This window comes from Candidatus Binatia bacterium (assembly GCA_029243485.1).
In the GTDB taxonomy this organism is placed as follows: domain Bacteria; phylum Desulfobacterota; class Binatia; order UBA12015; family UBA12015; genus VGTG01.
In genome coordinates, this window is record JAQWRY010000088.1 from 287,848 (window position 1) to 344,631 (window position 56,784).

50 protein-coding genes (2 of these 50 cut by a window edge) are annotated in these 56,784 nt (G+C 65.7%); 24 read left to right on the top strand and 26 right to left on the bottom strand.

Annotated features, from left to right (window positions below):
• On the bottom strand, nt 1-180 hold the beginning of the coding sequence (locus P8R42_29715) for an MG2 domain-containing protein (GenBank protein MDG2308779.1). It extends 5,562 nt beyond the left edge of the window; the window shows 180 of its 5,742 coding nt (coding positions 1-180); the start codon lies at nt 178-180; its stop codon lies off the left edge, out of view.
• Nucleotides 181-262: 82 nt separating this feature from the next.
• Complete coding sequence (locus tag P8R42_29720) at nt 263-2,392, bottom strand: sulfatase (protein ID MDG2308780.1); 2,130 nt, start codon at nt 2,390-2,392, stop codon at nt 263-265.
• Between the two features lie 132 nt (nt 2,393-2,524).
• Between P8R42_29720 and P8R42_29725 the strand changes: the two genes are divergently transcribed.
• Both P8R42_29725 and P8R42_29730 read left to right on the top strand, forming a co-directional pair.
• A complete protein-coding gene (locus tag P8R42_29725) occupies nt 2,525-3,709 on the top strand; it encodes an MFS transporter (protein MDG2308781.1) in 1,185 nt (394 codons plus the stop codon).
• 231 nt (nt 3,710-3,940) lie between these two features.
• Nucleotides 3,941-5,422, top strand: a complete 1,482-nt coding sequence (locus P8R42_29730) for a PQQ-dependent sugar dehydrogenase (GenBank protein MDG2308782.1) — start codon at nt 3,941-3,943, stop codon at nt 5,420-5,422.
• Nucleotides 5,423-5,447: 25 nt separating this feature from the next.
• Here the strand turns inward: P8R42_29730 and P8R42_29735 are convergent, their stop codons facing one another.
• From P8R42_29735 to pgi, 7 genes are all read right to left on the bottom strand, one after another.
• On the bottom strand, nt 5,448-6,257 hold the full coding sequence (locus tag P8R42_29735; GenBank protein ID MDG2308783.1) for a crotonase/enoyl-CoA hydratase family protein: 810 nt from the start codon (nt 6,255-6,257) through the stop codon (nt 5,448-5,450).
• Nucleotides 6,254-6,553 carry a 4a-hydroxytetrahydrobiopterin dehydratase gene (locus P8R42_29740; protein MDG2308784.1) on the bottom strand — a complete coding sequence of 100 codons (300 nt, stop codon included), beginning with the start codon at nt 6,551-6,553 and terminating at the stop codon, nt 6,254-6,256. Before P8R42_29740 ends, P8R42_29735 begins: the two co-directional genes overlap by 4 nt.
• 3 nt (nt 6,554-6,556) lie before the next feature.
• The gene (locus P8R42_29745; GenBank protein MDG2308785.1) at nt 6,557-8,317 is read right to left on the bottom strand and encodes an EAL domain-containing protein; all 1,761 of its coding nucleotides are present in this window, start codon (nt 8,315-8,317) and stop codon (nt 6,557-6,559) included.
• 211 nt (nt 8,318-8,528) lie between these two features.
• Complete coding sequence (locus tag P8R42_29750) at nt 8,529-10,589, bottom strand: TonB-dependent receptor (GenBank protein MDG2308786.1); 2,061 nt, start codon at nt 10,587-10,589, stop codon at nt 8,529-8,531.
• Nucleotides 10,590-10,613: 24 nt separating this feature from the next.
• A complete protein-coding gene (locus P8R42_29755) occupies nt 10,614-11,129 on the bottom strand; it encodes a hypothetical protein (GenBank protein MDG2308787.1) in 516 nt (171 codons plus the stop codon).
• Between the two features lie 430 nt (nt 11,130-11,559).
• Nucleotides 11,560-12,909: a chloride channel protein gene (locus P8R42_29760; GenBank protein MDG2308788.1), complete on the bottom strand. Its 1,350-nt coding sequence runs from the start codon at nt 12,907-12,909 to the stop codon at nt 11,560-11,562.
• Nucleotides 12,910-12,916: 7 nt separating this feature from the next.
• Nucleotides 12,917-14,551, bottom strand: a complete 1,635-nt coding sequence (gene pgi / locus P8R42_29765; GenBank protein MDG2308789.1) for a glucose-6-phosphate isomerase — start codon at nt 14,549-14,551, stop codon at nt 12,917-12,919.
• Nucleotides 14,552-14,651: 100 nt separating this feature from the next.
• Between pgi and P8R42_29770 the strand changes: the two genes are divergently transcribed.
• The 4 genes from P8R42_29770 to P8R42_29785 all read left to right on the top strand — a co-directional run bounded on the left by P8R42_29770 (nt 14,652) and on the right by P8R42_29785 (nt 20,184).
• The gene (locus tag P8R42_29770; protein ID MDG2308790.1) at nt 14,652-16,169 is read left to right on the top strand and encodes a hypothetical protein; all 1,518 of its coding nucleotides are present in this window, start codon (nt 14,652-14,654) and stop codon (nt 16,167-16,169) included.
• Between the two features lie 3 nt (nt 16,170-16,172).
• Entirely contained in the window at nt 16,173-17,621 is a 1,449-nt protein-coding gene (locus P8R42_29775; GenBank protein ID MDG2308791.1) for a GTPase domain-containing protein, read from the top strand.
• A gap of 43 nt (nt 17,622-17,664) precedes the next feature.
• The gene (locus P8R42_29780; protein MDG2308792.1) at nt 17,665-19,827 is read left to right on the top strand and encodes a dynamin family protein; all 2,163 of its coding nucleotides are present in this window, start codon (nt 17,665-17,667) and stop codon (nt 19,825-19,827) included.
• 120 nt (nt 19,828-19,947) lie between these two features.
• Complete coding sequence (locus tag P8R42_29785; protein ID MDG2308793.1) at nt 19,948-20,184, top strand: hypothetical protein; 237 nt, start codon at nt 19,948-19,950, stop codon at nt 20,182-20,184.
• Nucleotides 20,185-20,231: 47 nt separating this feature from the next.
• Here the strand turns inward: P8R42_29785 and P8R42_29790 are convergent, their stop codons facing one another.
• Nucleotides 20,232-20,414: a hypothetical protein gene (locus tag P8R42_29790; GenBank protein MDG2308794.1), complete on the bottom strand. Its 183-nt coding sequence runs from the start codon at nt 20,412-20,414 to the stop codon at nt 20,232-20,234.
• Between the two features lie 568 nt (nt 20,415-20,982).
• Here P8R42_29790 and P8R42_29795 point away from each other — a divergent pair.
• From P8R42_29795 to P8R42_29805, 3 genes are read left to right on the top strand one after another with little or no spacing between them, the layout of a single operon-like run.
• Nucleotides 20,983-21,228, top strand: a complete 246-nt coding sequence (locus tag P8R42_29795) for a 3-phosphoglycerate dehydrogenase (GenBank protein ID MDG2308795.1) — start codon at nt 20,983-20,985, stop codon at nt 21,226-21,228.
• The gene (locus tag P8R42_29800) at nt 21,218-22,000 is read left to right on the top strand and encodes an SDR family oxidoreductase (protein ID MDG2308796.1); all 783 of its coding nucleotides are present in this window, start codon (nt 21,218-21,220) and stop codon (nt 21,998-22,000) included. Before P8R42_29795 ends, P8R42_29800 begins: the two co-directional genes overlap by 11 nt.
• On the top strand, nt 21,997-22,446 hold the full coding sequence (locus P8R42_29805) for a VOC family protein (GenBank protein MDG2308797.1): 450 nt from the start codon (nt 21,997-21,999) through the stop codon (nt 22,444-22,446). Before P8R42_29800 ends, P8R42_29805 begins: the two co-directional genes overlap by 4 nt.
• Before the next feature lie 18 nt (nt 22,447-22,464).
• Here P8R42_29805 and P8R42_29810 read toward each other — a convergent pair whose 3' ends face one another.
• The 3 genes from P8R42_29810 to P8R42_29820 all read right to left on the bottom strand — a co-directional run bounded on the left by P8R42_29810 (nt 22,465) and on the right by P8R42_29820 (nt 28,235).
• On the bottom strand, nt 22,465-23,688 hold the full coding sequence (locus tag P8R42_29810; GenBank protein ID MDG2308798.1) for an amidohydrolase family protein: 1,224 nt from the start codon (nt 23,686-23,688) through the stop codon (nt 22,465-22,467).
• Nucleotides 23,689-24,003: 315 nt separating this feature from the next.
• On the bottom strand, nt 24,004-25,527 hold the full coding sequence (locus P8R42_29815) for an arylsulfotransferase family protein (GenBank protein ID MDG2308799.1): 1,524 nt from the start codon (nt 25,525-25,527) through the stop codon (nt 24,004-24,006).
• A gap of 389 nt (nt 25,528-25,916) precedes the next feature.
• On the bottom strand, nt 25,917-28,235 hold the full coding sequence (locus P8R42_29820; protein MDG2308800.1) for an amino acid permease: 2,319 nt from the start codon (nt 28,233-28,235) through the stop codon (nt 25,917-25,919).
• Between the two features lie 205 nt (nt 28,236-28,440).
• On the opposite strand from P8R42_29820, the gene P8R42_29825 reads away from it, so the two are divergent.
• Nucleotides 28,441-30,207 carry a hypothetical protein gene (locus P8R42_29825; protein ID MDG2308801.1) on the top strand — a complete coding sequence of 589 codons (1,767 nt, stop codon included), beginning with the start codon at nt 28,441-28,443 and terminating at the stop codon, nt 30,205-30,207.
• A 191-nt stretch (nt 30,208-30,398) separates the two neighbouring features.
• Here P8R42_29825 and P8R42_29830 read toward each other — a convergent pair whose 3' ends face one another.
• Together P8R42_29830 and P8R42_29835 are read right to left on the bottom strand one after the other, a co-directional pair.
• A complete protein-coding gene (locus tag P8R42_29830) occupies nt 30,399-30,773 on the bottom strand; it encodes a hypothetical protein (protein ID MDG2308802.1) in 375 nt (124 codons plus the stop codon).
• 170 nt (nt 30,774-30,943) lie between these two features.
• Complete coding sequence (locus P8R42_29835; protein MDG2308803.1) at nt 30,944-31,069, bottom strand: hypothetical protein; 126 nt, start codon at nt 31,067-31,069, stop codon at nt 30,944-30,946.
• 229 nt (nt 31,070-31,298) lie between these two features.
• Here P8R42_29835 and P8R42_29840 point away from each other — a divergent pair, with 229 nt between their 5' ends.
• The 3 genes from P8R42_29840 to P8R42_29850 are packed head-to-tail and all read left to right on the top strand — an operon-like array spanning nt 31,299 to nt 34,605.
• Entirely contained in the window at nt 31,299-32,921 is a 1,623-nt protein-coding gene (locus tag P8R42_29840) for an acyl-CoA synthetase (protein MDG2308804.1), read from the top strand.
• 5 nt (nt 32,922-32,926) lie between these two features.
• Nucleotides 32,927-33,619, top strand: a complete 693-nt coding sequence (locus P8R42_29845; GenBank protein MDG2308805.1) for an SOS response-associated peptidase — start codon at nt 32,927-32,929, stop codon at nt 33,617-33,619.
• Between the two features lie 11 nt (nt 33,620-33,630).
• Nucleotides 33,631-34,605, top strand: coding sequence for an alpha/beta hydrolase (locus tag P8R42_29850; GenBank protein MDG2308806.1), 975 nt, complete (start codon nt 33,631-33,633; stop codon nt 34,603-34,605).
• On the opposite strand, the gene P8R42_29855 is transcribed toward P8R42_29850, so the two are convergent.
• The 4 genes from P8R42_29855 to P8R42_29870 form a co-directional block, all read right to left on the bottom strand.
• A complete protein-coding gene (locus tag P8R42_29855; GenBank protein MDG2308807.1) occupies nt 34,562-35,287 on the bottom strand; it encodes a HAMP domain-containing sensor histidine kinase in 726 nt (241 codons plus the stop codon). The two genes, P8R42_29850 and P8R42_29855, sit on opposite strands and share 44 nt — an antisense overlap.
• A 49-nt stretch (nt 35,288-35,336) precedes the next feature.
• Complete coding sequence (locus tag P8R42_29860; GenBank protein ID MDG2308808.1) at nt 35,337-35,876, bottom strand: PadR family transcriptional regulator; 540 nt, start codon at nt 35,874-35,876, stop codon at nt 35,337-35,339.
• Between the two features lie 75 nt (nt 35,877-35,951).
• Complete coding sequence (locus tag P8R42_29865; protein MDG2308809.1) at nt 35,952-36,395, bottom strand: hypothetical protein; 444 nt, start codon at nt 36,393-36,395, stop codon at nt 35,952-35,954.
• Between the two features lie 355 nt (nt 36,396-36,750).
• Entirely contained in the window at nt 36,751-37,020 is a 270-nt protein-coding gene (locus P8R42_29870) for a hypothetical protein (protein MDG2308810.1), read from the bottom strand.
• A 593-nt stretch (nt 37,021-37,613) separates the two neighbouring features.
• Here P8R42_29870 and sixA point away from each other — a divergent pair.
• Nucleotides 37,614-38,120 carry a phosphohistidine phosphatase SixA gene (sixA, locus tag P8R42_29875; GenBank protein MDG2308811.1) on the top strand — a complete coding sequence of 169 codons (507 nt, stop codon included), beginning with the start codon at nt 37,614-37,616 and terminating at the stop codon, nt 38,118-38,120.
• Nucleotides 38,121-38,123: 3 nt separating this feature from the next.
• On the opposite strand, the gene aat is transcribed toward sixA, so the two are convergent.
• Entirely contained in the window at nt 38,124-38,765 is a 642-nt protein-coding gene (gene aat / locus P8R42_29880; protein MDG2308812.1) for a leucyl/phenylalanyl-tRNA--protein transferase, read from the bottom strand.
• 79 nt (nt 38,766-38,844) lie between these two features.
• Here aat and P8R42_29885 point away from each other — a divergent pair, with 79 nt between their 5' ends.
• Both P8R42_29885 and P8R42_29890 read left to right on the top strand, forming a co-directional pair.
• Complete coding sequence (locus tag P8R42_29885) at nt 38,845-40,134, top strand: PQQ-dependent sugar dehydrogenase (protein MDG2308813.1); 1,290 nt, start codon at nt 38,845-38,847, stop codon at nt 40,132-40,134.
• Nucleotides 40,131-41,390 (top strand): Gfo/Idh/MocA family oxidoreductase, encoded by a 1,260-nt coding sequence (locus tag P8R42_29890; protein MDG2308814.1) that lies wholly within the window; start codon nt 40,131-40,133, stop codon nt 41,388-41,390. The genes P8R42_29885 and P8R42_29890 overlap by 4 nt, the downstream gene beginning before the upstream one ends.
• Before the next feature lie 35 nt (nt 41,391-41,425).
• On the opposite strand, the gene P8R42_29895 is transcribed toward P8R42_29890, so the two are convergent.
• Together P8R42_29895 and P8R42_29900 are read right to left on the bottom strand one after the other, a co-directional pair.
• Nucleotides 41,426-42,220, bottom strand: a complete 795-nt coding sequence (locus tag P8R42_29895; GenBank protein MDG2308815.1) for an enoyl-CoA hydratase — start codon at nt 42,218-42,220, stop codon at nt 41,426-41,428.
• A gap of 33 nt (nt 42,221-42,253) precedes the next feature.
• Nucleotides 42,254-43,204 (bottom strand): cation diffusion facilitator family transporter, encoded by a 951-nt coding sequence (locus P8R42_29900; protein ID MDG2308816.1) that lies wholly within the window; start codon nt 43,202-43,204, stop codon nt 42,254-42,256.
• Nucleotides 43,205-43,337: 133 nt separating this feature from the next.
• Here P8R42_29900 and P8R42_29905 point away from each other — a divergent pair, with 133 nt between their 5' ends.
• Nucleotides 43,338-44,141, top strand: coding sequence for an SDR family NAD(P)-dependent oxidoreductase (locus P8R42_29905; GenBank protein ID MDG2308817.1), 804 nt, complete (start codon nt 43,338-43,340; stop codon nt 44,139-44,141).
• A gap of 23 nt (nt 44,142-44,164) precedes the next feature.
• Here P8R42_29905 and P8R42_29910 read toward each other — a convergent pair whose 3' ends face one another.
• Nucleotides 44,165-45,025 carry an alpha/beta hydrolase gene (locus P8R42_29910; protein ID MDG2308818.1) on the bottom strand — a complete coding sequence of 287 codons (861 nt, stop codon included), beginning with the start codon at nt 45,023-45,025 and terminating at the stop codon, nt 44,165-44,167.
• 88 nt (nt 45,026-45,113) lie between these two features.
• On the opposite strand from P8R42_29910, the gene P8R42_29915 reads away from it, so the two are divergent.
• From P8R42_29915 to leuD, 3 genes are read left to right on the top strand one after another with little or no spacing between them, the layout of a single operon-like run.
• A complete protein-coding gene (locus tag P8R42_29915) occupies nt 45,114-46,526 on the top strand; it encodes a sulfatase (protein MDG2308819.1) in 1,413 nt (470 codons plus the stop codon).
• Between the two features lie 53 nt (nt 46,527-46,579).
• Nucleotides 46,580-47,995 (top strand): 3-isopropylmalate dehydratase large subunit, encoded by a 1,416-nt coding sequence (leuC, locus tag P8R42_29920; protein ID MDG2308820.1) that lies wholly within the window; start codon nt 46,580-46,582, stop codon nt 47,993-47,995.
• A complete protein-coding gene (leuD, locus tag P8R42_29925; GenBank protein ID MDG2308821.1) occupies nt 47,992-48,618 on the top strand; it encodes a 3-isopropylmalate dehydratase small subunit in 627 nt (208 codons plus the stop codon). The genes leuC and leuD overlap by 4 nt, the downstream gene beginning before the upstream one ends.
• A gap of 45 nt (nt 48,619-48,663) precedes the next feature.
• Here the strand turns inward: leuD and P8R42_29930 are convergent, their stop codons facing one another.
• On the bottom strand, nt 48,664-48,843 hold the full coding sequence (locus tag P8R42_29930) for a hypothetical protein (protein ID MDG2308822.1): 180 nt from the start codon (nt 48,841-48,843) through the stop codon (nt 48,664-48,666).
• A gap of 683 nt (nt 48,844-49,526) precedes the next feature.
• Between P8R42_29930 and P8R42_29935 the strand changes: the two genes are divergently transcribed.
• From P8R42_29935 to P8R42_29950, 4 genes are read left to right on the top strand one after another with little or no spacing between them, the layout of a single operon-like run.
• Nucleotides 49,527-50,120 carry a PadR family transcriptional regulator gene (locus tag P8R42_29935; GenBank protein MDG2308823.1) on the top strand — a complete coding sequence of 198 codons (594 nt, stop codon included), beginning with the start codon at nt 49,527-49,529 and terminating at the stop codon, nt 50,118-50,120.
• 25 nt (nt 50,121-50,145) lie between these two features.
• Complete coding sequence (locus P8R42_29940; protein MDG2308824.1) at nt 50,146-50,880, top strand: ABC transporter ATP-binding protein; 735 nt, start codon at nt 50,146-50,148, stop codon at nt 50,878-50,880.
• Nucleotides 50,877-53,441, top strand: a complete 2,565-nt coding sequence (locus P8R42_29945; GenBank protein MDG2308825.1) for an ABC transporter permease — start codon at nt 50,877-50,879, stop codon at nt 53,439-53,441. Before P8R42_29940 ends, P8R42_29945 begins: the two co-directional genes overlap by 4 nt.
• A 28-nt stretch (nt 53,442-53,469) precedes the next feature.
• The gene (locus tag P8R42_29950) at nt 53,470-54,939 is read left to right on the top strand and encodes a cytochrome P450 (protein ID MDG2308826.1); all 1,470 of its coding nucleotides are present in this window, start codon (nt 53,470-53,472) and stop codon (nt 54,937-54,939) included.
• A gap of 95 nt (nt 54,940-55,034) precedes the next feature.
• Here the strand turns inward: P8R42_29950 and P8R42_29955 are convergent, their stop codons facing one another.
• Complete coding sequence (locus tag P8R42_29955) at nt 55,035-55,385, bottom strand: HNH endonuclease signature motif containing protein (protein ID MDG2308827.1); 351 nt, start codon at nt 55,383-55,385, stop codon at nt 55,035-55,037.
• A gap of 318 nt (nt 55,386-55,703) precedes the next feature.
• Nucleotides 55,704-56,784 carry the 3' portion of an MFS transporter gene (locus P8R42_29960; GenBank protein MDG2308828.1) on the bottom strand. Its footprint extends 137 nt past the window's final position, so 1,081 of the gene's 1,218 nt are visible here — the last part of the coding sequence; its start codon lies beyond the right edge, outside the window — the gene reads right to left on this strand; its stop codon occupies nt 55,704-55,706.

Below are 56,784 nucleotides of genomic sequence, written 5' to 3' on the forward strand. Positions count from 1 at the left end.
CCGGGGGTCGCCGAGCGGGACCATCGGTTCGGCGAAGCGGGCGGTGACCTGGCGGACGTCGGTGACGTCTCCGGTGGGCGAGAACGTCGGAGGTCCGATCGTGCGCTCGGCGCGAGCGGAAGTGCCGCAAAGGAGAAGTAGGCAACCGAGGGAAAGGAAGAACCGTCGCGAACGAAGCACGTCTCTGAGAACCTACTCTACGGCGCCCGGCGTGCGAAGCTTCGTTCGTCGTTTTGAATCGATTTCGTGCGAATACTTCGGCTCACTCGACGTATCCGAGCACGCGGAGCTTCTCGCGACGAGCCGGGTCGGCCTCGTCCCCGGCGACGAGCTCCTTCTCGGCCTCCTGGCCGGCGATGTCGCGGGTGGCCTCCTGCTTGTGACGCAGAACCTCGGCGTGCAGGGCTGCGAGCGCCGGGCTCGTGCCGGGCGCCAGAGGTTTCGCTTCCATCGGGTCCGCAGCCAGGTCGAAGCACTCTACCCAGTCCCCGTCGACGTCGCGAACCATGCATTTGGCGTCGGTCGAGCGGGCGACGTAGGTGCTCTTCATCTCGGTGCGCTTGCCGCGCGCCGTCTGCCCGAAGACGATCGTCCGATCCAGCGCGTCGCCTTCCAGAAGCGGGACGAGGCTCGTACCGTCGGTGGGCAGGGGGTTCCCGCCGGTAAACTCGATGATGGTCGGAACCAGATCGACCAGCGAGACGGGCGTGGCGATCTTCTCCCCGGCGGGAATATGGCCGGGCCAGCGGAGGAACAGCGGGACTTGCATGACCTCATCGAACAGCTGCATGTGGGCGGTGAAGCCGTGCTCCATGAACTCCTCGCCGTGGTCGGCGGTGATCAGCAGGAGCAGTTCGCCCGGCGGGGCGATCGAGGTGAGCTCCGTCACGAAGTCTGCGAGGAGACGGTCGAGGTGGACGATCTCGCGCTCGTAGAGGTCGCGGATGACCTCGGCATGGCTCGCCGGTGGCGCGGCCTCGCCCGCGAAACCCTCGGTGTAGTCGGGCGGCAGATACGGGGAGTGGACCTCGTAGGTGTGAACGAAGAGGAACAGCGGTTCGTCCGGCTGGGCCTTCGCCCAGTCGAGAGCGCGCCGGAAGGTCTCGGCAGCGTCTCCGGCGCCGTCCTCGATGTCTTTGTTCTCGGAGTAGTAGGAGAAGCCGCGTTGGAAGCCGGCTTCCGCTCGCAGCAGGGCGTTCTCGGTGAAGGCGGCCGTCTCGTATCCGGAATCGCGCATGGCGATCGCGAGGGTCGGAATCGCGTTGTCGAGCTTCAGATTCGACGCTCGTACGCGGTGATTGGCCGGATAGAGGCCCGTCATCATGCTCATATGGGAGCCGAGCGTGTTGGAAAACGTCGTGAATGCGTTTTCGAACAGCGTGCCCTCGTCGAGCATCTTCTCGAACAACGGGGTGGTCGGCCGATCGTGCCCGTAGGCGCTCATGCTCCGGGCGCGAAGGGTGTCGAGCGAGACGAGGACGACGTGGCGGGGTCGCTGCCGCTTCGTCTCCGGCCGCAAGATGGTCGGATCTCCCCAGACCGGAAGCGACGGGTTCGGATCGTTCTCCTTCTGCGGCAGGGTCTCGAAGAGGAGGTGAAACACCTCGCTCCCGAGGTCGGGCAGGGGGATCTCGACCGGTACCCACGTCTGCTGGTCCGGGTTGCGCGCCGGGTCGAGGACTTTCTCGAAGATCCGCTCCGGATCGACGCGGTTCTTGTGTACGACGCTCACCGAGAAAACGATCGGGGCCGAGTGGGGGATCCACGCGGCTTCCTCGATGCCGATCCACGTTCGCAACACGCTGCCGCCTTCGGGGAGCACGATCTCGTCTGTGAGGACCCCGCGGTTCGCCAGGTCGGGCATGAGCCGGGCCGCGAAGAAGTCTGCCGACGCGGCGGGGAGCCGCACGGTGAAGGGTTCGTCGCCACCGCGCCCGGGCCCATGCGTGAGGATCCGCATCTTCTCTTCTGGCGCGCGTTCTCGCTCGTCGCCAACCTCCGCGCTGGGTTCCTCCGCGGGAGGCAGGCTGGTTTCGACGATGGCCCATCGCGGGCCGGCGACCTGGATCGGGAGAGTAAGGTCGCACTCGACCAAGTCCTCTTCTCCCTCGACCGGCGTGCAGCTGGGTTGGAAGAGAAACGGGTGAGAGCCGGTGAGCGTCGGGCGGATCACACCGTCGATCGTGATGTACTGCCCCAGGTTCACGGAGGGGAGTCCGCCGGTCATGTAGCGGGTCCCGACGAGCCGAATCGCCGGGACCAAGTTGGTCTCCGTCGCGCCGGAGCCCTCGGTACCGGACTGCTGGCACCCGGTCAGGCCCATCAGCGCCGCGACGGCGGCGAGGAGCAGGGTGGTCGAGGCGTTCCGTCGTATCGAGTAGGCGTCGATCATCGCGGGGCGACACGCCGAAAGCCGCGTGCGAAGCGGCCACCGGGCGTTCGGTCAGGGTAGCCGGGCGCTCCGAGGCGTTGCAACTGGATGGCGTCACGAGCGTATAAGGATCCTCGGGACGGGGTGGAGAGGATGACGGTCGGGCGAAAGCTGTGGTGGGTCTCGGTGCTCTATTTCGCCGAGGGCTTCCCGTTCGGGATCGCGATCGACAATCTCCCCGTCTACTTCCGCGTGCACGGCGTTTCCCTCGCCGACATCGGCCTCATGAGCCTTCTCGGCGCACCGTGGACGCTGAAGGTGTTCTGGGCGCCGCTGGTCGATCGCTACGGGGAGCGGCGTCACTGGATTGCGGCGTCCCTTGCGTCGATGGCTGCCCTGCTCGCGGTTCTGCCCCTTCTCGACCCGGCGACTCCCGGCTTTTGGACCTGGGGACTCCTGCTCTTGTTCACCACCGCGTCGGCGACGCAGGACATCGCGATCGATGCCTATACGATCGGCCTGCTCGCACCGGGCGAAGAGGGCGTGGCCAACGGCGTCCGAGTCTCGGCCTATCGCGTCGCGCTCGTGGCTTCAGGCGGGGGCCTCGTGATTTTCGCCGGGACCGCGGGTTGGCCGGCCGTCTTCTGGCTCGCCTCCGGGCTTCTCCTCACCATGGCGGTCGCGGCGTGGTTCACGCCGCCGGTCGTCGTCGCGGCGAAGGGAGAGCCGCGTGAGTGGCTCGCGCCTCTGCGCGACTGGCTCGCCCGTCCCGGAGCCGTTGCGGTTCTCGGGTTCGTGTTGATCTACAAGCTCGGAGACGCGGCGATGGCGCCGATGGTGAAGCCGTTCTGGCTCGACCGAGGTCTGTCCGTCGAGGAGATTGGGTTGGTGTCGACCTCGATCGGCGTGTTTGCGAGTCTGGCGGGCGCGATGCTCGGCGGCGTCTACACCTCCCGGGCGGGGATGTACCGTGCCCTTTGGGTCCTGGGATTCGCGCAGGCCGCGTCGAACCTCGGGTACGCCTCCGTCGCCGCCGCCGACGGCGGTCGGTACGCGATCTACGCGGCGTCCCTCCTCGAGAGCTTCACCGGCGGGCTCGGAACGGCCGCCTTCCTCTCGTTCCTCATGCACATCTGCGACAAGCGGCAGGCGGCTACGGAGTATGCCCTCCTGTCCGCTCTGTTCGGCTTCACGCGGTCGGTCGCCGGAGGCGTGAGCGGATTTGCGGCGGCCCGTCTCGGGTACGCCGAGTTCTTCGCCGTCACCTTCCTGCTTGCAATGCCGGCTTACGCGCTACTGCCCTGGGTGCGGAGTTGGATTCACGACGACCGTGACTGACGTGCTTGGTAGGGACATTCTTTAATCTCAACGGTTTGATTAATCGTCACTCTTGTCGCGCCTCGTCGGGGGTGGCCTCGATAGTTCGCCTTGGTCTTCTGCGGGCACGGGAGCTTTTCGTGATTTCGGCCGGGCGCGGGAGTCGCTGTCGAGCCAGTAGAGTTGCGGGGGGCACGACCCGTACCGGGCGCGGGTCGATCAACCGGTGGCGGAGTAGTATGCAGTCCGATCATGAGCGTTCGGAGTTGGGCGATGGTTGCGCTGGTCGCGCTTGGGATTGGGTTTTGGGCGTGCAGTCACGTCACGCTACCCGGTGGCTACGTGGTCAATTTCCCCCTGACCGGGGGTGGGGCGATCCCGGCGGAAGAGATCGGTCGTCTGCGGGTGCCCGGGGGCTTTGGCCTGACCGTCTTCGCCGAGGGTATCCCGAACGCTCGGATGCTGAAGTTCACGCCGGCGGGCGATCTGCTCGTCAGTGCCCCGCGTGAGGGCAGGGTCTTCCTGCTCGAGCGTGACGAGAACGGCGACGGCCGGGCGGAGGGCAAGCGGGTCTTGCTCGAAGACCTCGACCTTCCGCATGGCCTCGCCCTGCACGACGGGTGGCTCTACGTCGCGGAGACCGGAGCAGTCACGCGTGTGCGATTCGATGCCGAAACGCGGACGGTGACCGGCACGCCCGAAGTCGTCGTCGGCGATGTGCCGCCGGGCGGTCGCCACTGGACCCGCACGATCGGGATCGGCCCGGATGAGAAGCTGTACGTCTCGGTCGGTTCGAGCTGCAACGCCTGCATCGAAGAGGATGCCCGGCGCGCGGCGATCACACGCTACGATCTCGACGGGACGAACGAGCAGATCTACGCAACCGGTCTGCGCAACGCGGTGGGCTTCGCGTGGCAGCCGGCCACCGGGGCACTGTGGTCGACGGACAACAATCGGGATCTGCTCGGTGACGACTTTCCGCCGGGAGAGCTCGACGAGATCGTCGAGGGCGGGTTCTACGGCTGGCCGTTCGCGAACGGGGACCGGGTCCCCGATCCGGACTTCCTCGAGGGCTACGAGCGTGAGATAGCCGCCTCGATCCCTCCGGCGCACGACTTCGCGGCTCACACGGCACCGCTCGGGATCACGTTCTACGACGGAGAGGCGTTCCCCGAACACTACCGAGGCGCGGCGTTCGTTGCGCTGCACGGGTCGTGGAATCGCTCGCGAAAGATCGGCTACGAAGTCGTCGCCGTGTTCTTTGGCGAGGACGACTTGCTGCGCGAGGAGTCGTTTCTCGCGGGTCTCCTCGATGACGATGACGTTCTGGGGCGCCCGGTCGACGTGGCAGTCGGACCGGACGGGGCGCTCTTCGTTTCGGACGACTTCAGTGGTCAGATCTACCGCGTGGCCTACGGGGAGACGCCGCGGGCGGCGGTTGTGCCCGCCGCGCCGATCGCGTCCGGTGTCGATCCGCTCGCAGGCGTCGGCCCCGGTGAGCTCCGCGAGGCGCAGGCCGCGGGGGCCTCACTCTGGAAGGATGCCGACTGCGCAGCATGCCACGGTCCGGACCGGACCGAAGGGCACCGCTCCCTCGCAGACCTGAAGGCGCGATACACGATCGACTCGCTGATGCGCTTTCTCGCTGCGCCGCAGCCGCCGATGCCGCTCTATCCGTTGGACGAAGACCAGCGGCGCGAGCTGTCGATCTATCTCTTCGGCCGGTTCTCGTAGGGCCCGGCTGGGGGCCGTGCCGCAGCTACTCCGGGTCGGCGTACGAGGCGGGACGTTTCTCCATGTTCGACATCACCGACTCGACCTGGTTCGGCGTGCCGAGGAGCTTGCCTTGAATCGCCGCCTCGAGGCCGAGCGATTCTTCTGCCGACGTTTCCATGCCCTCGGAGAACAGCTTCTTGCCGGACCGGATCGCGTGCGGGGACTTCGTTGCGATCTCTCGGGCTAGCGCGAGCGCATCTTCGAGCGGGTTCTCGCTCACCCGCGTGACGATCCCGAGCGCCTGAGCCTCGTTGCCGCTCACGACGCGCCCGGTGAACGTGAGCTCCTTCAGGACGTCGAGCCGGATGACGCCGCGTGCGGTTTGCGTGATTCCCATGTCGGGGATCAGGCCCCATTTGATCTCGAGCACACTCAGTCGCGCGTCGGGGCGCGCGATTCGGATATCGGCGCCCAGGGCGATCTGAAAGCCGCCGCCGTAGGCGACTCCGTGCAGCGCGGCGATGACGGGGACCGGCATCGCCTTCCAGAGGTAGGCTACGGCCTGGAACATGTTCGCGGGTTTGCCGAGCTTCGGGGTGGGAACGTCGGACTCGGCGGCGCCATTGCCGCCGCCTGCCATGGCCTGGAACGATTGGAAGTCGAGGCCGGCGCAGAAGCCTTTGCCGTTGCCGGACAGAACGACCGCGCGCAGCGAGGTGTCCTCGGCGAGACTCAGGGCCGTGTTCGTGATCGACTTGAACATGTCGGTCGAGAGCGCGTTGTACTTTTCGGGGCGGTTCAAACGAACGTCGGCGACGCCTCCGTCGATTTCGACTGTGACGAGATCACTCATGATGCGTTCTCCGCGAGGCGGTTCGCCGCCGTTGCCAGCTCGAAGTCGAGCTCGGTGATGCCATTCGCATCGTGCGTCTGCAGCTCGATGACGACGCGATTGTAGACGTTGCTCCACTCCGGGTGGTGGTCGATCTTCTCGGCCACGAGAGCGAGGCTGCTCATGAATCCGAAGGCCTCGACGAAGCGCGCGAACTTGAACTCGCGCCGAAGCTTCCCGTCGATGAGGGACCAGCCCGGCACCGTGCCGAGGCGGTCCCGGATTTCTACGTCCGAGAGCTTCGTGGGGCGTCCCATGATTCATGCAACGTTAGCAGAGTGGTCTCGTGCCTCGCGAGTCGGCTCAGTGCAGCCACTCGGGGCGGTCGGACTCGTCACCCGACGACGCCTTTCCGCGGCCCACGTCGGGATGTCCTCCGGCGGACGAGGGGTCGACACGAGGTTCCCCTGGATCACGTCGCAGCCGCACTGCTGCAAGAAGGTCGCGTGTTTCTCGGTTTCGACACCCTCGCACGTGACGCCGAGCTCGAGTTCGCGCGCGAGCGCGATGATCGCTCGGGTGACGGCCGCGTTCTGTTGGTCGCTCGCCTGGCTTACGAACGAACGATCGATCTTCAGGGCATCGACCGGGAGATTCGTGAGGCGGCTCAGGCAGGAGTACCCGGTGCCGAAGTCGTCGATCGAGATTCGGAGGCCGAGCTGTTTCAGGCGTGAGAGCTTCTCGATCGTCGGTTGGTCGTGCTCGAGGAACAGAGCCTCTGTGATCTCGAGTTCGAGCAGTTTCGGATCGAGCCCGACTTCGCGCAGGGTGCGCTCGGTCACCGCGACGAACCCATTGCCGGTGAGCTGGCGAGGCGAGAGGTTCACGGCGATCCGGCCCAGATCGAGTCCTTCCTCGGCCCATTGCTGTCGCTGGAGGCAGGCCGTTCGGAGCGCCCACTCGCCGAGTGCGCCGATGATTCCGGACTTCTCGGCGGCGGGGATGAAGGCATTGGGCGGAACCAACCCGCGTTCGGGATGCTGCCAGCGCACGAGCGCCTCGAGGCCGACGATTCGGCCGGACGTGAGGCTCACCTGGGGTTGGTAGTGCAGGAGGAACTCGTCGTGCGCGAGCGCTCGATGGAGATCGTGCTCGAGAGCGAGCTGCTCGCGGATCCGCGCGCCCATGCTGGGCGTGTAGAAGGCCGCGGTGCCACCGCCCTGCCTCTTTGCCCGGTACATCGCGAAGTCCGCATTGCGCAGAAGGGAGGGTGCGTCGGCTCCGTCGAACGGGAAGACGGCGGCGCCGAGGCTGGCCGTGCTGAAGATTTCGTGCCCGCCGATGACTACGGGCTCGGCGATCGATTCCAGAAGTCGGTGCGCGAGCTTTCCTGCGTCGCGGGCTTCGTCGACGTTCTCCAGCAGGATGCCGAACTCGTCGCCACCGAGTCGCGCGATGACGTCGTACGGGCGTACGAACTTCCTCAGTTGATCCGCGACGTCGCGCAGCAGGAGGTCACCGACGTCGTGGCCTCTTGTGTCGTTCACTGCCTTGAACGAGTCCAGGTCGACGAGGAGGAGAGCGCCCGGCTGCTGGTTTCGCCCGCTCCGGGCGAGTGCCTGAGCGATGCGTTCGCGGAAGGCCGTTCGGTTCGCGAGGCCTGTGAGCGGATCGTGACGGGAGAGAAAGGCCAGCTGTTCGGCCGCCTGGGCGCGATTGATGGCGTACAGGATCGAGCGGGAGAGGAGCTCACTGGAGCGATCATCTTCCTCGATGTAGTCCTGCGCCCCGTGTTTCAGAGCGGCGGTGGCGGCCTTTTGTTGGCCGCGCGCGCAGAGCAGGACGATGGGCAGGAGGGGAGCCTGCGCCTTGATGTCGGTCAGGCCGGGGAGGTCTCCCGCGCCGGCCAGAGTCAACTCGAGAAGCGCCGCATCGAACGTCTCTCGCGAGAGACGCGCAACGGCTTCGGGGACGGACGCTTCATAGGTGACCGCGAAATCCTCACGATCGACCTCGCACAGGAGCGCCATGATGTGAGCCGCATCCGCGGGGTTGTCCTCGACGAGCAAAACCTTGATCATTGCGCTCCTGTGTTCTCGGCGACGGGCCGATCTCCTCTGGGAATCGGCTGATTCCGCGGGTGCCTTGAGCGGGAGATGCTCTATAGAGGGTGCGCCTACGCGGCGCCGATCACGACGGCGCCCACGGTCATCGCGACTCGTACCCCCATAGGCCGAGCATGAGCCTGCGTCGCGACCGAGTCTAAAAGGCCGCTGGAGCCCAGCGCCTCGCTCAGCCGAAGGACTGGGCGATTCGCACGCCGCCGTACACGTTGAAACTCGGCGCGGGCTCGTAGTAGCGCCCGCCGAACGCGTTTAGCCGCACCGTGCCGTCGTAGCGGGCGTTCGTCAGGTTCTGGAGCCCGACGAAGGGTTGCACGTCCCAGTCGCCGACCGTCGTGTCCCAGCCGAAGCGCACGTTCAAGAGTCCGTAGCCGGGCGTCGTGGCGGTGTTGGCATCGTCGACGAAGTAGCCGCCGACGAGGTAGGCCTCGAGCGCGGCGTGAAGGCCGCTGTCGTGGCCGTAGGCGAGCTCCTGGTAGACGAACCAGGGAGGGATGCCGGGCTCCCGGTTGCCGGCGAAGTCGCCGTCGTCGGTAGTGTAGTTGATGTACTTCGCGCGCATCGCGGTTCCGGATCCCGTCCAGACGAGGCCCTGCAGAAGCTCGCTGCGCCAGTCCACCTCGACGCCGTAGCGACGCGAACGGCCGGCGTTCCGGAACGCGACCCGGCCTGCCGGGGTCTCGAAGGGAATCAGCTCGTCGTCGATGTCGATCCGGTAGAGCGCGACGCCCATGTCGAGATGCGGTGGCCCGAATCGCAGCCCGAGCTCGTAGCTGCGGGCGGTCTGCGGTTGGATGTTGGGGTTGAAGCCCGGTCCGTCCGGATTCACGAGCTCGGTCGTCGTCGGCACCTGAAAGGCCGTCGAGACGTTTCCGAAGAGGCTCAGGGCCTCGGTTGGCGTGAACACGACCCCGCCGCTCGGGCTCCAGGCATCGAGTGTGCGGGAACCCGAGGCGTCGCTGTCCGGTGGCGTCTTCACGTCCACCGAGTAGTGGACGGTGTCGTATCGGACTCCGCCACTGACCTCGACGTCGGCTGTGAGCGAGACGGCCTCACGGAGATAGATCCCGGCGCCGGTGACCTCTTCGATCTGGTCGAGGCCGAGGGTGCCTTTTTGACCCTCTTCGTTGGCGAAGCGCTGTCGGTCGTCTCGCTGGTACTGGATGTCGGTGCCCACGGTGAGCGTCTGGTCCCAGCCGAGAACGGGGCGGTCGTAGGAGTATCGCAGGCCGCCGCCGGGGCTGATGCGGTCGAACTGGACGATGCCGTCGCCCTGGGCCGGTACGATGGGCAGCTTGGTGAAGAAGTCGCGGTACAGCGTGTACGCGTAAGCGTCGAGGCTGCCGGACTCGAGGTCGCGGTCGAGCACGGCGCCGAGGCGAATCTGGTCCACGGACTCGCCGGCGTCGAGAAGCACGTTCCGGTCGCGCGCCTGGCGGGGGTCTTGGTTGGCTTGTTCTCCGGTGAGGCCACCGGGATCGTCCGCCTTGGGCGCGTGTGCGCCGTCGAGGAGGACCTTCAGTTCCGTCTTCTCGTCGAGATCCCAGACGAGCCGGCCGATGAAGGCGGCGCTGCGTGCCCCGCTGTGATCCCGGTAGCCGTCGGTCTGGAGGTACGAAGCGGTCCCGATCCCGCCGAGGTTCCCGCGCTGTGCGCCGAATTGGCCGACGATCTTCGCCATCCCGTAAGACCCCCCAGTCGCGCTCAGGTTCACGCCGGGCTCCTCGGGCGGATCGTCCGTGATGACGTGAAGGACGCCACCCGCCGCGTTGCCGTACAGGGAAGCACCTGCGCCGCGCAGGACCTCGACCCGTTGGATTGTGGCGAGCTCGATCGTGTCGACCTGGGATTGGCCGTCGGGCAGCGTCTCGGGCAAGCCGTCGACCAGAACCTTCACCTCACGGATGCCGAACGCGGCGCGCGTCCCGAAGCCGCGTATCTGGACGCGGAAGTCCTGCGCGTAGTTGCCGCTGTTCTGCACGAAGACGCCCGGGATGCGGCGCAGCGGTTCTTCGAGCCCGACCGTCGGACGCGCCTTTCGGATGTCGTCTCCCTCGACAACGCTCATCGCCGCCGGGATCCGGTGAAGGGACTTCTTACTGCGCGTCCCCGTGACCACGATCGTATCTACGTGCTCGTCGGTGGTCGGGGGCGAGGACTCCGCGCCCGACCACAAAGGGGCCGCGGGTAGGAGGATCAGAGTCGCGAGGAGAAGTCGCAGGACAGGCACGTGGCCACTCGCTCTCGTATCCGGTCAGGCCATGGCGTGAATGCAGACGGAGATGAGTGTGCCGACGAGGCCGATTAGGCAGAGGCCGGCGCCCGGCATTGCGATCCACCAGAGCTCTTCTTTCGTCTGCTTCGGCTTTCCGCCCGCCGGTGCCTTGAACGCGGCGACCAGCCAGAAGGACGAGTAGATGAGCGATCCGGCGCCGAACGAGGTGGCGCTGATCTTCTCGAGGAGTCCCGGGGGGCCGAGCAACGCGAGCAGTAGGATGCACGCCAGCGCCGAGGTTCCGATGGCACCGCCGTGGATGTGGCCGCGAATGGCGTACTTCCAGGCCTTCGAGATGACGGCTTCGAGCTTAGCCGCGTCGCCGCCGTAGACCGTGTCGAGCACGGCCTTGCCGCTCTCCCGCATGATCGGCTTGAAGCCCGACTCGAGCGCGCCGAACAGCGCACCCAGGACGAACCCGAAAAAGATGCTCAGCAGGGAGAGGATGATCCCCGGGGCGAGCGGGAGGAGCTGCGTGTCGGCGAAATCGTTCATCGAGGCTCCTTCGGAGCGAAAGGAGGTAGCCTATCGACCGAGGGTCGTTTGGTGCAACTAGCGCACTAGAGTCGGCGCCAGGAGAAGCCGAGCAGTTTCCCGAACTGGAGCGTCGAAATCACCGGCTGGATGCCGACCGTCGTTTAGTCGAAGTAGATGCCACCCCGGATCGTACCGATGGCGTTGCCGATGCCCGAATCCCAGCGCGACCAGCAACTCGGCGGGAACGAAGAGGATGCAGGACGCGGGGATCGGGGTGTTCAGGACGAGGCTCCCGAGCACCACCAGGCCGCAGAAGCTCGTCACTGGATTGGTCAGCCGCAATGTCGTGCCGAAGTGATAGAATCGGCCAGAGCACGAGCAGTGAGGAGAAGGCGAGTGCCGTGTCGCGCTCGGGTTCGAAGTTGACGAGCCCGTAACGCATTCGCGGCTATTTCTTTGCCGGCTGCATCCCGGCGAGGAAACTCTCCGCGAGCGACTCGTACAGCGATGTCCGACAGATCAGGTGAGACATTTCGTACGCGAGCAGCGCGGCGAGCGCGAGGGGCAGGGCCATGTAGTGCGCACTGGTCATTTCAATCAGGATCACGAAGGCCGTGATCGGGCTCTGCACTACCCCGCTGAAGTAGGAGACCATCCACAGAAGGACGAGTGCCTGGGGGTCGATGTTCGGGAACAGCGGTTGCGTGATCTGTCCGAGCGCGGCGCCTGTCGTGAGGCTCGGATCGAAGAGTCCGCCTGGGATGCCCGAGAGCAGCGTGATGAAGTTGCCTGCCGCGACGACCGGCGCGAGGTAGATCGGGTAGGACTCTCCGTGGATCAGGATGCCCTCGGCGGCCGGGTATCCGCTCCCGTAGCTCAGCCCGCCGGAGACCAGCCCGATCACGCCGAGTCCGACGCCCAGCCCGAGGGCGACCAGGTGTGGGTGCTTCGCGCGCAACGGTGAGAGGAGGCGGTTCACGGAGACGACGCCCTGCGCGAAAGTGCCGCCGAGCAGTCCGCCGACGATCCCGATCACGGGCACGAGGAGCCATTCCTCGAGCGTCGCGAGGCCGACGTCGATCCGGCCGTAGAAGTAGTAGTCGCCGAGGAAGATCAGGTTCACGATGCACGCGACCACCGCCGTACGAACGATCGTGCCGGCGTTGTCCTTCTCGAAGGATCGTCCGATTTCCTCGAAAGCGAACACCGCCCCGGCGATCGGCGTGTTGAAGGCGGCAGCGATCCCCGCGGCGCCGCCGGCGAGGATGAGTCCGCGCTGGACGAGGTGATGCTGGAAGTTCGCGAAGCGCGTCGAGAGGTACATCAAGCACGCGGCGACGTGCACGGACGGGCCTTCGCGCCCGATCGTCGGACCGGCGAACAGCCCCATGACGAGGAGCAGCATCTTGCCGATCATGATCCGAACCGACAGGACCTTAGTGCGCTCCGGTCCGTCGGGGATCTTGAGCGCGGCGATGGTCTGCGGAATTCCGGTGCCGTCGGTCCCTGGGAAGACGCGGTCGCGCAGTGCGCAGATGATGACGAGCGAGATACTGACGACGCCTGCAGGGAGGAAGGGCGAGATGCCCGTCATCCACGCACGGCTCTCCTGGCTCAGTTGCTCGGTGTAGTTGAAGAGGTAGGCACCGAGCCCACTCGCCGCGGCCGCGGCCACCCACACCGCATGCCGTCGCATCGCGGCGACGGAAAATAGGTTCTGTCGCCAGCCTGCCCACCCCGGTTGCAGCCCGCGGGCTGCAACGGTGTCGTCCGTCCCCGTCTCCTCGTCTCCGGCCATGGCGCGTCTATCCGTCGCGGTACTTACGGAACAGGCGGATCAGCTCGTTGGTCGACCCGTCGTGGCCCAGTTCGGGATCGGCTTCCGACTGCAGCTCGGGAATGATGCGGTTGGCCAGGACCTTGCCGAGCTCGACGCCCCATTGGTCGAAAGAGTTGATGCGCCAGATCCAGCCCTGCGTGAAGATCTTGTGCTCGTAGAGCGCGATGATCTGTCCGAGGATGTGCGGGGTGAGCTCGTTCTTCACGAGGATCGTCGTCGTGGGGTGGTTTCCGCGGAAAGTGCGGTGCGGGACGGTGGCTTCGTCGACGCCTTCGCTCCGGACCTCTTCGGCGGTCTTGCCGAACGCGAGCGCTTCGGTCTGGGCCAGGCAGTTCGCCATCAGGAACTCGTGGTGCTCGCCCAGATCGTTCGACGGCTTCGCGAAGCCGATGAAGTCGCACGGTATGAGCTTCGTGCCCTGATGGATGAGCTGGTAGTAGGCGTGTTGGCCGTTCGTGCCGGGTTGCCCCCACACGATCGGGCCGGTCTGATAGTCGTCGATGGGGGCGCCGTCTCGATCCACCGACTTGCCGTTGCTCTCCATGTCGAGCTGCTGGAGGTACGACGTCAGGCGCCAGAGGTACTGGTTGTACGGCAGGATCGACTGGGTCTGGGCACCGAAGAAGTCGTTGTACCAAAGCCCGATGAGCGCGAGGGTCACCGGGAGGTTCTCTTCGAGCGGCGCGGTCCGGAAATGCTCGTCCATTGCGTGAAAGCCGTCGAGCATTTCGCGGAACCCACGCGGGCCGATCGCGATCATGAGCGAAAGGCCGATCGCGGAGTCGTACGAGTAGCGACCACCGACCCAGTCCCACATCTCGAACATGTTGGCCGTGTCGATGCCGAACTTAGAAACCTCCTCGGCGTTGGTCGACACCGCGACGAAGTGCTTTGCGACGGCGCTCTCGTCTCCGAGCGCGTCGAGTGCCCACTTCCGCGCGGTGTGCGCGTTGGCGAGGGTCTCGAGGGTCGTGAACGTCTTGGAGCAGATGATGAAGAGCGTCTCGGCGGGATCGAGCCCCTGGACGGCCTCGGCAAACGCCGTTGCGTCGACGTTCGAGACGTACTGAAACGTCATCGAGCGCTCGCTGAACTTCTTCAGGGCCTCGTAGGCCATCGCCGGACCGAGATCCGAGCCGCCGATCCCGACGTTGACGACGTTCTTGATGCGCTTGCCGGTGTGGCCCTTCCACGCGCCGCTCCGGACGCGATCTGAGAAGTCGGCCATCTTGTCGAGGACGGCGTGCACCGTCGGGACGACGTTTTCGCCGTCGACCTCGATCACGGCATCGCGCGGGGCCCGCAGGGCGACGTGCAGGACCGCCCGATCCTCGGTGATGTTGATCTTCTCGCCCGCGAACATCGCGGAGATCCCCGTGGAGAGCCCGGCCCGTTGGGCGAGGCCCCGCAGGAGTCCGAGCGTCTCGTCGGTCAACCGGTTCTTCGAGAAGTCGGTGTAAAGGTCGAGGACGTCGAGGGAGAGACGCTTGCCCCGGTCCGGATCCTCGGCAAACAGGTCGCGCAGATGGCGCCCCTCGATCTCGTTCTGATGTCTCTCCAGCGCCTTCCACTCATCCCAGCTGGTCGGCTTTCCGCCCATGTTACCCACTTAGAGCCCCCTATCCCTTTGCCCGATGGCACGGTGCCGTCTTGGGCGAGATGTTGCAACGGCCCCCGGTTTTCCTGTTGAACTCGGCCGCATGCGTGAGCGTGCGGCGCAGGCGGTCCTGCTGGCTCGCTCGTTCGAGGAGGCGGACCCAGAAGGGGTTCTCCTCTCGAGCGAGGATCGAGGGTCTGCGACCGAGGCGGGACGCGCCGCCGGCGGCACGCCGGATCTCCAGGCGGAGCGTCGAGCGGGTGCACTGCTCGTCGGTCTGAGCGAGCAGGTACGGGCGCTAGCCCGGGTGCGTTCGTGGACGCGGGTCTCTCTGGGCCTCGTCGCCCCGGTCGTCTTGGTCTCGTTCCTGGTGGGGCTCTCGACCAACGCCCTGGGGCCCACGCGACACATCAACCTGCTAGCATTTCCGCTTCTCGCGCTCGTGGTCTGGAACGTCTCGGTCTACGGCTTCGTGCTCGTCTCGGGTCTCGTGACTGTTTTGCGTCGCCCGGCGCGACGGGCGGACGGGCCGACCGCCGACGGCGCCGCCGCGGCTGACCGCGGGACCGGGTTCCTCGCGTCTGTCGCCTGGTGGGTCGGGGAGTGGACCCTCGAGAGAGTGCGCACTCCGGATCCGCGCGAGGCTGATGTCGTCTCGCGGGCGCTCGCCGCCTATTGGTCGGAGTGGGCGCACGCGAGTTTGCTCCTGGGTTTCGCTCGGCTGCGCGCGTTCCTTCATCTCGGTGCGGCCGCGCTCGCGGTCGGGGTCGTTGCGGGGATGTACATCCGTGGGCTCGGGCTCGAGTACCGCGCCACCTGGGAGAGCACGTTCCTTTCCTCGGACGCCGTCGCCGCGATCCTCCACCTCGTCCTCGGACCCGCGGCGGTCCTTCTCGGAGAGACGTTGCCCGATGCGGCCGGTCTCGCGTCGATGGTCGCCCCGGAAGGTTCGACGCCCGCAGCTCCGTGGATTCACATGTGGGGGCTCACGACAGCCGGCGTGGTCGTCGGCCCCCGTCTCCTGCTAGCGGCGACACAACTCGTGCGTTCGGCGTCTCTGGCACGTTCCGTTTCGGTCGATCCGCTCGCCGGCTCCTTTCGGGCGCTCCTGGTTTCCGAGCGTGGTGCGGACGTACGGATCGACGTACTGCCTTACAGCTACAACCCCGGTACCCGACAACTCGAAACGCTCCGCGAGCTGCTCCACGATCTCTTCGGCCTGGAGGCGCGCATCGACGTTCTCCCTCAGGTGGCCTACGGAACCGAACTCGACGCAGAGACGTTCGAGCCGCCGCCCACCTGTGTGGTCGTCGTTTACGGCCTCGTGCAGTCGCCCGAGCGAGAAGTGCACGCCCGCTATCTCGAGCAATGGATGGAGAAGGGCGGAGAGCCGCAGGTCCTGGCGTTGCTCGACGGCTCGAGTTGGCGAGAACGCTTCGGCGAGGGTTCCGGCCAACGAGAGGCCGAGAGACTGCGCGCCTGGGGCCGCGTTATGCGTGAGATCGGGGTGACGGCTCTTCGGGTCGACCTCGGAAAACCACTCGCACAAGGCACGGTCGAACGTGCCGAAAGCAGCCTATGGCCCGACGCTAGCACCGCCCGCACAACCGGAGGCCGTTGACCGATGAATCTCGTCACCTTGAGCCTGATTTCTCACACCAACGTCGGCAAGACGACACTCGCGCGTACGCTCTTGCGCACCGATGTCGGGGAGGTTCTCGACCAGGCGCACGTGACCGAGGTGAGCGAGGCTTACGATCTCGTGAAGACCAAGGAAGCCTGCCTGCGCCTCTGGGATACGCCGGGCCTGGGCGATTCTGCGCGATTGGTCGGTCGACTCCAGAAGGAGGGGAACCCGCTCGGCTGGTTCCTCCATCAAGTCTGGGATCGGTATCGGGACCGCTCTCTGTTCTGCAGTCAGCAAGCCGTCCGCAACATCCAACGCGAGGCCGACGTCGTCCTCTACCTCGTGAACACTTCGGAGGAGCCGGAGGAGGCCGGCTACGTGCCGCACGAGATGGAGCTCCTCGGTTGGATCGGGAAGCCGGTGCTCGTACTGCTGAACCAGACGGGCATCGCAGGGTCCGAGCGCGATGAGGCGGCCTTCCAGCAGTGGACGGCCGCGGTGAAGCCCTGGCCGATCGTGCGCGACGTACTTCCGCTCGACGCGTTCACGCGCTGTTGGGTGCAGGAGGGCGTGTTGCTCGAGCGCGTTGCGGGGATCATCGACGGAGAGCCGCACGAGACCATGCAGGACCTCGCCAGCGCATGGGAGCGCGGGAACCTCTCCATCTTCGAGCGCGCATGCAGTCAGGTAGGACGGTACGTGCTGACGGCTGCGCTCGACCGCGAGACGCTCACGGGGCAGGGCCTGGGGCAAACGGAGAAGCGACGCGCGATGCGCGTCCTCGCGCAGCGGTTGGACGACACGACCCGCAGGTTGATGGACAGTCTCATCGCCGACCACGGTCTGGTCGGTCGCTATCAAACGGACGCGCGCGAGCGCCTCGAACAAGACTTCGATTCGCCGGGCGAGAAGGCGTGGACGTCCGGGCGCGCCGGCGTTCTCGGCGCCGCGATGGGCGGTGCCGCGGGCGGTCTGGTTGCCGACGTCGCCGTGGCCGGATTGTCGTTTGGCGGCGGTGCGGTTGCCGGCGCCTTGCTCGGTGCCGCCGGTGCTATGGGGCTCCGCAGGGGGTTTCAGTTCGTAAGAGCCGAGCAGACGCCTGAGGTTCGGTGGGCGGCGGAGTTCCTCGACCAACTCCTGCGGCAGTCGCTTCTGCGGTATCTGGCGGTGGCCCATTTCGGTCGCGGCCGCGGGGAATGGCGCGAAACGGGCAATCCCGAGCGGTGGAACGCCCTTGTGGAAGCTGCGATTTCCGGCGCGGGCGATCAGTTCTCGGAGCTGACCACCCGGCTGCGGGGCGCCGGCGAGGAGCCCCCCGGTATGGAGGACCAGTTCTCCACTTACGTCCGGCATGTGCTCACAGAAGTGCTTTCCACAGCCTATCCGCAGGCTGCGCACATCCTGCGGACAACCCAATCCGCAGCGAATTCTGGGGAGAATTCCTGATCGGCACTTTCGGAGCGGCCTCCCGAATGGCAAAAATGCCTTTGTGAAGACGATTCTCAGTCAGTTCTGTGAGGACTTCGATGGTCGGGTCCGTCCCCTCCTCGAGCCGCTCGATGGATTCGCCGCCCAAATCGGTCGCCTGCCCGCCGATTCGCCCCTGAAGCAGCTCCTCCCCGAAGTCATCGATGTCCGCCACCAGCTGCGGACCCTGGTCGAGAAAGTCGCCGAGCAGCAGGCCTACGTCATCATCTTCGGACCCCTGAAGAGCGGGAAGTCGACCCTCATGAACGCGCTCGCCGCGGCCTACGTGAGTGAGGTGACGACTCTCCCGGCGTATCCCTGCATGGTCTACGTCGCGAACGGGGATGACGAGCAGTTCACGGTCACGCGCTACGACGGGAGCGTCGACAAGTTCGGCGACCTCGCGTCGATGCGCTCCCTCATGGAAACCGCGCACGGCGAACTCGCCGGCTCGATCCGCGAGGTTGAAGGGCACGGCGAGGATTTCGATCCCGCGAGCCACATGCCGCAGGCGCTTCGCCGAGTCGACGTGCGGATGCCGACCGAGCCGCTGGCCGAATCCGGCGCGGTTCTGGTCGACACGCCCGGGCTCTATAGCCGCATGAAGTTCGGTTACGACCTCATGACCCGCGAGTTTCGGGACTCGGCGGCGAGTGCGATCTTCGTCGTGAAGACGGACAGCCTGTTCCTGGAGCAGGTATTCGATGAGTTCTCGGATCTCCTCCGCCTCTTCAGCCGGATCTTCCTGATCGTGAACCTCGACGGCACAAAGCAGGATCTGCAGCCCGATGGCGAGCTCGGCCCGAGTCTCGAGCGGCGTGACCCGCAGCGCATCATCGACGCGTTCGAGAGCCTCTCGATGAATGTGGAGCTGAAGTCGGCGTGGGAAGAGGGCCGTCTGCGCATCTATCCGATCGATCTCCTGCAGGCCGCGAGTAGGCGTCTGCGTGGCGACGAACCTGATGAGGCGACGGAGGAGTCCGCTGCGGAAGAGCAGGCCGGGAATACGCTGGCCTCGTTCGGTGGCTTCACGGACGACCTCACGCACTATCTGAACAGCACTGAGTACATGACTGCGTTCCTCGGAGACAGTCTTCGCCAGGCGGAGTACCTCGTGCATGGGCTCGAGTCCGTGTGCGCCTCGGAACCGGTGCACGAGCTGTCTGAGGGGCTGGAAAAGTGGGACGCCGAACGCGATTGCGCACAGACGCTTCTCGCAGCGGTCCGCCGGTTGCAGGCGTTCCCGTGGGACGAGACATTGGCCCGCATGCGCGAGGACGTCGTTCGGATCACTCGCGAGCGGATTGGCGACTTGCGCCGCGATACGGCCGAGGCGGCGGAAGGCGCTCTCGCACGTTGGTACGATGGTGACGCGAGCTACGCGAGCTTGATTCGCGAGGATCTCGAAGGTGTTCTGGCGACCTGCCGCGACGCGATGGTGGAGACGGCAAGCGACGTCTCGGCGACCGTGCTCTCGAGCGACGTCGCCGGTGCGATGGTACGGAGCGAAACTAGTGACGACCTGAATCTGGTCGGCCTCTCGGTGGCTGGAATCGCACGGGAGCTCGAAGGAACGGTGCGGTCCGCCGCCGAGGATCGTCAGGTGACGCCCGAGATCCCGACGCGCGCGATTCCCGTCCGTCGGCGTCTGGTCGATTGGTTGTTGCTGCGCAGTCAGGCTTCGGTACGCCGTAGTGTGTTCGGCCCCGACGATGCGCCGTCCCGCCCGATTCCGCGAATCGTGAAGCAGCGGCGTCTCGGTGCCGGCCGCGTGGCACTTGGTGAGGCGATCCGTAGCCGAATCGATCGCCTCTTCGCCGAGACGTTGCACCGCGTGGGCTCCGAGGTATACGGCGCGCATGTTGCCGCCGTTTGCCGCCAGGTCGAAGAGCGTCTCCAGACGCTCGAAAAGGAGAACGTGGCCCGGCTGGCGACGGCCGAGCAGCATCGCCAGGTGCTCGCTGCGTTGCGCTCGGACGTGGACGCCCTTGCGGGTACTCTGGGTGAAGCGAGTCAGGCGATTGCGAGTCTCGCGGCCGCGTACGGTGAGCCCATTCCCGAGCGTGAAGCCGATCCGCTGGAGTTGGTGGAAGAGGTCGGCGTGCCCGAAGAGGCCACGCCGGATCTCCGGGCCGCGGCCGCGGCGGCTGGCGCCGGGCCCTCCGGCGATTCGAACGACAGCTGAGCACGCGCGTTCGCGGCGTGGGGCCTCCGGGCCCCGCGGGCGGAGGGAGCATCCAGCGCGGCGGCGTCCGCGTCCCGGTACGCCGCCGAGGCACCGAACAACTTCCAGTGAAAGGATCTCGTGGCGGCCTTCCTGACAGGGATTCCCGGCGTGAACGAGGACGTCGACACCTCGCTTCGCGCGATGATGGGCGCGGTCTGCCACACGGGGCTCGGGATCTGCGAAGCCGGCGACGCCCCATCGGGGGACGAGGAGTTCACGGATGGGGCGTTCATCGAGGCCGGGATGTTCCCCGACGTGTTTCCCTATCTGAACACGCCGCCTCCCGGCCCCCCGAACGGCGAAGGCCAGACCTGAGTCGTGGGATCAACCGATGTCGATTCCGCGCGGAGGATTCCTTTGACTCATTCCGTCTCGATCCGCGCTACTGGCGCGGATATGACGACGCCTACGCCGAGGTCGCCGCCGTCTCCGGTGCCCGCCGCGACCGCCGACGGCAGCGCCGGTGTTCCCGCGATGCCCGCGGGCTCTTCACCTACCTGCAGTCGCGCGCCTACCAGAGCTTTGCCGCCGAGTCGGGCGTACACCCCACGAACGCACCGCACATGACGTCGGTGCGGACGTTCCTGAATCCGTCGCTCGAGGCGTCGCTCGCAAGTGACGCCTCGTCCCATCCCGTCGCAGCGGCGGCGGTAAAGGAACTCTACGGCGCGGATGGAATGCTCTGGGGAGTGTCGGTATGGTGTGGCGCGTATGCGATTCTGAGAACTGCGACTTCTTCCCTCTTTCGGACTGCGGCTGGAAGGCCCTGGGCAATCCCCCCGGCAGCAGGGGCCACAAGTGCCGTGGGAGCCACGAAGGCTACGAAAGTTGTAAAGTGCTTCTCAAGGAGAACGTCATCAAGGCCACATGCAAGGACTCGACCGTGCTCAATTTTGGGTCTCCAGCGTCTACGTACGGCGCTGCGTGGGCGATTGTTTGGGTTGGTCAGTCTTACTGCGCTCGGGTGAACGCAGCGACGAACCCCATCCGCGTGAAAGACGAGCCGGGCTATTGGAAGGCGGTCCATGCCGAAGTCACGGAGGCTTGTCCGCCGATGAATCCGAACTAGGGAGGGGAAAGTTCTAGGTTGTGATCCATGGTAGGAAGCAAGCCATGAGCAATCCGGTAGACGCGCTGGTTCTCGACTTGCTCGAGTGGATCGACCCGGAGTCTCGCCCGTACTCGGAAGTCATCGATGCGTGGCGGACCTCCTGCCCGCGACTGCCCGTCTGGGAGGAAGCCAACGGCCGCGGATTTCTCGAACGGCGCCACGAGTCCGGGGGCAGGACGTCCGTAGGCGTGTCGGCTCTCGGTCGGCGGCACCTCAGAACCGCGAGAACACCCCTCCGTGCCGAGTGACGCCGGCCGCGTTGTCGGCAAGGTCGCGCTCATTACGGGCGCCGCATCGGGACTCGGCGAGGCCGATGCGCATAGACTCGCCGAAGAGGGCGCTCGAGTCGTGCTAACCGACATCAATGTTGCAGCCGGGGAGGCGGTGGCGCAGGCGTGCGGCGGCGTGTTCCTCGCCCAGGACGTGGGTGACGAGGCGACCTGGCCCAAGGTGATCGAGCAGACCCTTGCCGCGCATGGTCGGCTCGATGTTCTGGTGAACAACGCTGGGATCGCGCCGATCGGCGACATCGAAACGACGACGGTGGAGGTGTGGCGGAAGACTCTCCGCGTTCATCTCGACGGGACCTTCTTCGGATGCCACTACGCGATGCCGGCCCTCATCGAGTCGGGCGGTGGTTCGATCATCAACATGTCGTCGATCACCGCGCTGATTGGGCACGCTCCGTATCTTGCGTACTCCGCGGCAAAAGGCGGGATTCGCAGCATGACGAAATCGATCGCGGCGTACGGCAAGGCGAAGAACCGTCGCGTGCGCTGCAACTCGATTCATCCGGGGAGTATCTCGACGCCCATGGTGCACCAGGCCATGGAGTCACTGATGGGGGTCAAGTTGACGGAGGCGGAAGATCCTGAAGCCTTGCGCACCAAGCTCGGGATCGGTGAACCCAACGACGTCGCCAACATGGTTCTGTTCCTGGCGTCCGACGAATCCAAGCATATGAGCGGGGCTGAGCTGGTGATCGACAATGGCTCCGCCATCACACAGGGGGGGCGATGAACATCTCGGGACTGACCCACGTGAACGTCAACTGCAGCGACTTCGATCGTTCGCTCGCCTTCTACGAGCGCCTCGGATTTGAGGTCCTGGTGAACGTGCCGCCGACTAACACGCCAGAGGTCGCGGCGGCCGTCGGTATGCCGCCGTACCGAGTGAAGGGTGCGCTGCTCATCCTAAGTGGTGCCGCGACCCCGTTTGTCATCGATCTACTCGAGTGGCAGGAGCCGAACGATCCGGCGGCGCCGTATGCGCACCTCTACCACCTCGGCATCGGACGAATCGCGCTCGCAACGCAGGACCTCGACGCCGACGTGGCGGAGCTGAAGGCCCACGGCGTGGAATTCCTTTCCGAGCCGGTATCGGTGGAACTCGATGGCCGTCCCGCCGCCACGCGGTTCGTGTGCTTCAAGGATCCCGACGGGACGATTTTGGAGCTCGTGCAGTAGCGCGCCGCGGCGGATTACTCAGGTCCGATCGAGCCCGAGCATCTTGATCGCGTTGCCGCGCACCACCTTGTAGGCGATGTCGTCGGGAACACCCTGCAGCATCTCCTTCACGGCGGCGACGGTATGGGGCCAAGACGTATCGGTGTGGGGGTAGTCGGTCTCGAAGCAGATCTGGTCGACGCCGAGCGCGTCGAGGTTCTTCATGCCGTGGTAATCCGACGTGAAGCAGCCGTACACGCGCCCGTAGTAGAAGGAGGACGGCTTGTCGGCGAGGAGGTTCTTGTTGCCCATCCATCCGTCGTGGTGTTCCCACACGTAGTCGGCGCGCTCGAGCGCGTAGGGGATCCAGCCGACTTGTCCCTCGGAGTAGGCGATCTTCAGCTTTGGGAAACGCGGCATGATGCTGAACAGGTATTCCGCGAGCGACGTCATCGAGTTGTTGAAAGAGATCGTCGCCTTCGCAGCGCCGGGAGCGTCCGGCGAACCCGACGGGTCGGTCGACGACGAGCCGACGTGCATGCACACGACGGTGGCCGTCTCCTCGCAGATGCGGAACATCGGATCCCAGTATCCGCTGTGGATGCTCGGAAGGCCGAGATGGCTCGGGATCTCGCTGAAGCAAACGGCGCGCACGCCCCGCTTGGCGTTGCGCTCGATCTCTTCGACCGCGAGATCGACGTCCCACAGCGGCATGATGGCAAGGGGGATGTTCATCCCGCCCGACGGCTCGCACCACTCCTCGACCATCCAGTCGTTGTAGGCGCGGACGCAGGCGAGACCGAGCTCTTTGTCGTCACCTTCTTTGAACGTCTGTCCGCAGAAGCGCGGGAAGGTGGGGAAGGGGAGCGACCCGTCGACCCAGTTCTGCTTGAACTCCTCGATGCGCGCGTCGCGGTCGTAACAGCCGGGGCGCATGTCGTCGTAGGTCATCGCGGTCATCGTCATCTTCGACCGGTCGAACTTGGACTTGTCGCCGCCCGGCGTCGCCTCGAGGGGGATCGCGACGTGACGCTTGTGCACGTAGATCAGCTTGTCCTCGTAGAGCCATGCGTCGCCCCATTCTCCCTCGGGGTCGAGAGGATTCTTGTACTTCGCGCCCTTCTCGAGGGTGAACTTCCCGAAGCGCTCGCGCGTGATCCGCGGCCCTTTTTCCCGGTACTTCTTGGGCAGCCACGCCTGCCACACGTGGGCTGGCTCGACCACGTGATCGTCTACGCTGATGATCTTCGGGAGCTGTTCCATGAGGTAGACGATACACGACAGGGTCGGATTTCAACATGCATCCAATGGGAGCTGTGGCGCTCGGCCCGGCTGATGCTCATGGGCGAGTTCGGATCATGCCCCAAGAGGCAGCGTCTACCATGGTTCGAACTCCCGAGGGGAGAGCGCTGGGGCCTCGTCGAGCAGGGCTGGCGCCGCGGCTCTCGATATGGGGTTTTCCTTGCCCGGAGCTCGACAGCCGATTCCTCGGCGTTGGGTGCTGGTTAACGGTCGGCCCCGCGTTGAGGGATCGTCGCAGCGGCCATCGCTAGCCAGGACATTGCCGACGGCAAGGGGTCAGCCCTCCGGGGCCCAGTCCGGCGAGACGCGGTACGCCCGGTACACGTTCACAGAGAGTGTACCGGTCGGCAATTGCAGGGTGATCAGCGGTTCGAACGGAGATACGAACTCCCAAACGATCTCTCCGTCGCGCGTGACCTCGAACATGCGTCCGGAGTTGCCCTCATCGATGAACGTGTTGCCGCCCGGCAGCCGCTGCGAGCTGCTCAGGTTGAACGCATAGAAGCGCGGCGTGCCGTCCGCTCCTGCGGTCGGCTGCTCGTACGACCACACGGCCTCCCGGGTTGCGGGGTCGACTTCTAGAATGCGGGAGTAGCCGCGGTCGTACAAATTGCTGGTGAGCGCGCCGCTCGCGTCCCGACCGAAGCCGGCCGCACTGCCGTTGTCGAAGACCAGGATGTTCCCTTCGCCGGGCAAGCCAAAGGGGATCATGTGCGGGTGGTGCTGGCCGCTGATCGGCCCGAAGGTGACGTCGTCGAAGTACGGACCAAGTCGCCAGACCACGTTCCCCGCCGACCAGTCGCCGTCCGGGTGGTCGTGCCGCGCGACGATGAACAGGAGGGCCCCTTGCCGAGAGCCCACCAGCACGTTGTCGGGATGAAATCGCTCGTCGCACTCGCTCGAGCCGGGCTCGCGGCAATGACGGTTCGGGCCGAGGTACGAGACCGCGTTCAAGAGGAGCCAGCCCTGGCCAGGAGGAGCGGGGACGTCCGGAGGGGCGAGGCCGCCAGCGAACAACGTGATAGCCGCGCGCGCGTCGGCATCGAAGCCCAGCTCGTCGATGTGGTCTGCGCCGAGCCACTCCCACAAGAGCGTTTTTCCGTCCGCCGCCATCTCGACGATCGACTCTTCGCCGACGTCCATGCCGCCGACTGCCGCCGATTGCTCCGGTGTCAGGTCGGCGTGGGCGAGGAACAGAACGCGACCGTCGCCGCGGCTCTCCGTGATCTCGGGAGTCCAATAGACAGGGGTGTTCCACACCTGAAGGTCGTGGTGGGCGAGGGCCGACGGCCGCCCTTCATCGGTCGTTCCGTATTGCAGAGGGTTCAGCTCGCCACCGCACTCCGCTCCGGGGGGCGCTTCGTTGGGCCATACGGCGCCACCGTCCCAATCAAGGATGGCGACGCAAGGGGAGCGGAAGTCGACGAGGCTAGGGAGTGTCGTCGGGCCGGGGTGCTCGATCGTTCCGAGTACGTGGCCAGGCTCGGGCATGGGCTCGCCATCGGCTCCGCTCGTCGACCAGGAGTTGAGAAACCGCCCGAGTCCATCGACGAGATACAAGCCCGAGTCCTCGGCGGAGAGGACGTTGAAGAGCGTGTATCGCGTCTCCGCCGGCGCGCCGTCACTGAGTGTCACGCACGCGGTCGACGTCTCCGGGGAGCATCCGGAGAGGTCGCGACGTGCGATCGGCTCTGTCGGCTCGAGCGGCTGCTCGTCCGTTGCGATCGTCGTGTCGGAACAGCCGGTTGCGAGAAGAGACGCTGCGACGCAGAGGAGAAGGCTCGATTGGAGGGGCGTCACAGGTCATACGTACCACAGGGTCTGTCGAGTGCCGTAGCGGTGCGGACCCCGCGACACCTTGGCGCCACCGAACCGAGCGCGCTCACTTCGGGGGGAGGCTGCGCCCTCCGGGCGGCTTCGTCATGAGACGGCCTCTCGAGAGCCGCCGCGCAGCACCCAGACGAGCAGCCGCGCGACGCTCTCTCGAGCGCCGCGCGGCCTTCGCGGAGGCCCAGTGCCTCCAAGCTCGGAGGACACCGTCCCCGGTGAGCATCGCTTTGAATCCGGCCGCGTCCTTCTGCGGATACCCTGAACCACCGTAGCCGGCCCGCCGGTCACCTCGTTCACGCAATGGACGTCGATCCCGGTGCGCGTGTTGTGGTTGGTTTTGAAGCCGCTCGCCACCCGACTCAATTCGGCGAATCCTCCCCGTCCGCGGGTTCGTCGGACTCGCTCGCGTCCTCGGGCGGCGCCGCGTCTTCCGCGTGCGACGCGGCGGGTGGCGCGGGCTCCTCTCGTGCTTCCCGGAGACGCACGTCCTGGCAGGCGGCCACGAGGGCGACGATCGGCAGGCGGGCGAGCGTCGAAGGCAAGTCCCGGCCGAACGGATCCTCGAGATGCATTCCCGCAATCCGTAGCGGGAAATAGACGAGCGCGGCATCCCAAGAGAGACGGATGACCTCGTCGAGGTCCGGCTCCTGCGCGACCTCGACCGCCGCATCAATCCGGAAGTCGTCGCTCAGGCGGCGCTCGAGTCGCGAACGAAGGCGCTCCGCGTCGGGCTCGCTCGACGGCGCGATGACCCGCAGAGAGGCGTCTTCCCAATCCGCGGTTCGCGTCATGAGGTGGGCGAGAAGCAGGCAGAGGCGTGAAGACTCATCGTCGAACCACCAGATATCGATTCGACGCTGGTCGGGCGCGAGTTCGCCGAGGCGGAGCCAGGCCGTCTCGCCCGTATCGAGAACGACAACATGTTGGCCGAGCTTTACGGCACCCGCAAGCATGCGGCCGTACCAGAGCTGCGCGCTGGAGCCTGCCTCGGAGATCGCTTCGAGCCAGTTGACCAAGACGGTGTTCGACCGGAGCGGCCCCACGCCCCACGCTTGAACGAGCGTCGACATGCCAGTGCGGACGTCGGGGGCCGCGACGGCTAGCGGGTAGACGTCGTGCTCGTGCTCTTCGATCTCCGCTCGGAGTTCCGCCTCCGCCTCGGCACAACGCCGTTGCGATTCCTCAGAGAGCCCCTCGCCCTCGATGAGAACGGCCGCCGTGACGATTCCCGAGTTGCCTGCGATCCACGAGCCGAACTGCAATACGCGCTCGCGGCGCTCGAGGCCATGTGTGAACGCCAGGATTTGAGGCTGCCAATCGGTAGGTCCCTCGGGCTCTGCTGCGATCTCGCGCAGCCCCTCTCGGACGCGCCGGAATTGGTACGCACGGCGGCTGTCGCGCCAGCGCGCGGGGACCGCGGTGCGACGGACATACTGGTAGATGGCGGCAATCACGGTGGTGGCGATCACGCCGGAGACCGGGTCGATTGCGAGCATGACGATCCCGCAGAGCGCCGTTCCGGCGAGGCTGGCGTGCGCGTGGAAGAATCCGAAGCGCGGGCGGAACGAGGGGCTCGCCGCGGTGGCCTCGACGTACGTAGCGTAGTTCAGCAGCCCGTAGGAGATGAGGAAGAACATCGATACGAGGCCGGCGATCAGGTTGAGGTTGCCGGCCGCGATCGTGACCCCGGCGATGACTGCGGTGAGGAGGATCGCCCTGCGCGGGTTCCCCGAGGGGCCGTGTCCGACGGCGAACGGGGTGAGGCGCAAGAAGATTTGGTCGGCCGCGAGCGCCTGAAGAATTCGGGGCGCACCGAGGAACGAAGCGAGTGCGGACGACAGCGTTGCGGCGAGAACGCCCGCGGCGATCAGCCAGGGTACGAGCGCGATGTGCTTTAGCGCGGCGGACTCGTTCGCCAGAGTCGTCAACGGGGATGTCGACCCAAGGAGTAGGATCGTCGCGGCGTAGACGACGGTCGAAAGCCCGACCGCGGCGAACGTCCCCGTGGGGAGGCTGCGCGCGGGGTCTTTCAAATCCCCGGACATGCTCACCCCTTGGGTGAACCCCGTCACCGCGGGGAAGAAGATTGCGAACAGCACCCAGAACCCCGGGCCTCCGTCGGCCGCGGTCCAGTTTGCCCGAAGCATCTCACCGCTCACGGCGGGCACGCCGCCCGCGAAGAGGGAGATCATGGCCCCGACGAGGAGGACCATGATCACGTACTGAAAGCGCGTCGCGAGATCGGCGCCGAGATAGGCGAGCATCAGAAGGAGCGCCGCCGCTCCGCCGGCGACCGCCTTCTCCGGCAGAGCGGCGGCTTCCGGCGAAAGACCGGAGACGCCCTCCGCGAAACCGACGCAGTAAAACCCGACCGAGACCGCTTGTGCGACGAATAGTACGAGCCCGAGTGCGCCGCCGAACGACACACCGAGGCTGCGTGAGATCAGATAGTAGTCGCCGCCGCCGCGCACCCGGCGGTTGGTCGCAATCGCAGACAGAGAGAGGCTCGTCAGCGTGGATATCGTGGTTGCCAAGGCCAGGATGAGCAGCGCCTGGGCCACGCCGCCGCTCCCGACGACGAACCCGACCCGCAGGAAAAGGATCAGTCCGAGAATGGTGAGAATGCTCGGCGTGAAGACTCCGCCGAACGTCCCGAGTGTGCCGCGCGACGCTGCCATCGAAGGTGTCATATCAGTGGGGCCGGAAAGCCCAATGACCGCGAGCCGTTTTCCCGATTCTTCTTTTCCCGACCAGCCCGATCGGCCGGTCGGTTCGGCCGGTTCGGCCGGGGGGGGGGTGAGGGGCGTGATTGACCGGCGTCGCGGTTCCGGGCTACCCAACGTAGACGGCGAATGTTCCCTGGACAGACGAGGCAAACAACTCATGAAGATCGAAGCTCTGAAGCGCAGCGGGCTTGCCCTGCTTCTCCTCCTCCTCGTCTCCGGCTTCACCGCTGGTTGCGGCTCGGATTCCACATCGGGAACGACGACGTCCGGACCGCCGGTGGAAGTGCCGCCCGATCCCGATCCCGATCCCGATCCCGATCCAGAGCCGAAACCAGAACCGGATCCGAACGGGTGCGACGAGTCGTTCGACGGCGCCTACGACGCGATCCAGAACGTCATCTTCGAACGACATGGCTGCACGGCACAGGCGTGTCACGGCAGCAGCGCTGCCGGTGGCCTCGAACTCACTGCGGACGTTTCCTACGACAACCTCGTCCGAGCCGACTCGGTTGGGAGCAGCCTACGTCGCGTCGAGCCGACGAGGGTGAAGGATAGCTACCTCTTTCATAAGCTGGCTTCTGCGACCGACCCGTCGCTCGTGACGATCGACATCGCCGGGAGCCCGATGCCGCTGTCCGGTGGGGCGCTGTCGCCAGAGGAGCTCGACGCCGTGCGATTGTGGATCGAGGGCGCGGCCCCGCGCGAAGGCTCGATCGGTGACGAGTTCGGTGGCAACCGCGTCGCCGAGCTGCTCGACACTTGCCTGCCGGATCCCGACCCCGTCGTGATCGAACCCCTCGAGCCGCCCGCTGCAGGGACCGGTGTCCAGATGGCGATGCCCCCGCATCAGATCCCGGGCGGAGCCGAGTTCGAAGTCTGCTTTGCTGAGTACATCGATTTCCGGGAACAGATTCCGGAGGAGTTCCGCACCGCCGACGGCAACTTCTTCTTTGCGAACGGCAGCTTGAATCTGGCCGACCCGAACACGCATCACATGACGATCAGCTACTCCGGCTTCGGCGCCGAAATGGTCGACGCGCCCGAGTTCGGGCGTTGGGAATGCGCGGCAGGCCCGCTCGAGGGCGAGTCGTGTGATCCCCTCGATCCCAGCCACTGCGGCGGTGGGCAATGTCGATCCGAGCTTCAGAACAGCGTGGCCTGCCTGGGCTTCGGGCCGCCGGGGGGCGGGAGCGGCGTCACCCCCGGAAGCCGGATCAGGACCGGGAACGGGCGCCCCGGCTTCTTCGCCAAGTTGCAGTCGCACGGGATCTTCTACTGGAACTCCCACGCCTTCAATCTGACGCCGAAGGACCTGACGCATCACAACTACACCAACATCTACTTCACTGACGATCTCCGCTTCCAGGACGTTGGCTTCCAGGACACCTCGAACATCGGCATCGCCGCCGGCACGCCGCCCTTCGCGAAGGTGGAGTACTGCGCTGAGCATGTGCTCGCACGCGGCACGGAGCTGTTGAGCCTCGTCTCGCATACGCACAAGCGAGGCGAGCGGTTCACTATGACTCTCAAGAGCACCGGAGAACTCTTGTACGACAACCCGTTCTGGGACGATCCGGTCTTCGTCAACTACGACCCGGCGCGGGTGTTCGATTCCGAGGACCCCGACGACCGCACGATCATCTACTGCGCGGTCTACAACAATGGTGTCGCGCCGGACGGTTCGCCCGACGTGGGCAGCGTCACGCGTCTTTCGCGCAAGCCGGCCCGTTCGAGTTGTCGCCCCGTGGCCTGTGCCGAGGGGTTGGTCGGCGAGCCCTGCGCCGGCGTGAACGACGACGCAGCATGCGACACGTCACCCGGCGCGGGCGACGGCATGTGTGACGCGTGCTCGATCTCGGGAGGTCTGACCAGTGACGACGAGATGTTCATCCTGTTGGGATCGACGCTCGAGGTCGTAGGGTAGCCCAAGGTTAATTCGCAATCGTTTTGGGCCGGTCACCCGCCGGGTGGTGGTCGCCGACATCCGGATGATCGAGCAAGAAGCCGGGTGCTCGGGGCACATCGGGAGTGTGCGCGTATCGACAAAAAAGGGGCGTGGCCACCCGGCCACGCCCCTTTTTTCGTCCGAATCGGAATCTAGAAGATCGCGTGTCGCTACAGGAATGCGCCGCTCGAGGAAGCGCAACGGATGACGCCGACCTTGCTCTTGGGCAGGGCCGCGCCTTTGATCTTCGGAACGAAGGCCATGCTTAGGCCGTCATGCGAGACGGCGAGGAGCTTGCCGTAGAAGGCGCCGACCGCGTAGGGCGGTGTCGGTGGGGCATCGTTCTTGGTGACGACGCTGGTCGACGTGGCGGGCGGGTCGAGGCGGACGATCGCCGCTTTGGGCCCACTGCGCTTGAACTTGGCCTTCACGAAAACCTTGGAGCCGTTCGCGAGGCCGATGTCGCTGAACTTGCGGTACGAGCCACCGGCTTCCACCGATAAATCGCCCTGGATGACGACGGCCGCGAGGTGATGCCGCCCCACAGGAAGACCGCTTCAAAGGAGATTACGCTCGACAGCTTCGTGTGGAAGAGGACTTCGCCTCCGGCGTTGGCCTGGGGGCCGAGCTTGAAGGAGGCGTAGGTCGTGCCGCGGATCGGAGTTGTGTCGCCGACGAGGACCGCGGTGACGGCAGGGCCGACGCCGGGAATGCCCTACGTAAACACGCCGTCCGACCCACCCACAACGGTTGCGAGGAACGCAACGGTGCCGATCGAGCTGGCTTCGGAAATCTTCAGGAACTCGTCGTACACGCCGCCCGCGGCTGCCGGCTGGCTCATCGCGGCGACGGCAGCGAGGACATAGGAACAGGACAGTCTACCGTTTCATGGTGGGTTTGCCCTCCTCGAGGCACTTCTGTGCGCGGGTGCGCGGGTTGGGGACATGCGATCGCGACCACCACCCCATAGGCCAAATCCAGAGGCAATGCATTTCTCGTTGCATCTTTGGGGCATTTCCGGCGGTGGGGCTCCGGTTGAGACCACCTCGTGCAGCGTGTTCTATAGGTGAATGGAGTTTAATCTAGCCGATCTTTTCGAGCACGCCGTCGACCACTTCGGAGACCGCGAATACCTACTGGCCGGGGGCAAGCGGCGCACGTACCGCGAGATGGAGGAGAGGGCGAACCGCCTGGCCCACCACCTCGCCGGCCAGGGCATCGGGAAGGACGACCACGTCGGGATCTACGCTTACAACTGCGTGGAATGGGTAGAAGCCCTGTGGGCCGTCTTCAAGATCCGCGCGGTCTGGATCAACATTAATTATCGCTATGTCGAAGACGAGCTTCGCTACCTCTTCGACAACGCCGATCTCAAGGCTCTGGTGTTCGCTCGGGAGTTCGCGCCACGGGTCGCGGGCGTCCGGGACTCCATGCCGCTGTTGCGACACATTGTCATGCTCGAGGACGGCTCGGGAGTAGATGCGTCGGGGCTCGATCCGGTCGACTACGAGACCGCTCTCGCGCAGGGAGCTCCGGAGCGTGATTTCGGCCCGCGCTCGGGCCAGGACCGGTACATTCTGTACACCGGCGGGACGACCGGCATGCCCAAGGGCGTCGTCTGGCAGCACGAGGACGTCTTCATGGCGCTAGGCGGAGGCATCGATCCGATGTCCGGCGAGCGCGCGACCCGCCCCGAGCAGATGGTGGAACGCGGCAAGGCGATGGGGATGTCGATCGCGTTCCTGCCGATCGCACCTCTCATGCACGGCGCGACGCAGTGGGCGGTGATTGGGCAGAGCTTTACGGGCAACAAGGTCGTCTTGATGGCGAAGTTCGAGGCGCCCGAGGTCTGGCGTCTCGTCCAAGAGGAGAAGCTCAACTCGATCATGATCACCGGCGATGCGATGGGCCGACCGTTGATCGAGGACCTGCAGGCCGCCAGCTCCGGCCGCGATGTCTCCTCGCTGTTCACGCTGTCGTCGAGCGCTGCGACGTTCTCGCCGACGGTGAAGGACGCGTTCTTCGAGAAGTTCCCGAATCTCATGATGATCGACGCGATTGGTTCGTCGGAGACCGGCAACACCGGCATGGTGACGGTGCAGCCCGGCCACACGGAGATGAAGGGCGGTCCGACCGTCAAGAAGCTCGGCGCGACCGTGGTGCTCGACGAGGACGGCAAGGTGCTCCCGCCGGGAACCGGCCAGATCGGCAAGCTCGCGCGCGGCGGCGACATCCCGCTGGAGTACTACAAGGATCCGGTGAAATCGGCCGAGACGTTCGTCACGTACGACGGGGTCCGCTATTCGATCCCCGGCGACTACGCGACAATCGAGGCTGACGGCAGCATCACGTTGATCGGCCGTGGCTCGGTTTCGATCAACTCCGGTGGAGAGAAGATCTTCCCGGAGGAGGTGGAGGCCGCCGTAAAGTCGCATCCGGACGTGTTCGACTGCACGGTCGTCGGCGTGCCCGACGAACGGTTCGGGCAGCGGGTGTGTGCGGTCGTTCAGTTGCGCGAAGGACGGTCTCCGACGCTCGAGTCCGTCCAGGAGCAGTGCCGCACGAAGATCGCCGGGTATAAGGTGCCTCGCGAGATGCACGCAGTTGATGAGGTGGTGCGATCGCCGAGCGGCAAGCCCGACTACCGGTGGGCGAAGGAAGCGGCCCTGCAAGCGCGCGGCGACTCGGCGTAACGCCGATGTGCGGCCGGTTCACGTTGACCTCGCCGGCGCAGGTGATCGCCGAGATCTTCGGCGTCGACCCGCCCGACGGGTTCGAGGCGCGGTACAACATCTGCCCGAGTCAGGCCGTCGTGGCGATTCGCCAAACGACTGACGAGGCACAGCGGGCCATGGCCTTCCTGCACTGGGGGCTCGTGCCTCACTGGATGAAGCAGCCGCCGAAGGACGCGCGGATGATCAACGCGCGCTCGGAGACGGCGGCCGAGAAGCCCGCCTTTCGTGACTCATTCAAGTCGAAGCGCTGCCTGATTCCCGCCGACGGCTTCTTCGAGTGGCGCAAGGAGTCGGACGGCAAGCAGCCGTATCTCATCCGGCTGAAGAGCGAAGAGCCGTTCGCGATCGCCGGTCTTTGGGCGGCGTGGCGTAGCGACGACGGGCCCCGACTCGAGTCGTGCGCGTTGCTGACGACGAGCCCGAACGAGTTGATGGAACCGATCCACGACCGCATGCCGGTGATCCTGCCGCGCGACAGCTGGGAACTCTGGCTGGACCCGACCATCACAGACGCCGCCAAGCTAAAGCCGCTGCTGAAGCCGGCGGACGCAGACGTGATGGAGGCCTTCCCGGTGAGCAAGCACGTGAACAGCCCGCGCAATGACGACGCCAAGTGCCTCGTGCACGAGGCGCCTCTCACCCTTTTCGATCTCTGAGGAACTCGACGATGGCATCGAACGATCTTCTCGCCGGCGTGCAGCGCCGTACGGTGGAAACGAATGGCATCCGCATGGCGTTCATGGAGCAGGGCACGGGCCCGGCCGTCGTTCTCTGTCACGGCTTTCCGGAGCTCGGCTACTCCTGGCGCCATCAGATGGCCGCCGTCGCCGACGCCGGCTTTCGCGTGATCGCTCCGGATCTCCGCGGCTACGGAGGCACCGATCGCCCCGAACCGGTCGCCGACTACGACATCGTGCACTTGAATGGAGACCTCGTAGGTCTCCTGGATGCGCTCGAGATCGATCAGGCGATCTTCGTCGGCCACGATTGGGGCGGCAACCTGGTCTGGGAGATGCCGAAGATGCATCGGGACCGGACCGCCGGGGTCATCGGGGTGAATACGCCCGCGCTCGCGCGCGCACCGGTCGAGCCGACCACCATCTTCAAGATGATGTTCGGCGACAACTTCTACATCCTACACTTCCAGCAGCCGGGCATCGCCGATGCGGGTCTCGCGAAGGACGTGCGCCGCACGTTCCGGAAGTTGATGCGCAGCGGCGTTCCCCTCGAGCAATACGCGAGCTCCACGTTCCGCGAGGACGGTAAGATGCGCAACATGGTCGACGCCGTCGAAGGCGATCAGGAGGTCGGCGAGCTGATCGTTTCGGAAGAAGAGCTCGGCGTCTACGTCGACACGTTTGAACGGACAGGCTTCACCGGCGGCATCAACTGGTACCGAAATTTCGATCGCAACTGGGAGCTCAGTGCCGCGTGGGCCGACAACCCGATCGACGTTCCGTCGCTGATGGTCACCGCCGAGCTGGATCCGGCGCTGCGCCCTGAACTCGCCGAGCCGATGAAGGAGTTCGTGCCCGATCTCGAGACCGTACAGATCGGCGGCTCGGGCCACTGGACGCAGCAGGAGAAGCCCGACGAACTCAATCGCTTGATGGTCGACTGGCTTCGGCGTCGGTTCGGCTAGCGCCTTCGAACCGTTCCGCGGACGCCGCCTGGAGCGTAACCGCGGCCGTGGTGCCCGGCCCCGAGCGGGATGAGAACGCGAGCTTGCCACCGCTCGCCTCGATCGCATGTCGGGCGATTGCGATTCCGAGCCCACACGAACGTTGCTCCGCCGACGGCGGCAGGCCGCGGCCATTGTCTGCGATGGTCAGCGTGCATTCGTCGCCGAGGCACCACCCCCGAACCGCGATGTCGGGCGCGACGCCGTGGCGCCGGTGCCGAATCGAGTTCTGGACGAGGTTTCGCAGAGCGATGCGAAGCTGCGCGGGATCACCGAGGACCTCGGGGAGGGCCCCGAGGATCCGAAACGCTCCGCCGCAGAGTTCGAGCTCGAGGGTGACGTCGGTCCGGGCGGCCTCGATCAGGTTGCGGAGCGCGATGGCGCGCCGGGGAGTGGGCCTGCGCGCGACTAGGCCGGGGAGGGCGCCGAGGAGTTCGTCCGCCTTCGACAAGCTCTGCCGCGCGATCTCCAGATAGCGATCGCAGGTGCCCGTGCCATGCGGGTCCATCCGTCGCGCGAGCTCGTGCATGGCCGCGCCGGCCGTCGCGAGGGGCCCGCGCAGGTCGTGACAGATCGCGAGGCAGAACCCTTCGGCGGATTCGACTGTGGAACGAGACGCTGGTGCCCGGTCGGGAATAGCCATAGTGCACCCTGTTCTCCGTTGCCGGGCGGTGCGAGCGGGCTCCGCGGATCTATGCCGCCGGCGCAGTGGGTGATGTGTCGGGAGCCAGTTCCCGCAAGACGATCTCGAGCCAATCGAGTTCGGCGGCGAGAATCTCTCGCGCGGCGCGCGGGGCCGTGTTTCCTCTTGCCGCCTCCGAAGTCCTTTGCTCGATCGACCGCAGCAAGGCTTCGCACCGCCGCCGCTGCACGCCGATGGCCTCGCGAACGAGATTCGGTTCCGCGAACCGATGCGCGACAGCCAACTGAGCGATCCAGTCGTCGAATCCGAGGCCGTCGTTCGGGCGCTCGCTTTCGGGATGCGTTCGCCACACCTCGAGTGCGGCGCGGCCGTGGTTCGAGATCTCATAGAACTTCCGCGACTCCCCCGCGGTCGCCCCGCAGAAGGAGTCGGCGAGGCCGTCGCGGTCGAGGCGGTCGAGAGTAGCGTAGACCTGCCCCTGGTTCATGGGCCAGAAGGATCCGATGCGTTCGGACAGCACGGCGCGGATGGCGTACCCGTGGAGCGGGCCGTCGGTGAGAATCTCGAGGACTGCGTACTTGAGTGCCATCCTCGCTCTTTGCGCGGTCCCGCCGGCCGCCGCAATGGCCGCGCGGGCATGATCTCGTCCGTCGGGGGCCGGGCTTTACTTGGACGCCCGAGGCTTGCACGCTTTCTGTCTCGTGAGCCAGCTGGGCGCCCATCTCAGGCGCTTTCTTCCGATGCCGATGCCGATGCCATCGCGCCACTCGAGCACGCGTTCGCGGTTCGCGGCCGCGCGCTCGGGGTGCAGGTGGGACACGTCGGTCTTCTCCTCGGGGTCGGCCTTCGTGTCGAAGAGCATCTGGCGGTTCAGCATTCCGCCCCAGGGGATGTAGTACCAATCCCCTTCCCGCAGGTAGTACGCGTCGCCCTTGTAGTGCGTGTACGGATTCGGTTTGCGGTCGTCGCCGAGGACGAACTGTCCGCCGGAAGGTGGCCGGGCCAGCTGAAGACAAGCGGGGTTCGGAACCCCAGCTCGTGCATCGAAGACTTCCCGCGCCGCCCGCCGAGGTGCACGGGCACTGCTTGATCGTGTGGCTGAGCCCACCCGTTGTCGGAGAGGTAGACGATGAGAGTGTTCTTGCGGAGGTTCTCGTCGTCGAAAAAATCCAAGAGCCGGCCGACGACGGCGTCTTCCCACGTGCAGTTCGCATAAGAGCAGCGAGCTCCCTCGACGGCGTCTCTGGCTCGGTAGCGATTGTAATACGCCGGTGGCGCGTTGTGGGGCGTGTGGGGGAGCTGCGGCGCGAACCACAAGGACAACGGCCCGTCGCGATGCGCCCCCAAGAACTCGAAGGCGGGATCGAGCGTCCGGCGCCCGATCCCGCGGCCCGCGGTGGTCGTCGCCGAGCATCACGACGATGTTGGGACGATCGGTCGCTTGGGGACTGTCTCCCCATACGTCACCGCGGTAAAGAGAGTGGGGACGAGCCCGGTGAGGTATGCGGCAGAGGAGCTTCGGTGTTCCAGAGAATCTGCGCGAATGGGGCTGCGATCCCCGCCAGTAAGCCGAGGTACTTGAAGCCGGCGAGGATCCCGATCGTGAAGACGATCGACACCGTGAGCCACCGTTTCGGGTGGGGGCTCCGGAGCATCCCGGGCAGGAGCGCGTAGTTGATCCCGATTTCTGCGAGAAGGAGGAGCAGGTACGGCGCAAGCCGCAGGAAGTACAAGAGAAGGCTCGTCAGCAGCGGTCCTGCTTACCGCGAACGGGAGCCGCACCTGCTGCAGGCCCCGCTACGTGTCGAAGAGGCCGGCCTCGATCAGTGCGTGCGAGGTGACGATTTCGTCAGCGGAGATCCCGACCGCGTGCAGCGGAAGCGCGAGCATGTGGCGAAGCCCCCCCCCCCGTGATCGCTTTGCCCGCCGTTGGCATGGAGAGTGAGTCTCCGAGGTACACCAGCCTCGGCGGGCCTAAGTACTTGAGTTGTTTTGCAATGTGCCGGGTGACGGACGACTGCACGTCCCGCGCGACCCTGGTTCTTTGGCTGGCGGCGACTTCGCTTGCGTCGAGGACCGACAGGAGGAGCTAGCCCGTCCCGAGAAAGCCGCCGGTGGCGCAGAGGGGCCCGACGAAGAATCGACCGATTTCACCAGTCGGTGCGCTCCAGGCGTGAGGCTGGTGCTGTGAGGAAGAAGACAAAGGAAGAGGACAGAGTGCAGTTCCGGCTGCGTTCCTGCCAACGCACGGGCGGCCCGCTGACGTTTTGCACTCGACGCGGGCTCGGGTGGGGATTACATAGGCGGCTTACCAAGGAGCCAGCACATGCCCCAACGTCGCATTTATCTCGTTCGCCATGGAGTCGCCGAGGATTACTCGGACAGTGGCCGGGATTTCGATCGCCGCTTGACTACCGAAGGTCACGATAAGATGGCGCGTGTTGCGCGTGGCCTCGCCGAGCTCGAAGTGAGCGTCGATCTGCTGGTGTCCAGTCCGCTCATTCGTGCGATCGAGACGGCTGATGGGCTGGCGGCAGAGTTCTCCGGCGCGCGTCGCGAGGTTTGGGACGAGCTTGCTTGTGGGGTCGACGAGATCGCCTTCACGGCGCGTCTCGCCGAAGTCGATCCTGGTGCGAACGTGATGCTCGTCGGGCACGAGCCCGACATCGGCGAACTGCTGGCCTACTGGTTGACGGGTCGGATGGGCGGGTTCTACACGCGCGTTCGGAAGGGAAGCGTGAGCTGCCTGCAGGCGGGCTCGCTGCCCCCTGACGGCGCCGCGACGTTCGAGTGGATGATGACGGCCAAGCAGCTGGGCGCGATCGCCCGCTGACCGTCAGAGGACTTGCGGCGGATCGAAGAGAACCAGCCTCTTCGCGAGAGTTTCTTCAAGGCGGCCGAGGAAGTAGTCGCGGGGCACTTCCTGCGCGCCCATCCGCTGCATGTGCGGTGTGATGACCTGGATGTCGATCCAGTCGAGGCCGCGGCTGTAGACGTGATCAAGCAGGTGGAGCAGCGCGAGGTGCGACGCATCCGGCTCCGTGTGGAACATGCTCTCGCCGCAGAACGCTCCGCCGGGGTCGATACCGTACAAGCCTCCGACCAGAACGCCATCGCGCCACGCCTCGACGCTGTGCGCGAATCCGAGGCGGTGCATTTCCTCGTAGGCGGCGAGCATCTCGTCGGTGATCCAGGTTCCCGCCTGGTCGGCCCGTGGAATCTCCGCGCACGCGCGGATGACGGTTCCGAAGGCCCGGTCGATCGTGAATTCGAGGCCGCTCTTGCGGCGCGCCCGTGCGAGGTTTCGTCCGACGTGCAGGTCGGGGAGTTCCAGGACGGCTCGCTCCCGGGGGCAGTACCAGAGCAAGGGGAGGCCGTCGCCGGGCCAGGGGAAGACACCGCGCCTGTACGCCGAGAGCAGTGTCTCGGGTCGGAGATTGCCGCCAACGGCGACAATATCGTCGAGCTCGGTGGACATCTGCCGGTGGCATAGCAAACGAATCACCGTCGTCATCAGTCGGCTCGACACTGCGCGCACCGCATAGGAGGATCACCTCATGCGATTCCGGATCCTTCTCGGCATCGGCCTCTGTATGGGCGTTGCCACGACGGTGTGGGCGGCGCGTCCGGGAGAGGCAGAGAAGCCCCCACCTCTCGAGGTTCGAGCCGCGGGGCTAGAGCTGCCCAGGGGCTTCCGGGCGTCGGTGTTCGCGCAGGGCGTCGGCCCGGCACGTCACCTTGTGGTTCGCGACAATGGCGACGTCTATGTGGCGCTCCGCGAAGCATTGGACGGCGGCGGCGTGGTGGGTCTCCGCGACACGGACGGTGATGGCGTCGCAGACCGGGAGGTGCGCTTTGGCGATACCGGCGGGACCGGCGTCACGATCGGCGAGCCCTACCTCTACTTCTCCTCCGATGTGGAGGTCTCCCGGGTACGCCTCGCGCCGGAGAAGCTCGGTCCGGCCGGAGCCGTCGAGACCGTGGTGTCCGACTTCCCCGATCAGAACGGTCACCGCGCGAAGTCCATTGCGCTCGACGGCGACGGACGGCTTTACGTGAACGTCGGCGCTCCGTCGAACGGCTGCATGGAGAAGCGACGGACCAAGGGTTCGCCGGGGCAGCCCGACTGCCCGCAACTCGGTCGGCACGCCGGTGTGTGGCAGTTCCCCGCGGGGAAGGTCGGCATGACGCAAACGGCTGACGGCCGCCGCTTCGCCACCGGCCTACGCAACTCCGTGGCGCTAACTTGGAGCCCGGGTGCGAAGGCGGTCGTCGTGGTCATGCATGGACGCGACCAGCTGCGGCAATTCTGGCCGAAGCTGTACACGCCCGAGCAGAGTGCGAACTTGCCGGCAGAAGAGCTGCACGTCCTCGCGGACGGTTCCAACGCCGGGTGGCCGTTCACCTACTGGGATCCACAGCGCGGTGCGCGCATGGTGGCACCCGAGTACGGCGGCGACGGAGAGAAACGGGCGCCGGCCGAGACGTACTCGGCTCCGGCGGTGGCTCTGCCGGCGCATTGGGGACCCAACGCGATCACCTTCTACGGCGGAGACCGGTTCCCCGAGCGCTACCGAGGCGGCGCGTTCATCGCCTTCCACGGTTCTTGGAACCGAACCCCGTTGCCGCAGGCGGGCTACAACGTGGTGTTCGTGCCGTTCGACGGTGCGAAGCCGAGCGGGGGCTGGGAGGTGTTCGCCCAGGGCTTCGCCGAAAATGCCGACGTAAAGCACCCGCCCGACGCGGCCTACCGTCCGACCGGGATCGCCCAGGCGGCCGATGGATCGCTCTACATCGCCGATTCACGCAGCGGGCGGATTTGGCGCATCACCTACGAGGGATCATGAAGCCTGTTCGAATTCTCGTCGTCGGCGCGGGGGATCGCGGTTCGCTGTATGCCCGCTGGGCAATCGGCAACCCCGAGCGTGCGCAGGTCGTCGGCATCGCCGAGCCCGTCGAAGCGCGCAGGCGGAAACTCGCGGCGGAGCTCGGTGTACCGGAGGAGAACCAGTTCGCGGATTGGCGCGAGGCGGTCGCGCGTGAGCGCTTCGCCGATGCTGCGATCGTCGCCACGCTGGACGACCAGCACGAGGAGCCGGCCATTGCGCTCGCGGAGCAGGGGTACCACCTCCTGCTCGAGAAGCCGATGGCGCCCACGGAGGCGGAGTGCGAGCGAATCGTCGATGCGGTGAAGCGCGCCGGTGTGCTCCTCGCGGTCGGCCACGTGTTGCTCTACACGCCGTACACGCAACGTCTTCGCGCGTTGCTGGACGCCGGCACCATCGGAGATCTGGTCTCACTCGATCGGCTGGAGCCGGTGGGGTGGTGGCACTACGCGCATAGCTACGTGCGAGGAAACTGGCGCAAGGAAAGCACGTCGTCCTTCATGTTGTTGACCAAGGGCTGCCACGATCTCGACTGGATTCGGTACGTCATGGGCGAGCGTTGTGAATCGGTCGCGTCCTTCGGGTCGTTGCGGCACTTCCGGCCGGAGAACAAGCCCGCGGAGGCGGGCGACGCGCATGCGTGTGTAGAGTGCTCCTTCGAGCCCCGTTGCCCGTACTCAGCGCCGCGGTTGTATCTCACGATGGTGCAGCTGGGTTGGCAGGGATGGCCGGTATCGGTAATCACGGACGATCCGACCGAAGAGACCGTTCAGGCGGCGCTGCGCGACGGGCGCTACGGTCGTTGCGTCTACGAGTCCGACAACGACGTCGTCGACAACCAGGTCGTGATTCTCCAGTTTGCCGGCGGCAAGACCGCCTCCTTCACCATGACGGCGTTCACGGAGTACGGCTTCGATCGCAAAACGCGCCTTTTTGGGACGCGCGGCTCCATCGAGGGCGACGGCGCCACGCTGAAGGTCACCGATTTCGTGACCGGCCAGACCGAGGAGGTCGAACCGAGCTCGGTCGACGTGACCGAGGTCGGTGGGCACGGGGGAGGGGATCTCGCCCTGATGGACGCGTTCGTGTCGGCCGTCGCGCAGGGCAGTGGTGCCCCGCTGCTCTCGGGTCCGGACGAGACGCTCGAATCTCACCGGATGGTCTTCGCCGCGGAGCGCGCGCGGCGGGAGCATCGGGTCGTTGATCTCTCGCGCTAGTGCCCAGGCGTCGGCCCGATGTCGACGGCGGTGCGCTAAGACGTTCGCCAGGTCGGCTTGCGCTTCTCGAGAAAGGCGTCGATGCCCTCGACGGCGTCGTCGCTCATCATGTCGCACGCCATGACGTCGGCGGCGTACTCGTAGGCCGCGTCCGTCGCGAGGCCGATCTGGCGGTAGAACATCTGTTTGCCGCTGCGCACGGCGGTCGCGGATTTCGAGGAGATCTTCCTCGCCAATTCAACCGTCGCCGCGTCGAGGTCGTCTGCCGCGACGACGCGGTTCACCAGGCCGTACGCGAGTGCGGTGGGCGCGTCGATGAACTCCCCGGTGAAGAGCATCTCGAACGCGTGCTTGCGGGCGACGTTTCGCGAGAGGGCCACCGACGGGGTGGAGCAGAAGAGGCCAACTCCAATGCCGGATGTCGCGAACCGCGCTTCTTCGGTAGCGACGGCGAGGTCGCACGTCGCGACGAGCTGGCATCCGGCGGCCGTTGCGATGCCCTGAACGCGTGCGATCACGGGTTGGGGGAGGGTGGTCACGGAGAGCATGAGCTTGGCGCAGCGGGCGAAGAGTTCTTCGTAGTACGACTGCTCGGGCGTCGACCGCATCTGTCGAAGGTCGTGACCGGCGGAGAAGGCGCGCCCGTCCCCAGCGAGAATGACGACACGGACCGCCGTTTCCTGGCCGGTCTCGGTGAGCTCTGCGAGGAGAGCGTCGATCATCTCGGAGGACAGCGGGTTGAGCTGGCGCGGTCGGTTCAGGGTCAGCGTACGGATGCCGTCTTCGTCGTGTCGCAGGACGAGCGGTTCTGGCTGCGCTTCGGTCGTCATGTGCTCGAGTTGATCACAGGTGCGGAGGAGCGGCTAGGAATCCGTTCTCGCTTCGGGCTGGGCCGTCGTCGTCGTGGGGCGCAGGAGGTCCGGCTCGATGTACATCGGCCCGACAATTGGCACGGCCGACCGGATCGCGACTTCGAGCGCGTCGATCGCGTGGGCGATCTCGGTGGTCGACATCCCCCGTTTGAACTCGACCTTCGCGCCGACCAGGAGTTCCTCCGGCCCGATGTGCTGCGTGCGCATGTGGATGAGCTGGACGACGTGGGGCGACTCGCTCAGCGTGGTGACGATCTTCTCGCGGTCTTCGCGCCGGGCCCCCTCTCCGATGAGAAGGCTTCGCATCTCGACGGCGAGCACGATTGCGATGACTCCGAGGAGTAGGCCGATCAGAAGCGTTCCCACCCCATCGTAGAGGGCGTTTCCCGTCACCGCAGCGAGGCTCACGGCGGCGAGCGCGATGACGAGGCCGATGAGGGCTCCGGCATCCTCCAGCAGGACGACCGGAAGCTCCGGAGAGCGGGACCTGCGGATGAAGTCCGTCCATGACGCGCGCCCGCGGGTGTGGTTCGCTTCGACGACGGCGGTGCGGAACGACCAGCCTTCGAGGAGGATGCCCCCGCAGAGGATCCCGATTGCCCAACTCAGGTCTTCGAGCGGATGTGGGTGGCGGATCTTCTCAATCCCCTCGACGACGGAGAACACTGAGCCGAGCGCGAACAGGACGAGCGATACGACGAACGCCCAGAAGTAACGCTCACGGCCGTAGCCGAACGGATGCTGCGGCGTCGCATCGCGCTGGGCGAGCTTGTGCCCGAGCATGAGCAGGCCCTGGTTGCCCGTGTCGGCAAACGAGTGAATCGACTCGGCAAGCATCGACGAAGATCCCGTGAACACGAACCCCACGACCTTGGCGATCGCGATACCCAGGTTTGCGAGAAAGGCCGCAATGATTGCTTTGGTTCCACCGCCTGCGGACATCTAGCTCCTCCGACTCATGCTCACCTCGGCCATGGGCGTGGGATAGACGAAGTCTCTCGTCTAGGCAATTCTGAGAGCACCAATTGTAGCCGGCCGCTTGACCGCCGGCCCTGCGAGCGGGAAACCCATTCGCATGGGACGTCTCGAGAATCAGGTTTGTGTCATCACCGGAGCGGGAATGGGGATCGGGCGGGGGATCGCGCGGAGCTATGCGCGTGAGGGCGCGCGTGTCCTGGTGGCGGAGTTGGATCCGGACGCGGGCGAGCGCGTGGCCGCCGAGCTGGCGGAGATCGGCGCCGATGCGCGCTTCGTGCGCACCGACGTGAGCGACAAGGACCAGGTGCACGCGGCGATCGCCGATGCGGTGTCCGCCTGGGGGACGGTCCACGTGCTGGTCAACAACGCGTGGGGCGGCAGCAACATCGCGCGGTTGGAGTGGAAGACCGATGAAAACATGATGCACGGCCTCAAGACGGGATACTTATCCGTCTTCTGGGCGATGCAAGCCGTCTTCCCCCACATGAAGGCGCAGGGCGGCGGCAGCATCATCACGATGTGCTCACTCAATGGGGTGAACGCGCACATGTATTCCGTGGAGTACAACGCGTCGAAGGAGGCCGCCCGGACGCTCACCCGAACGGCAGCCCGTGAATGGGGCCGCCATCAGATTCGTTGCAACGTGATCTGTCCGGCCGCGGCCACCGAGGCCTACGTCCGCTTCCGCGACCAGAATCCGGAGACCGCCGAGGTCATGCTCACCCAGAACCCCATGGGCCGAATGGGCGACCCCGAGACCGACATCGCCGGCGTCGCCCTTTTCCTAGCCTCAGACGACTCGAAGTACCTGACAGGAAACACGCTCTTCGCCGACGGCGGCGGCCACATCAACGGCGTAAACTGGTCCCCCGACCTCCCGGAGGAGAGGGACGTTGGTTAGTCGTTGTTTAGTCTAAACAACGACTAACCAACGTCCCCCCGGAGTTCGTTCAGGAACGCGCGGACGGAGTCGGTGAAGACGTCGTTGTTGTCGCCGGCGACCATGTGGCCGGCGCCGGAGACGTCGACGAACTTGGCGTGGGGGACGAGCTCGAGGAAGTGGCGGGCGCCTTCTTCGCTGAGGAGGTCGCTCTGGCGGCCGCGGACGAGAAGGGTGGGGATGTCGACCGCGCGCGCGGCGTCGTCGATCATGTCGTCGCGGCCTTCGGTCTGGCGGTCGATTCCGACGAAGCCGGGATCCCAATGCCAGCGCCAGCGACCGTCGTCGCCCTTGCGTAGATTTTTCGCGAGGCCCTCGGAGCTCTTCGGCCGCGGGCGGTTCGGGTTGTAGGCGGCGACCGCGTCGGCGCATTCGTCGAGCGTTGCGAACCCGTCCGAGTGCGCCTTCATGAACTCGAGGATCCGCTCCACGCCGTCGCGCTCCATCCGGGGGGCGACGTCGACCAGGATGAGGCCGATTGCGAAGTCGCCCTCGGATTCGCCCTGAGCGAGGAGGGCGGCGAGCCCTCCCAGCGAGGCCCCGACTAGAACAGGAGGCTTGGCGAGTTGGGGGATCAGCTCGACGATGTCCGCCGCGTAGTCCTGGAGCTGGTACTGCTGGTCCTTCGCCCAGTCGCTCTCGCCGTGTCCGCGTTGGTCGAGGGCGACGACCTGCCACCCGTCTTCTGCCAAGGCGCATGCGGTATCGGACCAGGAATGCCGAGTCTGTCCGCCGCCGTGCAGCAGGACGACGGGCGTTCCGTTCGGGTCTCCGTAGACGTCGGCCTGTAGCGTGAGGCCCTTCGCGCCTTCGAAGGCGATGGGGCGTGGTCGTCCGCGTCGCATATCTCGTGCACGCTAGTGGTCGGCGATCGTGCTCGCAAAAGGCGACGGTTGCCCCGGCACGAGGCATCGGCCATGGTTTCGGGCCCACATGCCAGTCCAATTCCAAGGGCGACGCCTCCTCGCCGGCTTGTTCTTGCTCGCCTGCGCGTGCACGACGCCGGATCCGGGTCCGCCGGCGCAGCCGAACGTCCTCCTCGTTTCGATCGACACGCTGCGCAGCGATCACCTCGGCGCGTACGGCTACGACCGCGATACGAGCCCAGTGCTGGACCGGCTCGCCGCGGAGGGCGCGCTATTCGAGTCCGTCGTCGCGTCGTCGTCGTGGACGCTGCCGTCGCACACGACGCTCCTCACGGGACTCCCGCCCGAGCTGCACGGCGTGGACACCTCCGAGGAACGTCTCCTGACGGAAGCGACGACGCTCGCCGAGGTGCTGCACGAGCGCGGCTACGCGACCGCCGGGTTCGCTTCGGGGCCCTACCTCCGGGCGATGTACGGACACGATCAGGGCTTCGACACGTACGACGAGAGCACCGTCTGGCCCGAAGACGACATTCACAGAAAGCCGACCTCGCCACAGCTCGAGACGCTTGCCGTAAACTGGCTCGACGCCTGGCACGTGAAGGAGGACGAAAAGCCCTTCTTCGTGTTCTTGCACATGTGGGATCCGCACTACGACTTCTCCCCGCCGCCGCCCTACGACATCATGTTCGACCCGGAATACGAGGGCACCGTCACCGGTGACGACTTCGCCGGGACCGACCAGGTGCACAAGGACATGGCCGCGCGGGACCTCGAGCACGTCCTCGCACTCTACGACGGAGAGATCCGCTACACCGACGAACACCTGGGCCGGATTCTCGCCGCCCTCGAACGGCTCGGCGTGTACGACGACACCATCGTCGTCGTCACGAGCGACCACGGCGAGGAGTTCTTCGAGCACGGCAAGAAGGGACACTCGAAGGGCCTCTACGACGAGGTGGTGAAGATCCCGTGGGTCGTTCGCTACCCGCGCCGCATTCCCGCAGGACAGAGGATCGGGAACCAGGTGCGTTCGATGGACGTCGCACCGACCATCCTCGGACTCGCCGGCATCGAACCGCCGCAGGGCTTCGGCAGCGGTTCCGCGAACCCGTACCGGGAGCACGATCTGAGTGGCTGGATCACCGGGGCCCGCAAGGTCGCCTCGTTCCCGGATCTCACCGCCTTCAGTCACGAGACGATGTGGGCCCACCGCGTCTCGGTGCAAACCCCCAAGCAGAAGCTCATCGTGATTCGCACGCCGAAGGGCCGGACGGTCGAGTTCTACGACCTTGCAAACGACCCGGGCGAGAAGCAGGATCTCACGGCCGGCGGCCCGGTCCAGGGAAAAGGCCGGGCGCTGCTCGGCTCCCTGCGTGCCTGGGACCAGCATTGGAAGGGGCGCGCGCCTCTTTCGGCCCCGATCGAGCTGGATCCGAAGCACGTCGAGCAGCTCCGGGCGCTCGGCTATGTGGAGTGACCCCGGAGGGTCTCGTTTTGCAAGCCCGGTGAGGGATCCTTATCCCAAAGGGCATGGCTAGGAGTCTTCTCGACAAGGTCTGGGATTCGCACACGGTGCGTGAGCTCGATTCAGGGCAGTCCCAGCTGTTCATCGGTCTGCATCTGATTCACGAGGTCACGAGCCCGCAGGCGTTCGCGATGCTGCGCGAGGCCAAGCTCGGCGTGCCGTTCCCCAAGAGGACGTACGCGACCGTCGATCACATCATTCCGACCGACTCGCAGGCACGTCCCCTCGCGGACAGCCAGGCCGAGATCATGATGTCGGAGATCGAGAAGAACTGCAGCGAGTACGACATCCAGTTCTTCGGACCGGAGTCGGGAAATCAGGGCGTGGTCCACATCATCGGACCGGAGCTCGGACTCACGCAGCCCGGGATGACGATCGCCTGCGGCGACAGTCACACGAGCACGCACGGTGCGTTTGGCGCGGTCGCGTTCGGAATCGGCACGAGCCAGGTGCGCGACGTGCTCGCGAGTCAGTGCCTCGCGATGCACCGCCCCAAGGTTCGTCGCATCGAAGTGGACGGTGACCTTGGCCCGGGTGTCTACGCGAAGGACGTGATCCTGCACATCATCGGGACTCTCGGTGTCGATGGCGGCGTCGGCTACGGCTACGAGTACGCCGGCACCGTGTTCGAGAACATGTCGATGGAAGAGCGGATGACCGTCTGCAACATGTCCATCGAGGGCGGAGCGCGCTGCGGCTACGTTAATCCGGACGACAAGACGGTCGAGTATCTGCGCGGCCGGAAGTTTGTTCCGGCCGGTGCCGACTTCGACAAGGCTGCCAAGTGGTGGCTGTCCAACGCATCGGACGAAGACGCTGCCTACGAGGACGTGGTCAGAATCCCGGCGCACGAGATTGCACCGACGATCACCTGGGGCATCAATCCCGGACAGGTGGTCGGTGTGGACGGCGCCATCCCGGACCTAGCGTCGTTCGACGGAGACGACCGTCTCGTCGCCGAGGACGCATACGGCTACATGGGCTGGAACAAGGGCGACAAGATCTCGGGCACGAAGATCGACGTCGCGTTCATCGGTTCCTGCACGAACGGTCGCATCTCCGATTTGCGAGAGGCGGCCCGAGTCGCGAAGCTCGGGCGTGTGAAGTCGGGCGTGAAGGCGCTCGTCGTTCCCGGTTCGCAGGACGTCGCGCGCCAAGCCGAAGCGGAGGGTCTCCACGAGGTCTTCCGCGAGGCGGGCTTTGAGTGGCGCCTTCCCGGCTGCTCGATGTGTCTCGCGATGAACCCCGACAAGCTGCAGGGCCGCCAGGTCTGCGCCTCGTCGAGCAATCGCAATTTCAAGGGTCGACAGGGCAGTCCGTCCGGCCGGACGCTCCTCATGAGCCCGGCGATGGTGGCCGCGGCTGCGCTCGAAGGCGCTGTCACCGACGTGCGCGACATGATCGGAGAGGGGAACTCATGAGCACCGACAAAGGACGCCACATCAAGACGATCGCCGGACGTCCGATCCCCCTTCCCGGAAACGAGATCGACACCGACCAGATCATCCCCGCCCGCTACATGACCGCCGTGACGTTCGACGGAATGGGCCAATACGCCTTCCAGGACCTGAGGTTCGATAGCGAAGGCAAGCCTCTCGATCACCCGATGAACGATCCTCGCTTCCGGGCGAAGGGCCCGCGCGTCGCGATCGTGAACAAGAACTTCGGTTGCGGCTCGTCGCGTGAGCACGCGCCGCAGGCGATGTGGCGTTGGGGCGTGCAGGCGATCATCGGCGAATCCTTCGCCGACATCTTCTTCAACAACTGTGTCTCGATGGGCATCCCGTGCGTGCAGGCGAGCGAGGCCGACGTGCACAAGCTGCTCGCCGTGGTGAACGAAGACCCGGCGCACGACCTCGCGATCGACCTCGAAGCGATGACCGCGACGTACAACGGCGTTGGCTACGCGGTGAAGACGCACGATGGTGCGCGGCATCGTCTGCGGACCGGCACCTGGGACGCGACTGGGATTCTCGTCGAAGCTCTCGACGACGTCCGCAAGACCGCTGCGAATCTTCCGTACGTTCAGAACTTCGGCGACTGACGTTCCCGCGCGCACCAGCTCTCGCAGCGTTTGCCCCAACGCGTTCTAACCCGCTGTCGGTATGTCCCGTGTGGAGTCGACTCGGTCCAGGTTGAACTCGTCATAAAGGTCTTCGAGGAATGAGTAGTCCGCCGCGATGTAGCGAAGCTTGCGCATCGCGAGTACCGCCCCGGCGTTGGGTTCGCCGATTCTCCCGGATAGGAAGCCCACCAACTCAGCTTGCATAGTGCGAGTAGTCTGCGCGAGATCGCTTCTCCACGCGCGCAATGCCATCGCGGCCTGAATCGAGGCCACGCCTACGAAAAAAGAGCAGGCGTTTCGAGTTCTATGTCGTGGTAGAGCGATCCGGCTGGGAGCTTCATGAACCACTTCATGAACGCTGCGAGACCTGAGTTGGTGATCTCGTAGGGCCGACAGCCGGGGCCCCTGGGGTTTGGGGTGCACGCGCGCCGATCAATCCGTCGCGCTCGAGGTTGCGGAACTCGCGGTCGAAATCGGAGGCAAGGTGTTCCGAGATCGAAGGAGGTGAGTACTCGCGGAGCAGTGATTCGCGGGGCCCGGATCTTCCGGAGGTGAGCATGCCCAGGACGCGGAAGCGAAGCAGGGCCCGCGTCTCTTGGGGCGGCGCTGGCCGACGTCGCTGGGGGTCTCGACTGGCGCTAGGGGGCGGCGAAACGGCGAACGGTCGCATTTCCTCATGGGAGGACGCGGTACCTCGATCGCAGAAGAATCGTCAAGAACAGCAACGAATGCCTGCCGAGCACGCTCTCTGGCCACCCCTTGGATGCATCCGTGACGCTTGATGGGTGTCTGATAGGTATTGACTTGAAGCCGATCTAGCTGAGCGTCATCCAGGCCGTAGATGGAGGTGTTGCCTCCTCTTGGAACCCGAAATCGAGGAGGGCTCGATGCTACGTCGACAGATTCTTGGGCTACTGAGCCAGGGCCGCCAACATGGATACGCGCTCGCCAAGGAGCACCGCCATCGGACTTGGCTCGTTGGAGGGTCAGGGAACTTCTACCGGGAGCTGAAGCACCTCTGCAGCGTCGGGATGATCAGACTTGCGTCCACGGGGACCGCCGGCGATCCGCGCAAGGTCAGCTACGAGATCACCTCGAGCGGTAAGGCAGACTTCATGGGCTGGCTCACCGACGTCCCAGAGGTCTCACCCTGTCCGGAGTCGGAGCTCGCGACCCGCGCTCCTCTCTTTTTCCTCTTGCCGAGTGATACGGCGATCTCACTGCTCGATGATTGGAAGCGGTGTTTGTGGCGTGCGATCCGTCGACTCGAAGACGCGAACTTGGCCCCGGGATCGACTGGCATGCAGAGAGCGGTCTGCGACACTCTCGTTCAACGAAGGACCCGACATTTGAGCTTGGAACTCGAGTTCGTCGAGGAGCTCAAGGCAACCATCGCGGCGGAGCGAGAGGCTAAAGCGGAGGTCGAGGCCGTCGCGGAGGCGCCGGTCGCGAAGCGCGCGCTGACAAGGGCACGGTCCTGAGCGGAAGCTCGGTGGGGCAATTGCCATGAAGATCATCGCGGTGGATCGGGCAACGAAGGAGTACGGTTTTGGCGCTGCAGCTACCCGCGCGCTCGACGACGTATCTCTCGATGTGGAGCCGGGAGAGTTCGTTGCGATCATGGGGCCGAGCGGGTGCGGGAAAAGCACGTTGCTCAATCTGATCGCGGCGTTCGACCGTCCGACCTCGGGATCGATCACGGTCGCGGGTCAGGATCTAGCGCGGCTTTCAGAGCACAGACTGAGTTTGCTGAGGGCGCAGCACATCGGATTTGTCGTGCAGAGTTTCAACCTTCTCCCGCGCCTGACCATCGAGGAGAACGTCTGGGCGCCACTCGGTGCCGTGGGCGTCAGTCTGCGCGAGTCACGCGAGCGGGCGCGAGGCCTCCTGGAACTCGTCGGTTTGTCCCAGAACCGCGCGGCCCGTTTCCCGTTGGAACTCTCAGGTGGCGAACAGCAGCGCGTAGCGATCGCGCGCGCCCTGGTAGGAGCCCCGGCGATCCTCCTGGCAGACGAGCCCACGGGCAACCTGGATTCGAGAAATGGGATTCGAGCCCTGAACCTCCTCCGAGATCTCAGCACCGACCGGAAGATGGCGGTCGTGCTCGTAACGCATGACTCGTTCGCAGCGACGTACGGCAATCGAACGGTGCTGATGCAGGACGGTCGTGTGGTGGAGGAGATCGGCCCAGGCGAAAAGCCGTCTGTTGGCTCCCTCGAATCGATCGAGGGCGGCAGATGATTCAGCTCCAGCTGGCGCGGATGCAGCTTCGGGGCCAGTACGGGCAGCTGGCGCTCGCGATCGGTGTCATCGCGTTGGGCGTCGCACTCGCGACCGGCGTTCTGCTGGCCAACGACGCTCTGCGGTCCAGCTTCGAAGACTCACTCGGCGCGCTCAGTGGCCGCGCCGACCTCGAGGTTTTCGCCGCGGGCGGGGGAACACTCGATGAGCGCGTCTTGGAGGAAGTCCTCCAACGCCCAGAGACCGCCGCCGCCGCACCTTTGCTGATGGGCGCAGCGACCGTGGTGGGCGGGCTCGAGGTCAAAGTCGCGGTGGTCGGCATTGATATGCTGTCCGATGCGAACATTCGCATCTACGACGCGGACCCGGCGCAGAACTCGGGGATCGAAGACCCACTGGTCTTCCTCAACCAGCAGGATTCAGTGATCGTCCCTGAGGCGCTCGCCAGGGAACTTGGCCTCGAGCGCGGCAGCCGCATCGAGCTGCAGACGTCTACGGGCAGACCAACCCTCACAGTGCGAGGAATCCTGCTCGGCAGCGGAGTAGGACTAGCCCATGGCGGGCGAACGGTGATCATGGACCTATACGCTGCCCAGGAAGCTCTCGGGCTTCCTGGGAGGGTTAGCCGGGTTGATGTGGTTTTGGCTGAAGGAGTTGATGGGCGCGAGCTGGCCGGCCGACTGGAGGACGTGTTCCCGGCCCACGTGGCGGTAGAGCTTACAGCCGCGCTTCAGGAACGGAGAAGGAGTCTCGTAGCCGGATTCCAGACGATGCTCGATATAATCTCTTTGCTGGGATTGGTGCTTGCGGGGCTGATCACCGCGAATCGAGTCGCGACTGTATATCAGGAACGCTTGTGGGAGATCGGCGTGTTGCGTGGGCTGGGTTGGCCCCCGCGAGTCCTACTCCGTTCGCTGCTCATAGAAGCGGCGCTGTTCAGCTGCATCGGTGCCGCCGTTGGGGGCCTTCTGGGGATCGCCTTCGCAGTGTTCATGGTTTCTCCCATTGCGGACGCGATGACGCTCAATTTCCAGCAGACGGTCGCTACGCCCGCCATCGCTGTTGCACCGGGCCCAATCCTCCTGGCTGGTTCTGCCGGGGTGATCAGCGGGGTCGTGGGAGCGGTGATGCCGGCGCTTGGTGTTGCGCGGCTTCCCATCTCGGTGGTGATGTCCAGGAAGAGACGCCGAGAGTCGAGGCCCGACAGGGTTCTGGTTCGGGCTACACGAGTTGCTGCCGCCCTGGCTGCGGTCGCGCTCCTTGCCCTCCACTATCTAGCTGGCCCAGGGCCCGCTTTGGGTGTTGGAATCATCGCGGCTCTGATCGTTGCGAGTTGCCTCCTCCTCCAGCCGCTGCTGGTTGCGCTTGGAGGGGCCTTCGGACTGGTTTTCGGGGGGGCTTCTCAAATCGGCGCCAAGGACCAGGGGAGGGCTCCGACCCGCGCCGTGGGTGCCGCTTTGGTCCTTATGGCGGGTATCGCTGTCGTAGTGTGGATCGGGTTCATGGCGGAGAGCTTCCAGCACTATGTCGTCGACACGCTAACTCACGGCCGTGTGGGCGCAGACTTGATCGTGGATGGCTCAGTTGATGGGTTCTCGAAGGGGCCTATTGAGCCGAAGCTCGCTGACACCGCCTTGCAGGAGCTGCTGGATGTTCCAGGTGTTGAGGCGGTTGGTGCTTCGCTCAACGCGGTTTCCCGCCACCCCGAGACGGGAATCTTGGCAGTTGACGAGCCGAGGCTTCGCAATACGGGGTTTGGCGATTGGGATCTCGAGCCGGGGGCGGAGGCGGGCGCGCTGAACTCGGTGGCGCAGGGTCGCGGTGTTCTTGTGAATCGGCAGCTGGTAATCAATCGCGGCCTCCGCGTAGGAGATACAATTCGCCTGATGACTCCGACGGGACCACTTGAATTGCCCGTCGTCGGAGTAGGCGGGAGTTCGATCATCTCCCAGGGAGGTGACGTCGTGATGAGCTTGACGACGTACAGACGGTATTGGAACGATCCGTCTTTTCACCAGGCACTTCTGCTTCTGTCCCCCGGAGCGTCCGGCGTTGACGTTCGTCGAGCAGTCCTCCACCATCTCGGCGATCGGTACCGGCTTCGGGTCATTGATCAGGATGGGCTGGCGGAATGGATTCGTGATTCTGTTCGTCAGGGCTTCCGCTTTACCGACGCTCTCGTGTTCCTGACCCTCGCAGTCGTGCTGATCGGGACGGGAGATGCGTTGGCTGCAGACGTACTTGAGCGGACAAGGGAGATCGGCGCTATGCGCGCGTTTGGCTACACGCCATCGGCCCTTTCGGGGATGGTCATCGTCCAAGCTCTGTCGATCGGGGTAGCGGGATCCGCGCTGGGGATTATCGTCGGAATAGGGATTAGCATCGCATTCGTCGAGGGGCTGTTGCCAAGCATCCTTGGTTGGCAGCTGAGGCTGTATCCTGCCTACTTCACTCCAGCCGGCGGCTTGGCGCTGGGCATCGTGGCTTGCCTGATTGGGGCTCTCCCCCCGGCGGTGCGCACGGCGAGGCTGTCGCCGGCGCAGGCGCTCCGGTACGAGTGAGGCAAAAGTGAAGGCGGACAGTTCCCCGATGCGTCTGTCTCTGTCCTCGGTGGTTTCCCGAGTGTCCTCTGGCCTTACGGGTCGCGATCAGGCTTCCGGCTGTGGGGCGTCGTTCGCTTCAGTTGCCTCCCCGAGTTCCTTCAAGTGCGCCGATACGGACCAGCCAGATCTTTCGCTTCGCCTAAGGGACTTTGGGACGAGGCGTCCCCCCCGCCTCCCCGCATCTCCAGTCCTCGGAAGCCTACGCGACTTCCAATCGCGCCCGATCGAACTCTTCACGCGCGCCTACCGGGCCTTGGGGCCCGTGTTCCGCATTCGCCTTGGCCCCAAGCGCTTCGTCGTTCTTGCGGGAGCCGAGTCGAATCGGCTGGTGACTACGCGGGAGCAGGAGTTCCTCAGCTCGGAGGGCATGTACGATGCGATCGCGAAGAGGGTGGGAGACGATCCCGCGAGCCTTCTTACGAATGTCGACGGGGAGCGTCATCGGAAGCTGCGTTCGGACGTTCAGCCGGGGTTCACGCGAAGCGCGTTTGAAGAGCAGCTTGAGAGCGCAGTCGACGTCGTCGAGCGCTACTTTGAAGGCTTCGCCCCGGGTGAGTCGCAGAACGCGACCGATCTCTGCAAGCGTCTGCTCGTCGCACAGATGGGCGAGGTTTGTCTGGGGGTTCAGCCGGACGGCTACTTTGACGACGTCGACACCGTCACCGATGGTCTCGTTCGGACGGTGACCAAGCCGTGGGAGAACTACCTTCCCACGCCACGCCGGTTCCGCCGTTCGCTGGTGCGACTGAGTGGGCTCTGGGATCTGGTGTCGGCCTCTCCCTCTGCTGGGAGCCGTCGGTGGTCGCAGATCAGTCGCCGGCTCGCCGACGAATATGCGAAGACTCGTAGCGGTGCGGCCTTGCTAGTCGTCATGCCTCTCGTGAGCGGGCTCGACACGCTTGGGTCGAGTCTTTCGTTCATGCTGTACGCGCTTGCGAGCAACGCCGATGCGCAGGAGCAGATCGCTGCTGAAGTTCGCGAGGCCGTCGGCAGCGGGCCGCTCACGCGAGAAGTGTTTCGCCAGATGCCCCTCCTGCGAGCCGCGATGCTCGAGAGCTTTCGGTTGTATCCGGCTGTTCCGGGAGTCATGCGTTACGCACCCGCGGCTGTTGAGGTCGGCGGCTTTCAGATCCGAAAGAACGAGAAGGTCTTTCTGCCGTTCGTGCTTCCGCACCACCTCGAGGAGTTCTATCCAGAGCCCGAGAAGTTCCGTCTCGAGCGTTTTCTCGAGCATGGAGCCGCTACGGCGGCGCCGGGAGCTTTCGCGCCGTTCGGCGTCGGCGCTCATGCCTGCGTCGGGTCCGGGATCTCGGAGGCGTGCTTTCTGACGACCATCGCCGTTTTCCTCCGGCGATATCGCATTGACCTCGACCCGCCCGGTTATGTGCTCGATGTGCGCTGGAAACCGAGCGCGGTTCCCGAGGGGCTCCGCATCCGGATGCACGTGCGGGACTAGCGGCTGCGTACTGAGGCTCGGCGAGCACGGCCACTCGGTCGAGGTCCGGAGACCGCGGTGGGTCTTGTTGTCGGCGATGCAGGGCGGTGTGTCAGCTAGGGCAGCCTCGCCAGCGCGGACACCGCGGCGGTGCTGGCCAGCATTCTCACAGTAATGCGGCGTTCGAGGTCGGCGAGCCGTACGTCGAGGCGACCCTCGACCCTCCATCCCAACTCATGCATGAACCGGTGATGCCGTCTGCAGAGCGACACGAGATTCGTGAGCGACGTCGGTCCGCCCTGATCCGCGGTCGCTCGTCGCTCGCCTTCGAGACGCTCGGACAAGCCCTCCGACGTTTCCGCGGAAACGTCTCCGGCAGACTTCGCGGCCGCCGCTCGTGCGACTTCGAGCGCCTTCATCACGATCGCCGCTTCTTCTGGCTGGACCTGCGCCACGATTCGCACCATCCCGGACGGTGTTTCGCGCTTCTGGACGTACCCGAACTCCGGGTCGTCGACGGGGATCAGGCCCTCGTAGCGCAGGACCCGTTTGTACTTCGCGCGCGTCTTCTCGAGTTGCGCGCCAGTGCACGACTCCGCCCACTCCAGCAGCGTCGCCTCGTTGTGGGTGCCGGCGCATCGCGTGAGGGTGCGGACCGTGCAGTGGCTGAGCTTGCCGACGCGTAGTGCCTCGTCGATCTTGGGAAGGTCGGCCAGCGCTTTGGCGACGCGAACATACTCGTGCGCGGCGCCCGGGCCGAGGCCGGTGCGCCGTTCGCCTGCCGTCTACCCAGCGGTGGACGCCTCGTCTCCCACCACAGGGGGCGCGATGCGGCCGAGGAGTAGATACCCCGGAGCCGCGATCACGAGCAGCGCCGCGGCGACCAGCCAGGCGCTCGAGAATCCGGAGCTTCGGGCGAGGAGGCCGAGAGCGACCAGCCCGATCGCCGCGCCGAGCGTGAACGACATCGTGGCGACCGAGAGCACGGTGGCGCGTCGGCTCGATTCGATGTGCTCGTTCAGCCACGCCTGGTAGGCTGGGCGTCCGGCGCCGCCCATCAGCTCTCCGATGAGAAGGCCCAGGAGGACTGGGTAGAACTGGGTAGCGAGCGCGGCGGCCGCGAATACGAGGCCGCGCACGAGTGTCGTGCCGAAGAGAAGGTACTCGCGGCCGGTGTGGCGCAGGAGTCGGGTCGTGAGTGCGGCGCCGGTGAAGGCCGCGGCGTTCAAGAGCGCGGTGGCGGCTCCGAGCACCCAGTAGCCCTGGTCACTCAGAAGTTCGAGGCGGGGCGGCCACGTGAGGTTGACCGGTAGGAGCGCGGCGGCGGTGAAGGCGGAGATCAGACACAGTATGCCGACGGTCCGCGAAGCGCGCGCGGCCGCGACGCCGTCTCGCATCTGCGCCACGAGTGGCTGGAAGATGGGGGCGGAGCGCGTCCGCTTGGGGCGGCGCGGCTCCTTCATGGCCACGAGCGCGTAGAGCCCGGTGAGTGAGAAGCCCACGGTGGCGACGTACCACGGGAGAAGCAGGTCGATGTCGGCGAGAAGCCCGCCCGCGATTCCGCCTACGATCATCACGCCCCGAATGATCATCTCCACACGCGCGAAGAGCCGATCGGTGGGCCGGTGGTCGCCTTCTTCCCGGATCCCGTCGATGGCCCATGCTTCGAGAGCACCGCTCGCGAGCGTGTAGCCGATGGCGTCGATGACTTCGGCGATCAGGCAATCCGTGAAGCTGTCGGCAAAGGTGTAGAGGAGGAACGCGCCGCTGCGGACGAAGCACGAGAGGATGAACGAGAACCGTCGCCCGAAGACATCCGCGACAGCGCCGGTCGGCACTTCGAAGATCGCGGTCGCCAGGAAGTAC

Excerpts from the sequence above, each read along its gene's own strand:
- P8R42_29915 (MDG2308819.1), top strand. The coding sequence starts at position 45,114 with ATGCCAGTCCAATTCCAAGGGCGACGCCTCCTCGCCGGCTTGTTCTTG.
- aat (MDG2308812.1), bottom strand. The coding sequence starts at position 38,765 with ATGTCCACCGAGCTCGACGATATTGTCGCCGTTGGCGGCAATCTCCGA.
- sixA (MDG2308811.1), top strand. The coding sequence starts at position 37,614 with ATGCCCCAACGTCGCATTTATCTCGTTCGCCATGGAGTCGCCGAGGAT.
- P8R42_29820 (MDG2308800.1), bottom strand. The coding sequence starts at position 28,235 with ATGGCAGCGTCGCGCGGCACACTCGGGACGTTCGGCGGAGTCTTCACG.
- P8R42_29755 (MDG2308787.1), bottom strand. The coding sequence starts at position 11,129 with ATGAACGATTTCGCCGACACGCAGCTCCTCCCGCTCGCCCCGGGGATC.
- P8R42_29745 (MDG2308785.1), bottom strand. The coding sequence starts at position 8,317 with ATGATCAAGGTTTTGCTCGTCGAGGACAACCCCGCGGATGCGGCTCAC.
- P8R42_29775 (MDG2308791.1), top strand. The coding sequence starts at position 16,173 with ATGAATCTCGTCACCTTGAGCCTGATTTCTCACACCAACGTCGGCAAG.
- P8R42_29890 (MDG2308814.1), top strand. The coding sequence starts at position 40,131 with ATGAAGCCTGTTCGAATTCTCGTCGTCGGCGCGGGGGATCGCGGTTCG.
- P8R42_29810 (MDG2308798.1), bottom strand. The coding sequence starts at position 23,688 with ATGGAACAGCTCCCGAAGATCATCAGCGTAGACGATCACGTGGTCGAG.
- P8R42_29935 (MDG2308823.1), top strand. The coding sequence starts at position 49,527 with ATGCTACGTCGACAGATTCTTGGGCTACTGAGCCAGGGCCGCCAACAT.
- P8R42_29770 (MDG2308790.1), top strand. The coding sequence starts at position 14,652 with ATGCGTGAGCGTGCGGCGCAGGCGGTCCTGCTGGCTCGCTCGTTCGAG.
- P8R42_29735 (MDG2308783.1), bottom strand. The coding sequence starts at position 6,257 with ATGAGTGATCTCGTCACAGTCGAAATCGACGGAGGCGTCGCCGACGTT.
- P8R42_29720 (MDG2308780.1), bottom strand. The coding sequence starts at position 2,392 with ATGATCGACGCCTACTCGATACGACGGAACGCCTCGACCACCCTGCTC.
- P8R42_29760 (MDG2308788.1), bottom strand. The coding sequence starts at position 12,909 with ATGGCCGGAGACGAGGAGACGGGGACGGACGACACCGTTGCAGCCCGC.
- P8R42_29900 (MDG2308816.1), bottom strand. The coding sequence starts at position 43,204 with ATGTCCGCAGGCGGTGGAACCAAAGCAATCATTGCGGCCTTTCTCGCA.
- P8R42_29940 (MDG2308824.1), top strand. The coding sequence starts at position 50,146 with ATGAAGATCATCGCGGTGGATCGGGCAACGAAGGAGTACGGTTTTGGC.
- P8R42_29905 (MDG2308817.1), top strand. The coding sequence starts at position 43,338 with ATGGGACGTCTCGAGAATCAGGTTTGTGTCATCACCGGAGCGGGAATG.
- P8R42_29955 (MDG2308827.1), bottom strand. The coding sequence starts at position 55,385 with ATGGTGCGAATCGTGGCGCAGGTCCAGCCAGAAGAAGCGGCGATCGTG.
- P8R42_29845 (MDG2308805.1), top strand. The coding sequence starts at position 32,927 with ATGTGCGGCCGGTTCACGTTGACCTCGCCGGCGCAGGTGATCGCCGAG.
- P8R42_29930 (MDG2308822.1), bottom strand. The coding sequence starts at position 48,843 with ATGCAAGCTGAGTTGGTGGGCTTCCTATCCGGGAGAATCGGCGAACCC.
- P8R42_29855 (MDG2308807.1), bottom strand. The coding sequence starts at position 35,287 with ATGGCTATTCCCGACCGGGCACCAGCGTCTCGTTCCACAGTCGAATCC.
- P8R42_29725 (MDG2308781.1), top strand. The coding sequence starts at position 2,525 with ATGACGGTCGGGCGAAAGCTGTGGTGGGTCTCGGTGCTCTATTTCGCC.
- P8R42_29840 (MDG2308804.1), top strand. The coding sequence starts at position 31,299 with ATGGAGTTTAATCTAGCCGATCTTTTCGAGCACGCCGTCGACCACTTC.
- P8R42_29850 (MDG2308806.1), top strand. The coding sequence starts at position 33,631 with ATGGCATCGAACGATCTTCTCGCCGGCGTGCAGCGCCGTACGGTGGAA.
- pgi (MDG2308789.1), bottom strand. The coding sequence starts at position 14,551 with ATGGGCGGAAAGCCGACCAGCTGGGATGAGTGGAAGGCGCTGGAGAGA.
- P8R42_29895 (MDG2308815.1), bottom strand. The coding sequence starts at position 42,220 with ATGACGACCGAAGCGCAGCCAGAACCGCTCGTCCTGCGACACGACGAA.
- P8R42_29825 (MDG2308801.1), top strand. The coding sequence starts at position 28,441 with ATGAAGATCGAAGCTCTGAAGCGCAGCGGGCTTGCCCTGCTTCTCCTC.
- P8R42_29730 (MDG2308782.1), top strand. The coding sequence starts at position 3,941 with ATGAGCGTTCGGAGTTGGGCGATGGTTGCGCTGGTCGCGCTTGGGATT.
- P8R42_29945 (MDG2308825.1), top strand. The coding sequence starts at position 50,877 with ATGATTCAGCTCCAGCTGGCGCGGATGCAGCTTCGGGGCCAGTACGGG.
- P8R42_29740 (MDG2308784.1), bottom strand. The coding sequence starts at position 6,553 with ATGGGACGCCCCACGAAGCTCTCGGACGTAGAAATCCGGGACCGCCTC.
- P8R42_29835 (MDG2308803.1), bottom strand. The coding sequence starts at position 31,069 with ATGAGCCAGCCGGCAGCCGCGGGCGGCGTGTACGACGAGTTCCTGAAG.
- P8R42_29860 (MDG2308808.1), bottom strand. The coding sequence starts at position 35,876 with ATGGCACTCAAGTACGCAGTCCTCGAGATTCTCACCGACGGCCCGCTC.
- P8R42_29950 (MDG2308826.1), top strand. The coding sequence starts at position 53,470 with ATGCGTCTGTCTCTGTCCTCGGTGGTTTCCCGAGTGTCCTCTGGCCTT.
- P8R42_29795 (MDG2308795.1), top strand. The coding sequence starts at position 20,983 with ATGAGCAATCCGGTAGACGCGCTGGTTCTCGACTTGCTCGAGTGGATC.
- P8R42_29910 (MDG2308818.1), bottom strand. The coding sequence starts at position 45,025 with ATGCGACGCGGACGACCACGCCCCATCGCCTTCGAAGGCGCGAAGGGC.
- leuC (MDG2308820.1), top strand. The coding sequence starts at position 46,580 with ATGGCTAGGAGTCTTCTCGACAAGGTCTGGGATTCGCACACGGTGCGT.
- P8R42_29805 (MDG2308797.1), top strand. The coding sequence starts at position 21,997 with ATGAACATCTCGGGACTGACCCACGTGAACGTCAACTGCAGCGACTTC.
- P8R42_29885 (MDG2308813.1), top strand. The coding sequence starts at position 38,845 with ATGCGATTCCGGATCCTTCTCGGCATCGGCCTCTGTATGGGCGTTGCC.
- leuD (MDG2308821.1), top strand. The coding sequence starts at position 47,992 with ATGAGCACCGACAAAGGACGCCACATCAAGACGATCGCCGGACGTCCG.